Below are 48545 nucleotides of genomic sequence, written 5' to 3'. Positions count from 1 at the left end.
TGATTTATATCCAAGATGGCCATCCAGATACTCGGTGACAAGTTTTAGTTTAAATTCCTCACTATATTTAGCCATAAAAACACCCCCAAAAGTTAGTTGTCTACTCTAACTTTTGGGGGTCGATACCCCTGCTGCTCTCTTTTACACTGTTTTTTTATTCATTAGCCGCTTTTTTTGGCATTTCACGTTGTCGTGTTGGCCAGCTTTCAACACCTTTCAATCCAGGAATATCATCAGAATAGAAGACAGGATCCAATCCTTGTCGACGCTGGCTCATATAATTATCTAATGCTTTGATCGCAATCGGGGCAAGAATCCCGATTGCGATTAAGTTCGTAAGGGCCATCAGTGCCATAGAGAAGTCTGCCAGGCTCCAAACGATATCAAGACTTGCGACAGATCCGAAGATTACCATTCCTAACGCGATGAAACGATAGATGAGAAGACCGGTCCTGCTCTTATTGATGAAAGGAAGATTGGCTTCTCCATAATAATAGCTTCCAATGATGGAGCTGAAGGCAAAGGTAAAGATGGCAATCGCCAGGAATATACCAGCCCATGAATTAAAGTGTTCAGACATGGCTGCCTGGGATAGTTCAATTCCCGTCAAACCGGAACCGTAGGCATCTGAAGTTAATATGATAAACGCCGTTGCGGAACAGACGAGAATAGTATCAAAGAATACTCCAAGTGCTTGGATGAACCCCTGTTTAACCGGGTGGGAAACAGATGCCGTAGCGGCAGCATTCGGTGCACTACCCATACCAGCTTCATTGGAGAACAGCCCGCGTTTTACCCCATTCATGATGGCGGCACCTATACCACCACCGACCACTTGTTCAAATCCAAAGGCACTTTTGAAGATAAGCGCGATGACGCCGGGCATTTCAGTGATATTCGTAATGACTACAAATAATGCCAGGACAATGTAAAAGCCGGCCATGATCGGTACGATGAAAGAAGAAAAATTGGCTATACGTTTAACTCCGCCAAAAATGATGAGTGCAGTCAAACCGGCTAATACAATTCCAATTACAAAGGTATTGATACCAAATGAATTACTGAATGCCGTTGCAATGGTATTACTTTGAACGGCATTAAAGGTTGTCCCAAAGGAGAGGATGATGGTGACGGCAAAAATCGAACTCATCCAAGGCTTGCCCAATTGTTTCTTCATATAGTAGCCGGGGCCGCCTTTGAATCCTACCTTATCCTTTTCCTTGTAAATCTGGGCCAATGTACTTTCAACAAAGGCGCTGGCACCTCCGAGAATGGCAACAAGCCACATCCAGAAGACAGCTCCAGGTCCCCCAATTGCTAAGGCAATGGCTACTCCTGCTAAATTACCTGTACCAATTCGAGTACCTGCTCCGATAAAGAATGCCTGCAGGGATGAAATCTGCTTTTCCCCTTCTGCTTCGACAACATCTTTATCACCTAATAATCGAAACATTTCACCTAAGTGGCGAATTTGAACAAATTTAGATCCAATTGTGAAGTATAAACCTAAAATGAGAAGTACACCGATTAAAATATACCCCCACAAGATTGAATTCGCTTCCGTGACTAAATGGTTTAATATGTCCATGATAACCCCCTCGGAAATTTGTGTCGGTTACATGTAATATTATCTGAAAATTACAAATGAAAGTCAAGTTATTATCTGAATATTAAAATATTACCAGTTTGTATTTAGGGGATCGAACTATTTTGTCATAGTAATCAAGGGTTTCTTTCTAGGAGGATGTAAAAGAAATGGCTAATAAAGTTATTGTGATATAGTTTATGACGATAAATTTGAATAATATTTGAGTTGGATAGAACCGATGAAAAATAAAAAACGAACCACTGAGAGATTATCAGTAGTCCGTTTTGAAAGCTAGAGTGTCCTGCTTACCCACTCAGCAATCCAGGCACAGGCAACGGCAGCGTATGTTCCCACTACATTCCCGAGTATTCCCATCAACAGTCCAACTGGAGCAAGTGATGGCTGAAATACTGATGCTACAACTGGTGCCGAGCTCGTTCCGCCGATATTTCCTTGAGAACCTACAGCTACGAAGAAAAGAGGTGCTCTTAATAGACGGGCAACCAAGAAAATAATGATAACATGGATGGCTAACCACACAATTCCCATTGCCACGTATTGAGGGGAATCCCACACATACGCAAGGTCGGCTTTAGCCCCGATTGTTGCGAGCAATAAATAGATGCCTGCGTATCCCATTTTACTTGCCCCATAGTTTTCCAAGGTGCGAACTTTTGTAAAGGAGAAAATGATCCCTACTGCTGATATGATCATAATCGTCCACGTTCCGGCAGAGAGAACATTGGTGACGGGTAACGTTTCAGAAAACTTTCTCACGACATACGCGACTCCGAATCCTAAACCAATGATGGCAGCAAGATAAGGAACTTCGATGGGACGGGCATTTTTACGTTGAATTTCACCCATGTCCTCATTTACCTTACGTATGATCGAGTTATCCGCTTTGTTCCATTTATCGAATTTATGCTGAAAGCCTGCAAGGGCAATCATGATGCCCATCCAGCTATATCCGACAACAGTATCAACCACAATGATTGGTGAAAGGATTTCTTTCGGTGTTCCAGTTGCTTCAATCATGGCGGCCATATTGGCACTTCCGCCAATCCAGCTGCCTGCAAGTGCTGCTACACCAGTCCATGCATCCTCTGGAAGAAACGGTTGGAAGATGGCCAAAGCAATAGGCCCACCGATTACAACACCGAGTGTCCCGGCAAGGAACATCGTAATCGCTTTAGGACCAAGTTTCAAAGTCGCAGGAACATTCGCTGAGAGAAGCAGCAATAGTAATCCCACGGGCAATATGTAGGCCGATGTAAAGTCATAAAGAGATGACTGATCCGGAATGATCCCAAACGTTGTAGACAACATTGGGAGAAAATATGTCCAGATTAATGGAGGGGCATAGTGGAAGAATTTCTGTAAGAAAGTATTCTTCGACTCCCCAAGAATAAATACAAGACCCACTAAAGCAGCCAAATAAGAGAAAATGGCCATAGAGTCTTGAATAAGGACAGTGTCAAAACGCCACCACATAGTAAAACCTCCTAAGAATTTATAACAAGGTTTACTATAACATTGAAAACGCTTACGAGTTAGAATTTTAATAAGTGCTAATCTTTAGGTAATACAGACGGAATGAAGGGGGAGTCCTTCTTTTTCTCAAAAAAAAAGCCATAAAAACTCATGGCAACAGTTCGATCTTCGATATGAATTAGATATAAAAAAGTGCAGCGGTAAATCGATTAATAAAAATTCCAAAATCCTAACACAAATAATAAAATACCAGTAATCATTGAAATCCCAAATAACATAAACAAGAAATCAAAAATGCTGTCGGCGAAGACTTTTTTGCGGGTCTCACGTTTGAAATGACGAACTTCCTTACGGTACGATCGTGCAGCACGACTCATACAAAAACCTCCTCCATCATTAACACCATTTGCATTCATCACTAATTCGTCACAAAACAAGAAAATCCTCCCTCAATATGAAAAAAATGACGATATACCCATCTCTTCGACATCATTAGCAGATTGGAGGGACGGACCTCGGTTTACACACCAAAATAAGAGGCTGTATCAGCCTCTTATTCGGTAAAAGAAAGCTTTGAAGTTCTTGCCCTAAAGCTTTGTTAGCGAAGGTGATTCTGAGAGATCCCGCTTAGGGCGTTTCCGGCACTTTGATCGGATTTCTGCTGTACTGCCAAATCCCCCAAAGCCAGCATCCCGACAAGATGTCCGTTTTCCACAACCGGCAAACGGCGCACCTGGTGCTGGGACATTAAGGCTGATGCCTCTTCGGCAGAAGCATCCGGAGATATGGTCACAACCTGCTGTGACATAACCTGAGAGACATTTCCTTGTGCACCTTGATTCAGTCCACGAGTCGCAATGTCACGATCTGTTATCATACCGACAACCTGCCCGTTTTCAACAACAGGAACGGAACCAACGTTTCTGGAACTCATTTTAGAAGCTACGCTCTCCAGTGAATCCGAATTAGAAGCTGCTTCAACATTTGTCGACATAATATCACGTACTTGCATGTAAAATTCCCCCTTGATCATAATGGCAGTACACGTTTATTATCTGACGTAGCCGCAAGACTTATTCTTAAGATAAATTTCCAATTTTAATTGTGGATGTGCTCATTTCATGCCGGAGGGACGGACCTTTAGCATTCGAATGTTTATTTTGACAAAAACAACTGAGTCCAGTACGTCCCATAAGCTCCGCCTTTTGCATATCCCACACCAGTATGAGTAAAGGTATGGTTGAGAATGTTCTTCCGGTGAACAGGACTGTCCATCCATTCCCTCACAACTTCTTCTGGACTCACTTGACCGGCAGCAATATTTTCAGCAGTGTGCCTGTATGGAATGTGGAATTTCCTCAACATATCAGAGGGAGATCCATATATCGGGCTTCTGTGAGAGAAGTACCCGACATCTCTCATATTACGGGACTTATAAAGGGCTGCAAGAGTAAGTTTCCTATCGATCTGAAACGGTGGAAGTCCGTGTTTTTGCCGTTCCAGATTTGTTAACTCCGTGACTTGGTTTTCGAATGAGTTTTCAAATCTATAACTTGGAATTCTAATATTTTGACCCGGATAAATGATATCTGGATCCGTCACCTGAGGGTTTGCGCTAATCATTTCAGCCAATCCAAGTTGAAGCTTCCTGGAAATGGTCCAAAGAGTATCTCCTTTTTTTACAGTGTACGTACTTTCAGCGCTTGTAATAGGTAGACCAAATAGACTAAAGATAAGAGACGATACAATCAGTAAGAGGAGTAATTTAGTCTTCATGTGTATAAATTGTGTAATTCGAAACAATTTATTCTTTTGAAATGTGTAAAAATAGGATTATCGTTTCATTTTTAGGGAAAAGGGAAACCATATCAGATTTAGTGAAACCTTTTACAGGTTCAAACGTACAAATAGGTAACGATATTTTAAAAAGAGGTGAATAACGTGGTAAAGGAGAACGATCGCTTTAAAAAAGTGATAACGAAATTGTCGAACGTCGGTGTTAATATTTCAAAAACGAAATCAAGACGGGAAATTCTTCATTCACTAAAGCAGTATCAACCATTACCTAAGACGTTAACACAAGATTCATAAACAGCTCGAATTGTTGGACAGACATATTTCCCCTTTCTCACCGATATACTATAGGTAAGGTGAAGAGGAGGGGTAGGCATGGAGAGAATGATGTTTGATCTACAGGCATTAAAGGAAATCAGAAAGAAGGCAGATGAAATTTCATACTATTGTATGAGCCGGGATCAGCCCGATCCTCATCGTGTGAGCATGGCTTTAGATCAGGTGTGTCGTGCCTTGGCAATGTTTGCGGAAATGGAACTTCATCGTATGCAGAATCAGCATATTCCTTATGATCCCCAAAGCTATATCAAGGGTCGTCTTGGAATTGCCTATCGTACTGTAATCCAAGTCCCTCAGGAAGATTCCAATACAGCATAGTAAAAGAGGTTGACCCAAGATTCATGGGATTCTACGCCAAGAATCAAACAATAATAAATCACTTTGAAAGCACATGGCCTGGTCCTATAAGGATGATAACCACTCATCGTTTTGGGTCAGCCTCTTTTTATTTACTACACAAAATCTATAAGCGAGGTGACGAAATTCATGGCGAGATTTTCGAATATATTACTTATATGCAATGGCAAGGCAGGTCAAGGGACTCTCGAGGTCCTGCTGAAGGATGCTGTCCCTCCCTTATTGGATATCTGCACAAATCTAATCATTCACAAAACAAAAGAAAAAGGCGATGCCGAGAGAGTCTGTAAGGAGTCCGGCAGTCGATATGAGTTAGTTGTGATCATGGGAGGGGATGGTACGATCCATGAATCCATCAATGGGCTCTCTGTTCTCGAAGAGCGTCCGTTGGTTGCCATTCTTCCTGGAGGGACCTGTAATGATTTTGCCCGTTCTTTATATATCCCCATGGATATTGGACAAGCCGTCAGCCTCATAACCGATCGTCCTTTCGAACAGGATATTGACATTGTCAAAGCAGGTAAGAGGTATTTCAGTAATTTTTGGGGAACAGGACTGGTTTCCCAGACGAGCGACAATATTGATATGGGATCCAAGAGCGTGCTCGGGAAACTAAGCTATTATATTAGTGCCTTCCAATCGATTAAGGATTCCCCTATTCTAAGTGTGAAGGTTACGACGGAAAAGGAGACAGTGGAAGAAGACGTTGTCATGCTATTGGTTGCCAACGGTCGTTCCATCGGTTCCAACCCATTGCCGAACTGCATCAATATGGACGACGGGTTGATGGATCTCTATTTTGTGAAGAAAAGTGGATTTCCATTGTTGAAGGAATTTCTCGTCATCAAAAGTACGGGCAATATCAGTGAGGAATATGATGATATTATGCACATTCAGGCAAAAAAAGCCCATATTGAACTGGGGCAAAATGAGAAGCTTGATATGGACGGGGAATTATATGAAGGAAGCAGACAGTCTCTTGAAGTGTTACAGAAGCACCTGCGTTTTGTAGTGGGTTCTATCGAATAAAAAGGAGCATGGGGAATGAATTTCATTCCCCATGCTCCTTTTTTAACTAGTCAAGGAGTTCGTTTCTTCTTTTTGATGACTAGATAGACAAGATATACAGCAATCAACACTCCGCCTGCTGCAAGGGTAAGGAATGTAAAGTTTTCCTCGATAAAAGGTTTTGCTTTTGCCCCGAGTGTCAGGATGATTGCTCCTTCCAGGAAGAAACGGATCCCTCTGCCGATAATCGACCAAATCACTAATACCCGGATCTTCACACCGGATACCCCCGCGAAAATCGTGAAAATCTTATATGGGACCGGTGTGAGGCCGGCAATCAGTAGGGCCATGGGTCCGAATTTCGTAAAGTATTCTTCTACTTTTTGTATTCGGGATTCTGAGAATAATCGCACAAGAATCGGGCGTCCGAGCTTTCTCCCAATCAACCACCCCAAAAGGGCACCGATGACGGAAGCGACCGTCGTATAAAATGCATAAAGCAATGCGCTTTCAGGGTTGGCAATCGCTAATGGAATCAGTATCACATCAGGCGGGATGGGAAAGAAAGATGAATCTGCGAATGAAACAAGAATCAGTCCCCATACACCATAATCCAATAACCAGGCTTCGAACGTGTGAAGTAGTTCAGACATTTGGAATCTCCTTTATGAATAAAGCATTGTTTTCAAATTTAATAGAACATAAGAAAGTATATCACTTTTCATAAAGGGAGTCATGAAATATCCTATACGTATCTCACTTCAAGTACAGAACTATAAATGATTGAAAATAAGTGAACGAACTTATCGAAATATATCTATTTCTCGGGAAATAGTGACAGAATTCTCTAGGGTTCTACATTTCGGAAGGGGCTTTCATTCCGAGTAACCGCAACCCCTCGTCAAGGACAATCCCAACGGCATGAACCAATGCAAGACGTGAGTTTTGTTCGTTGTCATTTAATATGATTTTCGTTTTACCATAATAACGATTGAAGCTTTGTGCTGTGTCGACTAGATACTTTGCGATGACGGATGGAGCATATTGCTGCCATGCTTTTTCAATGATCTCCGGAAATAGTCGCAGTTGCTTTATCACTTCCCAGCTTTCGGCATCTTCAAGACCGTCAAATGTCAGTGGACCTAACTCTCCTGCTTTTCTGAGAAGAGACTGTGCTCTGGCATATGTGTATTGAATATAAGGGCCGGTCTCACCTTCGAAGGTAAGCATATGTTCCAAAGAGAAGTCTATATCATTGAGCCGATCATTTTTCAGGTCATGGAAAATGATTGCCCCGACACCGACATCTCTTGCAACAGCGTAAGCATCTTTTAAGTCGGGGTTTTTCTGCTTAATGTTTTCTTCTGCCATTTTGATTGCTTCGTGAAGCACTTCTTCAAGAAGGATGACTCTGCCTTTTCGTGTAGACATCTTCTTCCCATCCTTTAGATACAGACCAAACGGAATATGTTTCATTTCATTCGCCCAATCGTACCCGAGCTTTTTCAGTACATTCATCACTTGCTTGAAATGGATGGTTTGTTCCTGTCCAACGATATAAAGGGCTTCATCAAAGGCATATTGACGGTGACGATAGAGGGCAGCGGCCAGGTCCCTGGTGGCATAAAGAGTGGCTCCATCCGATTTTTTAATCAGGCAGGGAGGCAGATTCCCATCATCCATACGAACGACCTGAGCCCCTTGGGATTCTTCAAGAAGATGTTGTTCCTGAAGCAATGTCACGACTTCTTCCATTTTGTCATTGAAAAACGCTTCCCCATTATATGAATGGAACTCCACGCCAAGTAATGAGTAAATCGTTTTAAAGGCTTCCAGTGATTCGTCCTTAAACCATTTCCATAGCTCCGTAACTTCTTCATCCCCATCTTCCAGAAGCTTAAAAGCTCTTCTCCCTTCTTCTTCGAGGGAGGGGTCGTTTTCTGCCTCCTCATGAAACTTTTTATAGAGAACGAACAATTCGGCAATGGGATTATCTTTAACCATTTCGGGATCCCCCCACTTTTTGAACGCAACGATCAGCTTCCCAAATTGCGTACCCCAGTCCCCGATATAATTGATTTTCTCGGTAGTATAGCCGCATTTACCGGCGATGGTAGCGATGGCATTACCGATGACAGTCGAACGGAGGTGCCCCATGGAGAACGGTTTGGCGATGTTGGGAGAAGACATGTCTAATACAACGGTTCTATTTTCTCCGAAGGTGTGGGTTCCATAATCTTTTCCTTTTTCCAATATACCTGAAACGATTTCCTGTCCTGCTTTTAAACCATCGAAATGAATATTGACATAAGGTCCAACTGCCGCCACCTTGGAAAAAAGAGGGGAAGACATTGTGGCGGCAAATTCATTGGCGATTTGTGCAGGAGCTTTCTTCAGAGTTTTCCCCAATTGAAAACAAGGGAAGGCCAAATCTCCCAAATGACTATGCTTTGGAGTTTCGATCAGGTCGTAGAGATCTTTCTCGCTCCAATCTGACAAGAGCTGTGACTTTAATTCATGGGCTAATATTGATTTTAAATCCAACTTGTTACACCTCCATTAGTATGAAACACAAAAAAACCCGCCTCTATCTAACATAGAGACGAGTTTAGCTCGCGGTACCACTCTTATTCCCAATAAGGACACTCATTGTATAACGGGAGATCCCGGTTTTCCCCTACTGATTTCAAGAAAAACTTCTCGGAAGTGCGGTTCATCCTTGGCTTCACACCGGGCTTCCACCATCCCCGGCTCGCTTTTGATTCACGTCAGGATTACTCTCTTCTTCATAGAATATTCGATATCTAATTACTATTATTTTACACATCCTCAGGATGAATGCAACCTGTAATTAAGAATCTTCCGAAGAAAACATATACGTTTTATGGTGAAACCTCATACTGAACACAAGTCCGAGGGCAAGCATATTCCCCATGAGGGAGCTTCCTCCATAACTGATGAATGGAAGCGGAATACCAGTGATCGGAAGTAATTGAATCGTCATTCCGATATTCTGGAAAACATGGAACGTAATCATACTGATAATCCCTGCACAAACATAAGCGTTGAAGGGTTCTTTTGTGTCCAGAGCCGTTTTGGTTAAATGGTAGATCAACAGGAAGTATAAGCTGATGACGACACTTGCGCCAATAAACCCGTACTCTTCACCAATGACACTGAATATAAAGTCGGTATGATTTTCCGGGATATACACTTCCCGATCGCTGTAGCCTTTTCCGAAAATCTGACCGGATCCAATGGCGTTAAGGGAATTGATTAAGTGAAACCCTTCTAATTTGGCGTAGTTATACGGGTCAAGCCACGCATAAATACGTCCGAATTGATAGGGCTTTACGTTTAAGTACTTTTCCAATAATTGAGGTGCCCATATCACCAGTGAAAGGATGCCCGCACCTAATACTCCAATAGAAGCATAGATAGGCACAATCAGCTTCCACGTAATACCTGAAACGAGGATGATTCCCGTCATGATGGCTAATATGACCAGTGATGTTCCTAAATCCGGCTGTTGCATGATGAAAGCAAGGGGAACAAGGGTCGTCAAGCCGATCTTAAGCAATAACTGAAAGTCTGTCTGAACTGTTTTCCTTAGATTAAGTTCATGATGATTGGTAATGACGCGTGCAAGAGCAAGGATTAAAAAGGTCTTCATGAATTCTGAAGGCTGTATAGATCCAAGAGGCCCCAGCATGAACCAGCTCTTTGCTCCATTCCGATGAGGTGCGATGCTTTCCGGTGAAATCAATAATAAAACGAGCAGGAAAATTCCTGCACCGTATATGTACCAGGCAAGCCGCTTATACTGGTCCGAGTCCAGGAATAACGCTGCTCCGATAATGATTCCACCCACTACGTACCAAAATGCCTGTCTAATGACAAAGTTAGTCCCATATTGCCCTGAGGTCTGGGCACTGCTGATTCCCATTGCACTAACAATAAAAAACAGCATTAATAAAAAGAGAAGACCCCAATCAATCTTATCAGCAAACCGCTGGCGAGTTTCCATATTCTTTTCACCTGAATTTCTAAAGATTTCACCTTCCTAGTCTAATAGAAATGAAGGGAAATTTCTACTCATGGCCGGAGAATTTACAGAACTTCTGTCGGTATATAACAGGTACTTAAGCGCATTGAGGGAAATAATTCATTGGAAATGTTGTTAACAGAAGGGCTAGTGGGAAAAATAGAGAAAAAAGATTCCATTTATTACATATTTGAGGTAGGCATTTAATATTGAAATTGGTTTCATTTATTTATGGGTTGATTAGAAGCTAATATCGACGCTTGATACGTTGAATAGGGGTTATGGAAACCAAACTATTTAATAGTGGTCTCTATAAATATATGTGTAACAGTCTTTGGGTAGTAGTGTAAATCAAGCCTCTAGTACTGAAATATGACTATTTTCGACAATTCCCTGCGACTTTTGTCATCATTTTGAAATGAAATAGAAAAGAACAAGTGTGTCCTTTATTTGATAAAATAGAAAATAGTAACTGTGCACCGTGTTAATCAGATGGAGGGAATGTTCTTGAAGGCAAATAATCAAGTTAAAGATATCATCTATGTTCACAAGAATCCGGATCGTCAGTATGTCGTTTCTTACGGCATTCATTTCAATGAATTTGCTATGAATGCCCGTAAACCCTTAAGGAACATACTTTTAATTAAGCATCAATACGAACATGGTGCATTCAATATACATACCCATATGGAATATGTAGAACAGGACGAAATGAAGAAGATCATGAATGACGGGGTTCAAAGCTACGGCGACTTCTGCTGGATCGATTTTGATGAAGAAGTCGGGGTCGATGAGTTGAACGGACAGGAAATCGCAGAACTCCTTTATATGGGACATATTAAGCAGCCGTTAAACCCTCCCTTTTATTCCAAGTTAAATAATCGCTATGCCTATCTCTCCCATGATGACGGTTGGTTCAATAAGGTTTATTACCGGGACTTTGAGGATTTTGATCATATGCTGGGAGCGACCCTTTCTTCAAAGCTTAGTACGATCAAGGGCGGAAAAGGCCTATTCGGTATGAAAAAGGAGAACCCCTATCCCGTAATCGGAAAGGGAGTCATCCATTCCTTCGAAGACAAATTAAAAGAAGGGATGGTCATATCCCTTGAAAAAGCAATACTAAGCAGAGGTAAAATCGAGATACCCATTTGGGTGATAGGTGATTACTATGACATGGATGAGATGGTGGAGGATTATAAGCAGATCCGTAAATCACCTGCGAACGGCCTGTTATCGTATGACCGCAAAACGAAGAGCTGGAGTGCTCTGCTTAAATGAGGGGGCGTGAAGTCTTGGCAGCTATACAATTTCATGACACCCTGGTTCAAGGGGTCTTTCTCGAACGGCTCAACCGGTTTGTGTTGGAGTGTGAACTTCCTTCAGGTTCAAAAGAAAAAGTCCATTTACCCGATCCCGGCAGATTGAAGGACTTGCTGGTTCCGGGTGGTCCAATCTGGCTCCAGGAATCCAAGGATCCCAAAAGGAAAACGAAATGGTCAGCAGTCATGACCCATGATTCCGTGAACGATATCTATGTCTCGTTAAATACTCAATTTCCTAACAGGTTGGCACTGGAAGCTTTACAGCTGGAAATGATTGATGAGCTAAAGGAATGGCACCTGGATAAAGCCGAGTTTAAGGTGGGAAGCTCCCGGTTTGACTTCCTGCTCTCTCATAAAGAAAAAGATGAAAAGTTACTACTCGAAGTGAAAAGTGTCACCATGGTCGAGGGCGGAACAGGGAAATTCCCCGATGCCGTCACGGTAAGAGGGGCGAGGCATGTAGAGGAACTGACCTATTTACAAAAGAATGACAGCTATCAAACAGCAGTCTTATTTATTGCCCAGCGATCAGATTTACGGGAAATCACTTCTGCTCCTGAAATCGATCCCCATTTTGCACGGGTCATGGAAGAAGCTGCACGCCACGGTGTCTGGTTTTTCGGGAGAAGCTGCACCGTGACACCTGAGCGTATCTCCCTCAATGGCCCCATCCCTGTTTACACCAAAAAGGATTAGTCCCACAATGCCTGTGGAACTAATCCTTTTTTAATCTCTATTGTATTTGTACGTCAGTCGTCGCTTTATAAGTTTGATCCCCCTTGGCAGTCATCCAGACCGTCAATGTATATGATCCGCTTTCGAGGGGAGGCAGGACTATTTTCTGAGAAAATTCTTCTCCTTGCTTCACAGTGATTTCCTGTATCGCCTGGGTATACATTTTATTCTTACTATCCTTATATACCACTTCGCCTTTAGCGTTTCGAAGTTCGAAGTCGATCGTCTGACCGGAAGAGAACTTAAAGGTTTTCTCCTGCTCCGTTTGATTTTTCACTGTATATATATAAACGTTCTGACTATCTGCATCTTGTTTTGTTAATGAAGGTTCCATTTCGCCTGCGACAATTCCTTTCTGTACAGAAATATCCTCACCATCTCCTCGGTCTGTCCCATTTTTCGTCGGCTCGCTGCCATTTTCATCAGTCGTTCCACAACCGGCCATTCCTGCCATAAGAATGATTATGATCATCATCAATCGCTTCACGTTAAAGTCACCTCCTTACCGTATTAGACAGTGGTTGATTCAAAAGGTTACAAGTCCTATTGAATATGAGTAAGAAGACATGGTTTGAATGTGCTTCTATGTTTATTTTCTGCCGATATAAGCGCATTAATTGATATATGTAAGGCAGATTACTTTTTTATATTATATGGTTCAGTACAATAGAATTATAGAAAAGAACAGAGGAGCATAATGGATGAAAATATGGTTAGCAATAGTTAGCGTTATTTCCTTACTATTAGTATCTGCTTGCGGTTCTTCAAATGCAAATGATACCGGCAAACTTCCTGATGAAGATTGGGAGACGATTGCGTCGGAAGCGGAAGGGACCAAAGTCAACATGTTCATGTGGGGAGGGGACGCCGGGATCAACCGGTATATCGATGAGGTCATGGCTCCCATGCTGAAAGAAAAGAACAATATCGAACTCAACCGGGTCCCTTTAGACACGACTGAAATCCTTCAGAAGCTGTATACCGAGAAACGGGCGGACAAAGAAAAGGGAACAATTGATATCGTCTGGATCAACGGTGAAAATTTTAAAAATGCAAAAGAAAATGACCTGTTGGCAGGTTCATTCACGGACAAACTGCCGAACTTTACCAAATACTACGATACAGATAGTGACGCCTTTCAATACGATTTTGGAACGGAAACGGAAGGATATGAAGCACCATGGGGGAAGGTTCAATTCGTTTTTTTCTATAACAGTGACAAAGTGGAGAATCCTCCATCCAACTTTGAAGAATTTAAAGCATTCCTGAAAGAGAATCCGGGGAAGTTTACCTATCCAAACCCAAGTGACTTTACAGGAAATGCGTTTCTGAGGCATCTTCTTTATGCGAAAACGGATTCGAATCTGGCCAAGAGTGGATTTGAAGAAGACCAGGCGGAGGAGATGGGAGCAGATGTTTGGGACGAATTAAACAATATGAAGCCATACTTATGGCGAAAAGGAGAGACATATCCATCCACTTTAACGGACCTTGATAAGCTATACAGCCAAGGAGAGGTATGGATGACGATGGGATATAACGAAGCAAGAGCGGAGCATTTGATCAAGGACGGAGTGTTCCCGGAAAGTACCAAGTCATTCATACTCAGGGACATCGGCGCAATCGGGAATACCCATTTCCTGTCGATTCCATTCAATAGCCCCAATAAAGAAGGAGCCATGGTGGTCATTAATGAGTTCCTATCCCCGAAAGCACAATATGAAAAGGTGAAGCCGGATTACTGGGGAGAAAGTTCCCCTATTTCATATGAAAAGCTGGATGAAAAATGGCGAAAGAAATTTAAGGGGATCGATCGTGGTGAAAGCGTGCTGGAGGCATCTGTACTGGAGGAACAATTCATTGGAGAACTTGATGCGGCCTATGTGGAATGGTTAAAGGAGCACTGGACCCGTGAAGTGGCTGAAAGTCAATAACGCGCTGCTCCTCCTGCCGGGCCTCCTTTTTTTCTTCCTTATTCCCGGATTGGGAATTGTCCTTGCGATTTTAGAGAGTGTAGAGGGCAGGGGATTCATCTCATTCGAACATTACCGGGAGTTGTTTGAGGAGGATCGCTTCATTCCGTCTGTTCTGTTCAGCTTGACCGTGACCGGGGTCTCGACCATCCTATCCCTTTTCATTGGCTTGGGAATCGTAAAGGCATTCACTCCGTTGTTAAAAGAAACTAAACATAAACTGCTCGTGTGGATTCCGATGCTCGTTCCTCATTTTGTATGGGCATATCTTGTTTATTTACTATTTAATCAGAGTGGCTTTTTCTCGAACGCTGCCGGTTTACTCGGCTGGATTGACGATCGCAGTCAATTCCCTGTATTGGTTCAGGACGGAAAAGGGCTCGGTATTATGTTGACTTACGTGTGGAAGGAAGTTCCCTTTGTGACCCTGATGCTGTTACCTGTGTATGCGACCCTTTCTAAAAGGTATAAAGAGGTCGCATCTTTATTGGGAGCGGGCTCATATCAAACATTCAGGGTAGCGGAACTGCCCTTTATCTTTCCTGTTCTCATCGAAACCGGGGCCATTCTATTTGCTTTTATTTTTACCGCCTTTGAAGTTCCTAAGTTGTTAGGGGCGACGTCTCCTCAAATGCTTGCGATCCTTTCATACGACTGGTTTTATAGCGGTAACTGGAGTGAGCGTCCTTTAGCTTTTGCCTCACTGGTTATGACCGGCCTTGGCATCGGGGTTTTCATGTGGCTGGTCCTTTATATTACGAATAAGAAAAGAATGCACATTACAAAAGGGATTGGGCATTAGAGGTGTTAAGATGAGAAAAACGATATTTTACAGCATAGCTTTTACCCTTTTCATCTTTCCCTTCTTCTTTTTAGTGTATAAAAGCTTTTTCGGTGTATGGGCATGGGGGAGTTCTAATCAAGGTAAACCGAGTGTAAGGGCGTGGAAACTTTTGTTGAACGAAGGAGAGTTCCTGGATTCCATCGGAGTCTCGATCGGGATTGCGATAGTCGTATTGGCTCTCAATCTTCTGATAGGGATCACGGCGGGCAAAGTGTTCTCTTTCTCTTCATTCAGGGGAAAGTCAGTGATCGAAGCGCTCATGCTGCTGCCGCTCTTTATTCCTGTATTGGTTATTGCCATCGGACTTCAAATTATGTTCATACGGTACGGGCTTTCTGATCACTGGCTTGGGGTTGTACTCGTCCATTTGGTCCCGACCATTCCTTACAGCATCAAAATGTTTAAAACAGGCTATGAGCGGATCGGTTCGAAATTTATCGAACAATCCACCATTCTTGGAGGGAATTCGATTCAACGTATGTATCACATTGAATTGCCCCTTCTTCTTCCAAGTATCCGCAGTGTATTATTCTTAACAATTGTCATCTCCTTAAGTCAATATGTCCTTACAGGGATCATAGGCGGTGGGAACGTCGTGACCCTGGCAATGGTCTACTACCCATTCACCGATACGGCAGATGAAGCAGTCATGGCGGCATTTTCCATCGTGTTCGCCATGATTCCCATTATCTTATACATCATACTTGAAGGGTGTTTGAAATTCATGCTCCCTTACCAGCATCTGAGAGGGAGGAAGAAACAGTGAGTCCATTTATAGAAATCCATGGAGTATCCAAAACCTTTAAAGAGAAAGAGATTTTAACAAACGTTACGTTTTCCTTGGAAAGAGGCGAAATTCTTTCATTGGTAGGAGCATCGGGTTCAGGGAAATCAACTTTTCTTCGCATTCTATCAGGCTTAGAATTTGCTACAGAGGGAAAGGTGTTAATAGATGGAACCGATATTTCTTCGAGCAAGCCCCAGAACCGCCCCATTGGTATGGTCTTTCAACAGCCCTTGCTATTCCCCCATATGAATGTTCTTGAAAATGTCATGTACGGGCTGGAAATGAAGCGGACAAAGAAAAGAGAAAGGAAACGTGGTGCGAAGGACTTTATAGAACGAGTCGGACTCGGGGAAGTCATGTATCATTACCCCGCTGAGCTCTCCGGCGGCCAGCAGCAGCGGGTTTCCCTTATCCGCTCCCTCATTCTGAAGCCGAAGCTTTTGCTCTTAGATGAGCCTTTCAGCAATCTTGATCCACAGATGAGGAAAGATTTGAGACAATGGGTCCTGACCATGTTTAAGGAAGAGGGAACCACAGTGCTGTTCGTGACCCATGACCGGGATGAAGCATATGAGATGGGAGACCGGGTAGCGGTATTACATGAGGGACGTTTCCTGCGAATCGGGACACCGGAAGAAATCTATTACCGTCCAGGCTTCCCCTTTGTCGCATCATTCATGAGTGACGGCCTCATCCTCCCTCGGCAGCAATTCATTCATTCATCCCATCTCCGGATCAGCTCTTCCAGGCAGAATCTTTCTCTTCCCAATTGGCAGGGGAAAGTACGGCAAAAACGGTTTATTGCCGGAACAAATATCTATGAAATATGGGTGGAAGAACTGAAACAGAAAATCAATCTCCCACTTGAATGGGAATCGTCACATGAAACGATCTGGCTGTATTCCGAGGCAGAGAACATTCAAACGTTTCACATAGAGGAATAGGAGGGAAGAATAATGAAGAAGAAGGAATTTGGAAAGATCTTTCTATTCGTGACAATATTACTGTTCCTCATGTGGCTCAGTCGGAGTTTCTTTCATGTAAAGCCCTATGACATCAGGGATTGGATTGTGTCATTTGGCATTTGGGCACCGATCGTTTTCATTGCGGTCTATACGATCCGACCGTTGATCCTTTTCCCGGCTTCGATCTTATCACTGGCGGCAGGGCTCGCTTTCGGTGCTGGGGAAGGCATTATATATATCATTATCGGAGCGTTGGGCGGTGCAACAGTCGCCTATTTTGCTGCAAACCTCCTGGGGGCGAAGCTCTTAAAAAGGCCATCTATCCGAATGGAGAAAATACGGGAAAAAATGGAGGAGAACGGCTTTTTTTATGTCCTATTATTACGACTTGTGCCGTTTTTGAACTTTGATTTGATCAGTTATCTCGCGGGAATGGGGAAGGTGAGATACCCTCCATTCATTCTTGCTACAGTCATCGGAATTTTGCCCGGGACGTTTGGCTATGTTTTTCTGGGTTCAAGCTTGGTAGGAGAAGATCGAACGAATTTATATATTGCCATCTCATTTTTCCTGGTCATGATTATCGTCCCAATCATCTTCAAAAAAAAGTTGAAAGCATGGCTTGGATTACCGGGTAAAGAAGATAAGTAAAGGGTGGAGAAAGACATGTTAGATACACATGCCCGTAAGTGGGTGCAGCCAAGCATAGAAGGGACCGCACGTCTGTTTCTGAAAAAAGAGTTATCGGCCAATCAAGTGACGATCATTGCCTTCATAATAGGTTCAGCCACAGGTCTGGTCTACTCCCTGGGGTTCCCGGTCATTGCCGTCATCTTATTATGGTTATCGGGATTTCTGGACGCAGTGGACGGTACCATGGCCAGAATGACCAAACCATCTCCCTTTGGCAACGTCATGGATGTCACTTTTGATCGGATCGTTGAAATCAGTGTCATCCTTGGCGTTGCCTTCTTGCATCCTGACATCATGTGGGCCCTCCTTTTACTGAGTGTCTCCATAATTATTTCCATGACCATCTTTCTGACCGTCGGAGCCGTCTCAGAGAAACAGGGTTTGAAGTCATTCTATTATCAAGCGGGCCTGGCAGAGAGGACGGAAGGGTTTATCCTGTTCAGCCTCATGATGCTGTTCCCCTCCATTGTCCTGTGGACGACTCTCTTGTTTTTTGCAGTGGAGCTGTACACGGGCATTCAACGTTTTCTAGAAGCGAAACGACTACTTTCATAAGGAGAGATTAAGATGGATCAATACGATTTAATTGTCATAGGAGGAGGGGCAGGAGGATTGACCGTCGCCTCTGGAGCCGCTTCCCTTGGGGCGAAAGTAGCACTTATCGAAAAAAGCGGCCTTCTTGGCGGAGACTGCCTTCACTTCGGTTGTGTCCCCTCAAAGGCCTTCATCCAATCCGCAAGAGAAGTGGCGACAATCCGGGCAGGCGAGACGTTTGGATTCGAGACTAGAGGTTCTGTCGATATGAAAAAGGTAAGAGAAAGAGTCAAAGGCGCAATTGCCCACATTCAACAGCATGATGATCCTGACCGCTTTCTGCAATTAGGGGTCGATATTTATTTCGGAGGAGCCGAGTTCCTCGACCCCCACACCATTTTAGTGGAGAAGGAGGACCGGATCTCCGGGAAGAGGATTGTTGTGGCGACGGGCTCAAGTCCCCTCGTGCCGGATATTGATGGACTGGCTGAAGTGGAATACCATACAAACGAAACCATATTTGAAGTGGATGTATTGCCTCATCGGGTTGTGTTCATAGGCGGAGGTCCCATCGGCCTTGAACTGGCACAGGCATTCTCTCAATTAGGATCTGAATCCGTTGTCCTTGAAAAACACGATGAAATCCTTGTGAAAGAGGATAAGGAAATCCGGGAAGCAGCAACTGAGTTACTGGAAAAGGATATTCAGTTTGAATATGGAGCGGATATCAAACGGGTTTCAGAGAGGGAAGGGCAGAAGGTGGTTCATTATGTGATAGACGGTGTAGAGCAATCTGTAGAGGGTGACTTGTTGTTCCTGGCAACAGGCCGCAAGCCCGGTACAGAATTCTTAAATCTGTCTGCTGCGGGAGTGGAGGTGGACGAACGCGGGTTCATCAAAGTGAATGATGAACTGAGAACGAACCATTCTCATATTTTCGCCATAGGAGATGTAAACGGCCGCTATCCATTCACCCACGGAGCCGGAATGGAAGGGAAGCTCGTTGTGCAAAATGCTGTATTCGGTTTGAAACGAAATGTTTCCTACAACAAGCTGCCATGGACAACCTATACGACACCGGAAATCTTTCATATCGGTTTGACTGAAGAACAGGCGGCTGAAGAAGGAATAGAGTATCACGTCTATAAGAAGACATTAGACGAAATCGACCGGTTCGTGGCAGATCACAGGACAGAAGGACTCGTCAAAATCATCACAGACTCCAAGGGGAAAATTCTGGGCGCCCACGCAGTCGGATCCGGTGCAGGTGACTGGATGCAGCCGGTCGTGTTCGCAATGGAAAAGGGAAGCAAGATTGGGGCTCTTTCCAACATGGTCTACCCCTATCCGAATCACGCAGCAGCCGTCCAGCAGACAGCGGACCTATACTGGAGAGAGAAACTGTTCGATGGCGTACTTCCTGTGATTAGTAAGAAGTATGTGGAATTGTTTAGATAAGATGGAAGCGTGGCTGCTTGGAGGCAGTTACGTTTTTTTGTGGGGTGTGGAGATAGTTCACTTAAAAAAGAGAGTGGAACAAGTTTAGGGGAAAGCAGCACAAGTTCGAGTTCGGTCAAAAGTGGAACGAGTTCTCGAGAAAGGGGCACAAGTTTCCCAAAAAGTGGAACAAGTTCACATAGAGATATCAGAACACACAACCTCTTCATCTTTAAAACCATAATATATTTGGAAAAATAAAGGGTTTTTTAATGTTATGTCGAATAGTTAAAGTAAAATATAGAAGGAGTTGATATATTGATTGCCAAAATTAGAGAAATACCACGTAGAATTGTAATGAATGAGTCACTATTAGAGAGGCTAAGACACACCCATACTATTTGTGGGATCGTCAAAGCAGATTTAGCCACACGAAAGGGGAACTATAATTAGATTATCACTTATCGTTTCTCTCCAGAGATAAGAATATAATGATTTTGAATGATCTACGTCTGGAAATAGAGGACAGCCGCTATTTCCAAATCGACAGCCTTATTCTCACTCCATATGTCGTTATACTACTAGAAGTGAAACATATAGCTGGAACCTACACCTTAGATTCCAGGTACGATCAGGCTATCCGAAAGCTTGAGGATAAAAAAGAAGCTTTCAGGCATCCAGTCACCCAGGTTGAACGCCAGAAAAAGCAGTTACTCCGTTGGTTTACAAAAATGAAAATCCCCTCCATCCCTATCACCACTCTTGTCGTCATGACAAATCGATCCACTGTGCTAAATTCGACTTCTCCTCATGAAAAATATAATACTGTGGTCAGAGTGGCAAATGTAGAGGAAAGAATCCTTTCCTTCCTTACATGTCATACAAAAGAACATCTATCTCTTAAAAAAGGTAGAAAAGTATCCGGTTTACTAGTGAAACATCATACACCATTTATAGCCTTTCCCGAAGAAATCTATGGTATCTCACGAGAGGAGATCAGAACAGGGGTCCAATGTCCGGAATGCCGTTATTTGCCCATGTTAAGAAAATATAGTCTTGGCACTGTCCGGAGTGCAAAAGAAATTCAAAAAAAGCGCATGAAGCAGCGTTAAACGACTATTCTTTATTGTTGGAACACCACTAGGGAATTTATGCATTTAGTATCCAGAAGGACGGCCCTCAATATCATTCAGTCCATGAACCTCTCCTCCACCGGCCAAACCAACAACCAAACTTACTCGCTCACTCCCCGTACTTTCCAACAAACCTCACATCAATCCAATTCTTCAGCCGCCACGCCCATCCGCTGACCAGTGAAAACGACCCGTATGTTAAGAAGCCGCGCTTATTTCCAAGGGACATAATCGCCAGATATCGTTTCTGTGGTTCAAAGGGGATAATCTTGCCACCAGTTGCTGCACCGGTAAGATTTCTCCATAACACAGGTCCTTGGCTGATAGCTGTAACCCCGTTTTTAGGGGTGTTGGGGAAGTCTTGTAAAGTCGCGCAGTCCCCGGTTCCAAACACATTGGGGTATGCCACTGATTGAAGGTAGCTGTTCACCATCAGGAAACCTTCTTCATCGTTGGGGAGTACACTGCTTCCGAACAATTGAGGGGCTTTGGGGCCACCTAAGAGGATGACTTCATCGTAGCCCAATATTTCCCCTTTATCTGTATGTACGTGGGTACCGTTTACCTTTTTCACACGCCCTTGATGCAAGTCGATACCTTTTGAAAGGGCAACTTCCCTCATTTTTTTAGACGAAAAGGAACCGGCCTTTTCTAAAAGAGGGGAGGAGTGGACGACAGTTATGGAATGTTCGCCACACCCTTTGTCCATCTTCCATGCTTTCAAGGATAAGGCCATTTCAATACTCGCTGCTCCGCCTCCGATAAACACTGTTTTTCTGCTGTTATACAGCTTCTCGATTTGCTCGGGGAAACGATAATTTGGTTTGATGGGCAGGTTGTGCGTATGTAAGCCTTCAATCTCCATAGAATCATTGCGGGATCCAATGTCGAAAGAAACAAAGTCGTAAGTGAAAATGTCTCCTTTTTCTGTTAGGAGATGCTGCTGATCGGGATCGATGGAGAGAACGGTGCTTTCGATGAAATCACAGCCGCTCCCCTCACACAAGCTTTCTAAATCGATCCGGGTTTCTTCCAATGAATAGATCCCCTCTGTGTACCCGGAAAACATTCCCGAGTAGTACTGATAACGGGAAGGGGAGATGAGGACCCATTTTACGTTTTCCCTCTCGGGGGGGATCTTTTTTAAGCAGTGGAGGTGACTGTGTCCGCCACCGACTAAGATGATTGTTTTCATAGTAGATCTCCTTTTTAGAGAGCGCGTTTTTCTTCCCATTCCTCCCGAATCATGCCCATACGGATGGAATCGTAGTAGACCCCATTGTAATAACGGCATTTTCTCATACGACCTTCAAGCTGCATGCCGATTTTCTCGGCAGCCTTCATCATCCGTTCATTCCCTGACCATGTCGTGATGCCAACCCTGCCGATTTCCTTTGTCGCAAAGAGGTGATCGACCCATAGGGATAAAGCTTCGGTTCCATACCCACCGTTCCAATATGCGGGATCATAAATGACGATGCCGGCTTCAAGCCATCTGGTGGGCTCATAATCCCAATAGTATCCGACGGTTCCGATGATTGTTCCGTCGACCTCGATGACCCGTTGGAATTCATCGCTGCGACTTTTATTTCTGATGGATGATTCCATATACTCTTCAAGGGGGACAAATTTATGTTCAAAATAAGGGGCATCCCATTTCTTCCATTCAGGAGAGGGACTCCCATAAATATAGTCCCATAGAGTAGGAAGGTCTCTCTCTTCAATGTTTCTAAGTGTTACACGTTGATCTGTTAATTTCAATTCATGAGCACTCCTTTATCAGGTTAATATTTTCATTATACAGAAAATAACCTAAATAATCAGAAAAGGTAATAAAATGAAGAAAATCTCAAGGTCACCGGTAACAGTTCCATGGATTTGGTCGTTACATCCACAAACGTCCACTAAGCAGGTGAATGGTGTGAGGGGATAAAAAATGAACGGTCTCAGGGGAAAAGGTGCGAATCAAAAAAAAGAGGTCCGTCCCTCAAACTCGAGGGACGGACCTCTGTAGGTTAACTTGCTTTAATGGAGGATACGCGTGAGTTTTTCTTTTGTGTCAGTTTGTCCACGATTGAAGTAATCGCTCCGTCACCTGTTACGTTACAGGCAGTTCCAAAGCTGTCCTGAGCTAAGTAAAGGGCAATCATGAGGGACGTCATGGTTGGTCCGAACCCAAGCATCGTTTCGAGTAATCCAAGAGCCGCCATAACCGCTCCCCCCGGTACGCCGGGTGCTGCAATCATTGTGATGCCGAGCATCAGAATGAACGGGAATAACTGAGTGAACTGCAATGCTTCACCTTGGATGAACATGACCGCCATGGCGCAGCTGACAAGGGTGATGGTGCTTCCTGATAAATGAATCGTGGCAAGAAGCGGAACAGAGAAGTCGGCAATCCGTTCTCTTGCACCGATTTTCTTTGAACGCTCTAGGGTCACCGGAATCGTCGAGGCTGACGACTGGGTTCCGAGTGCCGTGAAATAAGCAGGAAGCATTCCCTTCATCATGGAAAGCGGGTTTTGCTTTCTTAATGTACCGGCAGCTGTATATTGAATAACTAAAAAGATAAGATGTAATAGAATAATCATAACAAATACTTTCGCGAATACAGACATGATGGCACTCACTTGTCCACCTTGGGTCATGTTGGCAAAGATCCCAAGGATATGAATCGGTAACAGTGGAATGATGATTTTTTCAATGACAAGTTCCACGATATTCCTGAATTCATCCATGCCTTTTTGAAGAGTGTCTCCTTTAATGGCTGCCATTCCAAGTCCGATGGTAAACGCAATGAGCAATGCCGACATCACGCCCATGATCGGAGGCATGTCCACTGTGAAGAACCCTTTGAGAAGGGCTTCTTCTGGATTCTCAAATGATTGGGAAGTTTGGTTGGCGAGTAGAGTTGGGTAAATAGACTTCGCAACCGTAAAGGCTAGTAAACCGGCTAGTACAGTGGAACCATATGCGAGTGCAGTGGTCAATCCCAGAAGTTTACCTGCTCCTTTACCCATGGATCCAATCCCTGGAGCGATAAAGCCGATGATGATCAATGGAATCGCAAATCCTAGGAAATTACCGAATAATCCATTGAATGTAGCGAAGATTTTAACAAACCATTCTGGTGCAAATGCTCCAATAACAATACCTAGCGCAATACCTAAAAGAATCTTAGGCAGTAAACCGAGCTTTCTCATCTGGGTGTCCTCCTTGAAAGTACAAATGTTTTTAATAGGAGGAGTATACACCTTATAGAGGGATAATTTAATAGCTTTTTAAATAGGCGAAATCTTAAGTGTATTCAGAAAATAATTGGCAGGAACTGTCGCCGGACTGGTTTTCGTTTGCATACATATATAATGGCAATACTTGAATGTCATTTGAATCAAGACAAATGTGGTAATTTTTAATTTCCAAAGGAATCATTCTTTCCCTTTCCGATGAAAGTGATAAAATAGAAACATCTATTGTGAATATTGGAGGTAACTCATACATGAAAACGAAGTTATGCTTGCTGTACGGCGGTAAATCTGCTGAACATAATGTATCTCTGCAAACTGCCAAGGCCGTTATTGGCGCCCTGGACTTAAATAAATATGAAATCCACCCTATTTTCATTTCCACGGAAGGCCGGTGGATTAAAGGTCCACAATTAAATGCTCCCGTAGAAGATGTGAAAGCATTACAGTTTAAAGAAGGAGAAGAGATTGCTCCCAATGCCTTGAGTACATCCATCGCTCCATCCGGTTCTGAAGGATACGACATGATTTTCCCTTTGCTTCATGGACCAAACGGTGAAGATGGTACGGTTCAAGGAATGCTTGAACTATTGAATCTTCCATATGTAGGAAATGGTGTTCTTGCCTCATCGGCGGGAATGGATAAAGTCATTATGAAGAATTTATTTGCTCAAGCAGGTATTCCACAAGTCAACTACACGTGGTTTATCCGCAGCACATGGAAAGGGAACCCCGAAGCTGCTTATAAACAAGTGGAGAATGAAATTGGATACCCCTGCTTCGTAAAACCTGCCAACTTGGGTTCATCTGTGGGGATCAGTAAGTGTACGACACGTGAAGAACTGCAGTCTGCCTTCTCTGAAGCGTTCCAGTTCGACCGCAAGATCATTATTGAAGAAGGCGTGAAAGCCCGTGAAATCGAGCTTGGCGTACTTGGGAACGATCAGCCGGAATGCTCGGTGGCGGGTGAAATCGTACCTAAGAAGGATTTCTACGATTATAAAGCCAAGTATGAAGATGGAGATACAGCTCTTATCATTCCTGCAGAAGTAGAAGGCGGCATCTACAAGGAAATGAAGGAAATTGCCATTCAGTCATACAAAGCCCTTGATTGTTCAGGACTTGTGCGTGCGGACTTCTTCTTGACAGAGGATGGTCAGATTTATATGAACGAAGTGAACACGATGCCTGGTTTCACACCGTTCAGCATGTTCCCACTGCTTTGGAAGCACACGGGAGTGGATTATCCTACTCTGATCGGGAAACTTGTGGAACTGGGAATGGAACGATATCAAGACAAACAAACCATTAAACATACGATGTAGACAACTTGGGACTGACCAGAGGATTCACCGTCTAAGGGCAGTCCCTGCTCTATTTTGAAAAAAAGAGTAAAAGGAGAAAACGGATGTTCGAAAAGACGATTAAAGATATTTGTACCATGCTTGATGTAAAAAACGATCTTTCCATGTTTGATGCGGTTGTAGTAAAAGGCGTTTCCATCGATACGAGAAAAATTGAGAGTGGCAATGTATTTGTTCCCTTTAAAGGGGAAAATGTTGATGGCCATCAGTTTGTTCGTCAGGCAATAAACAATGGAGCATCTGCTGCCTTATGGGATATCAATGTTCCTAATCCCCCGGCAGATATTCCGGTCATTGTTGTGGAAGACCCACTGCTTGCCCTGCAGACCTTGGCAAACCAGTATCGTCATGAACTTGATCTAAAGGTAGTCGGGATTACTGGAAGCAATGGGAAAACGACCACCAAGGATATTGTGGCCAATCTTCTATCCGTGAAATACCGTGTTCATAAAACGCAAGGTAACTATAATAACCACATTGGGCTGCCTTTAACGATTCTATCTCTTCCACGGGACTCAGAAGTGGCAGTTCTTGAAATGGGAATGAGCGGATTCGGGGAAATTGAACTGCTTTCTGAAATCTCCCAGCCTGATGCGGCCATCATTACGAATATAGGGGAATCACATCTCCAGGATCTTGGGTCACGGGAAGGCATTGCCAAAGCAAAACTTGAAATCGTAAAAGGCCTTAAGCCGGATGGATTATTTGCCTACTGCGGAGATGAACCGCTTTTACAGGAGGGTGTCAAGGAACTCGACTTGAAATATGTGGAGACATTCGGAAGAAGCGAGTCCAATAGTATATACCCGACAAAAATCGAAATGAATAATCAAGGAAGCTATTTTGAGACTTCCCTCGCTGAAAGCGAAACATTCTTCCTGCCTGTCTTAGGTCAGCATAATATCCATAACGCCCTGGCAGGGATCCTGATTGCCCGTCACTTCGGTCTCAGACTGGATGAGATAAAAGAGGGATTACAGTCGTTGAAGCTGACACAAATGAGAATGGAAATGGTGAAAGGGAAGAAGGGCGAAAGCATCATCAACGATGCCTACAATGCGAGTCCTACTTCCATGAAAGCGGCCATTGGGCTTGTATCTGAGCTTGAAGGCTACCATACAAAGGTGTTGGTTCTTGGGGATATGCTGGAGCTTGGAGATCACGAAAAAGATTTCCATCAGGAGATCGGACGTATGATCGATCAAGAGAAGGTTCAGCTAGTGTTTACATTTGGTCATCTGGGATCCTTCATCGCAAAAGGTGCCTTGGAGAATTTTCCGGAGGATCGAGTTCAATCATTTTCGGATAAAGAGAGCCTGACCAGGGAGCTGACATCCATTATAACAGGGGATGAATTGCTTCTATTCAAAGCGTCCAGAGGGATGAGGCTGGAAGAAATCATCGAAGGTCTAAAGGCATAAGTTTAAACCTCTACAGAAATGAGCAAAATGAGCTTGTAGATGTTGGGAGTGTGGCTCACTCCCTACTTTTCGATAAGTAAGTGGGGATTAACATGATCGGTTGTTTACTAATCCATGGTTTCACAGGAAGCCCATTTGAAGTAGAACCTTTAGCTGATTATCTTAAAGAAAGAACCGATTGGAATATCGTCGTACCGACTCTTCCGGGTCATGGGAAAACCCTAGAGCTGAAAGGAATTAAGCATATCGAGTGGATCGAACATGCTGAGTCTGAGCTGAAGACCCTTTTGGATACATGCGATGAGGTTTATGTGATCGGCTTTTCAATGGGTGGATTGATTGCCTCTTATCTTTCAGTTAAATACAATATAGCTAAGCTTGTGTTGTTAAGTGCGGCCGCCTACTATATAAATGTAAAACAATTATTGAAAGATATTGGAAATTTGATTGAAGAGGGAATACAAGGAAATATACTGGAAAACGAGCTGTACACACGGTACAAACTCAAGGTGACCCAAACCCCTATTCTGTCCACATACGAATTCAGGAAAGTCGTCCGTATCGCTCGTCCACTTCTTCGCAAGGTGAACATCCCAACCTTTATCGCCCAAGGAAAGAATGATGGAATAGTCCCCCCTAAAGCAGCAAAATATATATATGAGACTATTTCCTCAAAGGAGAAAAACCTGTTTTATTCTTCTGAAGCAAAACACTTGATTTGCCATAGTGGAGATAGGCACGATCTTTTTGATAAGATCTACCAATTCCTGCAAAGTGAATAGATTGACTATTTGACATTAGATTGAAATTCATTTCTAGAAGTGGTAACATAGCTACAACATAGTTCTTAATTTGTTGGACGTGCTAGCTCTTCTATTTTGAAGAGTGTATTTTTTTGTACCAAACATAAAACTAAACATCTCATATAGACGGTTTTAGATTAGATACCGAAGTCTTTCGGTGGGTAAGATTTCGTTCCGACCTAAAAATATAATCAGATATTGATTAGTTATAAAAGATGTAAATTAAAGGAGAATGTAACATTGACTAAGTTTGCAGATTTAAACTTAAGCGCATCTACGTTGAAATCAATTAAACGTATGGGCTTTGAAGAAGCAACACCAATTCAGGCGAGTACAATTCCAGTCGGTTTAGAAGGTAAGGATATTATCGGTCAGGCACAAACTGGAACAGGTAAAACAACAGCATTTGGAATCCCGATGATCGAGAAGATCGATGTGAAAAATCCAAACGTTCAAGCTCTTATCATTGCACCAACTCGTGAACTTGCCATCCAAGTTTCTGAAGAGTTATATCGTATCGGAGCTGACAAGCGTGCGCGCGTGTTATCTGTCTACGGAGGACAGGACATCCAGCGTCAAATCCGCGCGATGAAAAAGAACCCTCATATCATCGTTGGTACACCAGGCCGTCTTCTTGACCATATCAAACGTAAAACACTCAACCTTGAAAACGTTGAAACATTAGTACTGGACGAAGCAGATGAAATGCTGAACATGGGCTTCATCGAAGACATCGAAAGCATTCTTGAGACTGTTCCAAGCACAAGACAAACACTTCTATTCTCTGCAACGATGCCGGATCCGATCCGCCGCATTGCAAACCGTTTCATGACAGAGCCGGAAGTAATCAAAGTGAAATCTAAAGAAGTAACAGTTTCAAATATTGAACAATATTTCACAAAAGTGAGCGAAAAAGAAAAATTCGATACACTTTCCCGTTTAATCGACGTACAATCACCGGAACTTGCGATTGTATTCGGTCGTACAAAGCGCAGAGTAGACGAATTAGCGCGTGCTCTTAGCATCCGCGGCTATCTTGCAGAAGGAATCCACGGAGACCTTTCTCAAGCTCGTCGTATGACGGTCCTTAAGAAGTTTAAAGAAGGCCGCATCGATATCCTGATCGCAACAGACGTTGCTGCCCGTGGATTAGATATCTCAGGCGTAACGCATGTATACAACTTTGATATTCCTCAAGATCCGGAAAGCTACGTTCACCGCATCGGACGTACAGGTCGTGCAGGTAAGAAGGGTATGTCCATCACTTTTGTTACACCAAGAGAAATGGGTTACCTGAAGATCGTTGAACAAACAACGAAGAAGAAAATGACGGCTCTTAAGCCACCTAGTTTAAACGAAGCCCTTGAAGGTCAGCAACGTCTTGCTTTAGAAAAATTGCTTGAAGCAGCGAAGGAAAGCGATCTTAAAGATTACTATCCATTAGCAGAAGAATTCCTTGGAGATCACGACCCTGTTCAAGCAGTAGCAGCAGCGATCCGTGTCCTAACGAAAGAACCTGATACAACACCGGTTGAAATTACGGAAGAGCGTCCATTACCTTCAAGAGGTGGAAATCGTGGCGGCGGTAATCGCGGCGGTGGATACAAAGGTGGAGCACGCAGCGGTAAAGGCGGTAGCCGTGGTGGATCATCACGCAGCGCCGGTGGAAATCGCGGCGGCGGAAGCCGTGGCGGAGATCGCAACCGTACTGGCGGCGGCAGACCACAATCTTCAAGCAAACGTAAATCTTATAACAATTCTTGATTAGTTGGAACACGATAACCTTTCGGGGTTATCGTGTTTTTTTATTGGTGTGTGTTTGGGAAGTGGATGAGGTGTCGGACGGACGGGGGGATTCCAATATTTGTTAAAAATACGCAATTACAATCCAAAATGACGCAATAAATAATAAAACGACGCAATTATCCGGAAAATGACGCAATCAGAGCCAAAAATGACGCAATCCAAATTAATATGTTAATATTTCCAAATCAAAAGGAGGTATTTCTCAATCTGCGGCGAACTAAATATCCATAACCGCTAAAGGAGTGTGAACAATTGATCTGTAAAGAGCTCAAAATCCCGCTAATTCTTGAAAAAACAGAAGCATTATCAGATCGGATCGTCCAACATCATCTCAAGGTCCCCCTCATAGAAAAGGATTTACGAAAAAGAAAGGCAGGCTACAACGGAGAATCCACGGTTTACTACCACCTCACCTTCCTAAAAGACAAAAAATATAAGATCTTTTATAATGTAAGACTCCCCATCCTTTCAAACCATTTCCAAATGGACTTTCTCATCCTTACGCCATACTACATATTGATCATCGAAGTGAAAAACATCTCAGGAATGGTGACCATCGATCCTTTCATCAAACAGCTCACCCGGACTCATAAAGGAGTGACAGAAGGGTTCGTCGACCCAATATCCCAAGTGCAAAGACATAAATTATTACTCCAAAAATGGTTCATTATCCACAAATTGAAGTATCCCCCAATTGATCACCTTGTCGTATTCAGTAATCCGTCAACTACCCTGAATTACACCTTATCCCCGGCTGCAGACGATCCCTAAAAAAATATAATTCATGCTCAAAATATCATCGATAAAATCAAAGAACTAAATGAAAAACACTTACAAATAACCGTTACCGATAAAGAAATCCTAAAACTTAAAAGACTCATCTTAAAAAAGCACGAGGAACCAGAAATAGACATTTTAAGAGCCTACTCCCTCACAAAAAATGACATCCTCACCGGTATACGCTGCGAAAACTGCCGCCACATCCCCATGATCCGAGTCAGTGCATCCTGGTCCTGCCCTAAGTGCCATAACTCTTCTAAAACTTCACACATCAAAGCAATCCAGGATTATTTCTTACTAATGAATAATCATCTAACCAATCGTGAACTAAGAAAGTTCCTCCATCTAAACTCCAGAAACACAGCCTACAAAATATTGAAATCCTTTCAGCTAGAAACCCAAGGAGGAACAAAATCCGTAACCTATTCAAAACCTACGAGATAATTCGCCTTCCATCGCACATACTAACCCAAAAAAGGAGTCCATCACCCATGACACTCGTAAAACTCGGCTATGTAGCCATGAGCATGAATCTTCAAAACGCATCACCTTCACAAACGATGACATATAAACAATTTAACGGGATAAAGGATCGGGAAGCGGCTATCCAAAAGTTAGAGCGGATTGCTAAGTCGAATCTTACGAATTGCCTGCGGCTTTTAAAGCATAATGTCCTGAATGAAATCCATTTTTATCGATTCAGTTCAAAATTGATTCCTCTTGCAAATCATCCGGAACTGAAGGGTTGGGATTTCATTTCCCCTTTGAAGGATGAACTCAATGCGATAAAAGTATACTTACAGCTTCACCCCATGAGGGTGGGGTTTCATCCTGATCATTTTGTCCTCCTCAATTCCAGTGAGGTGGATGTGTTGAAAAATACGCTGAAGACGTTAAAAATGCACGAAGCATTATTAAAGGGGATGGGGGTCGACCCTACCCACCGATGTGTTCTTCATGTGGGTGGGGCTTATGAGGATAAAGAAAAGGCACTCGAGCAGTTTATTCATAACTGGGGCCTGACACCGGTCTCTCTTCAGCGGATGATTATCCTTGAAAATGATGATACGGTGTTCAGCGTCTCGGATGCCCTTTATTTGTGTGAGAAACTGGGTATTCCTCTTGTATTTGATTATCACCACCATCTTGCTTATCACAAAATAGACTGGTTATTGGATTGGGAAAGAGTGGTTGCAACATGGAGTCAGTCCCCGCTGCCGGTGAAAATGCATATATCGAGTCCCCGGTCTCCGGAAGAATACAAGCCACATGCCGATTTCATTGATCCCAAAATGTTTCTCGACTTCTTACATGGAGTAAAGGGATCGGTGGATGAAATCGATTGTATGATTGAAGCGAAGAAAAAGGATGATGCGTTGTTTCAATTGGTAGAGGATTTGCGAGGGGTCAAAGGAATAGAGTGGGTGGATAAGAGTTCCTTTCATTTAATATAGCTGACGGCACAATCTGAAACCATCTCTGTTCCAAAACGTATATATACTGTAAGATTTAGTAAGAGAGATGTGAGGGGGATTGGAATGATAGGGGAACCGCAAAAGAGGATTTCGCCCATGGCCTTGAAGGTATGGAGGATTTACGGATGGTTGGAGTCGTTGGTCGTGGCTGCGCTGGCAGCCGGAGCAATTGTGCTCACTTTTATATTTGATTGGTCCCGATGGGTGATCGTAATAGCCGTTGGTGTTTTGATGCTTTTTACATATTTATTTGTATTGCTGCTTCCGTCGATCAAGTGGAAAAGATGGCGGTATGAGGTGAGGGAACAGGAGATTGAATTGCAGAGGGGTATTTTCATTGTGAAGCGGACGCTTGTTCCGATGGTAAGGGTGCAGCATGTCGATACGGTACAGGGGCCGATTTTAAAAAGATATGGACTATCGACAATTACCATTTCCACTGCAGCAACTGTTCATGAAATTCCGGCATTGGAAATGGACGAAGCAGATGAATTGAGGAATTCGATATCACAACTGGCGAGGGTGGCGGAAGATGATGTCTGAATACAAACGCCTTCACCCCATATCGGCAGTGGCGAGTTTCATTAAACAACTAAAAGATTTAATTGTACCTTTTGTGTTTTTATTTGTCATAAACAACCAGGGAGAAAAGAATGGTTTTTGGGATTACTTGCCTTTACTATCTATGGCGGCTGTTCTGGTCTTCGTTCTTGCCTTCGGGATTATAAAGTGGCTCCGATTTACTTACCGGTTGGAAGAAGGTGAACTGCGGATTGAGTATGGGTTATTTGTGAAAAAGAAACGGTATATCCCCATTGACCGGATCCAGAGCCTGAATTTCTCGGAAGGGATTTTGCACCGGCCTTTTGGACTCGTGAAGGTGAAGGTCGAAACAGCAGGTTCTTCCAACTCCAGGGAGTCTGAAGCGGAACTGACCGCTATTTCAAAGGAGGAAGCGCTGGAACTAGAAAAGATGATTTATGTAGAGAAGAAGGGTCTTACCGTTGCGGATGATTCCCAACAACCATCTGGGATTCAGGATGAAGAACCCTTTTTCGCCCTGGATTCTAAAGATATCTGGGTACTTGCGGCAACATCAGGAGGAGTAGGAGTCATCATTTCAGGTGTTGCTTTATTCTTATCGCAATTTAATGAACTCATCCCCTATAAAGCTGTGTACGAGGAAGTGGCCGTATTTGTAAAAAGCGGAGTGTTCATTGTCGCATTGACGGCATTTCTGGGCTTGATTTTTGCCTGGTTCCTCTCGATCGTTTGGACGTTTATTATTTATGGGGATTTTAAGATAAAAATAGTGGACGATCATATTGTTATGACAAGAGGACTGCTTGAAAAGAAGCAGGTGACGGTACCGTTAAACCGTGTTCAAGGCATCCGGGTAGTAGAAAATCCCGTCAGGCAGCTGATTGGGTATTGTACAGTGCATATTGAAAATGCCGGGGGTTCTGTTTTAGAGAAAGACAGTACGAGTATTAAGCTGTTCCCGATTGTAAAGAAGGAAAGAGTACCTGGTTTGTTAAAGGGATTGTTCCCTGAATATATCATTCAAGAGGATTTTAAGGGGTTGCCGGTACGTTCCATGAGGAGGTATGTGTTCAGACAATCCGTCTGGGTGCTGGTGCCAACCGCAGCTGCCTGTTATTTCTTTTGGCCGTATGGTCTTTGGGCTGCGATTTTGATCCTGCCATTTGGGGTGCTTGGTTACTACCAGTATCGAGCAGGAGGCTTTAGAATCGACGGGGGCCAATTATCTTTACGTTATAGAGGTGTGTTAAAGAATACGATGTATGTGAAGAAAAATCGGATCCAGTCACTTGATACGAAAGAGAGCTGGTTCCAATCGAGAAAAGGACTTGGGAGTCTTACTACGACGGTGAAGTCTGGAGAAACCGGTTATGCAAGTCCGGTCAGGGACCTTGATAAAGACGACGTTCAAAGGATTGCTTCCTGGTTTTCTCATCGTGTATAAATGAAAAGACGACCGGCAAGAGCGGGTCGCCTTTTCGCGTGTTCCTTATTTCCTTCCTGATATCCAGCCGATGACAAACCCTGCAATCAATCCGAAGATGTGAGCCGTAATGTTTATTCCCGACTGCATAAATGTCATAACGATCCCGATAATCACGATAGGTAAGATGATTTGACGACTTTCCCTTGTGATGAAATGATTTTTCTGAACGATCATGGCGATGTAAAACCCGAACAGTCCGAATATAGCTCCAGAGGCACCAACATGGCTGTAGGTGAGGGGTTTGACTAAGTACGTAATGATATTGGCAAACACACCACTTGCTAAATAAAGACTGACGAATTTCCATTTTCCAAGGTGTTTTTCAAGGGGTGGTCCGAATAGTACAAGGGAAAAGGAGTTAAATAACAGGTGGGCAAACCCCATATGAACGAAGATGGGGGTGATCAGTCTCCACCATTCCCCTTCTTTAATGAATACATTCACCCCTGCCAGTTGTTCATATACCCACAGTTGAGGGAAAATAGGAAGGGCGCTGACGGCAAAAAGAACGATATGAATCAATACAATCAGGGAAATAATAGGATAGTATCGTAAAAATTGAGAAAAACTTTCCGTTCGTACAAACATATTGTATCCTCCTAGATAGGCTCGTTACATAACATAAATAATTCAGTTAGTACTATAGTATAAGAAAACAGTGAAAATCACGAGTAATGTTATTAAAATATGCAAAATAGGACAAGAGTAGAAGGGGAATCCCATATGATCAAAGGAATAGGATTGGATATTGTTGAGATTGGGCGTATCCGGGAATTATTGGAACGTCAGCCGAAGTTCCTGAAGAGAGTTTTGACGGACAGAGAAGAAAAGATGTTTTTTTCTTTAAGTGACAGGCGCAGGGTTGAATATGCGGCGGGACGTTTTGCGGCGAAAGAAGCATACGCCAAAGCGAATGGAACAGGGATTGGGTCGGTGCTTTCGTTCCAGGATATTGAAATCAGTAAGGATGGAAGCGGCAAGCCTTACTTTTCCAAGCCTGATGGGGTGACTGCCCATCTATCCATCACCCATAGCAGTGAGTTTGCAGCTGCACAGGTAGTCCTGGAAGAGTAATTAAATTTCAAGCTTGTCATCTTCACTAGCATAATCCCTCAGGTTGTCTCATATATTCAGTAGTGCAATAGGAGAGACAAGGCCAGGTGACTAACAATCGCGGTTCGCTGGCGAATGGATACGGGCATTCTTTCAAGGATCGTCCATTCTTTGACACCTGGCCTTCCCCTCTCTCAATTACGTATATCCTGGGACAAAAGGGGTTGAAAAAATGAAGAAAAAGCTAGTGATACTAGTGATTTCCATGTTAGCGGTGATTGCGCTCGCTGCTTGCGGAGAGCAATCAAAAGAAGATGTAACTAAGGACCTTAAGGCAAAAGTAGAGGATATGAAGGGGTACAAAGCAGATGCAAAAATGACCCTGCAGGTGGGAGAAGAACCCCAAACCTATGATGTGGAAGTCTGGCATAATGACCCTAATTATTATCGAGTAGCCTTAAAAAACGCTGCGAAGGATCAAAGCCAAATGATCCTGAGGAATGATGAGGGAGTGTTCGTTCTGACACCGGCTTTGAATAAAAGCTTCCGATTCCAAAGCAACTGGCCGGAAAACAGCAGTCAGGCATACTTGTATGAATCACTTGTCAAAGATGTGTTAGAAGACAAAGATGCTACCTTCAAAGAAACGAAGAGTCACTACGTCTTCACGACGAAAACACGTTACCAGAACAGCCAGATGCTTCCTACTCAGGAAATTGCCTTCAACAAAAAAGACCTGACTCCCGCATCCGTGAATGTCATGGATTCAGACAAAAATCCTCTTGTGAAAGTGGAATTCTCTAAGATGGACATGAAAGCCGCATTTGACAAGAAAGATTTCGACATGAAGAAAAATATGACAGGTGCTCAGCTTGAGGTACCGGTTACAGCATCAGTAGAAGATTCGGAATTCACCGTCCTTTACCCGATGTCAGAAATCACCGGCACTGAATTAATAGAAGAAAAAGAAGTTGCGACGGATACAGGGAAACGCGTCATTTTAACCTACGATGGTGAAAAATCCTTTACAATCGTACAAGAGAAAACGACTGTCGTCCCTACGATGACTGTGTCTACATCCCTAAAAGGGGAATTGGTTGACCTTGGTTTCACGGTAGCGGCCATGACAGAGCAATCCATCAGATGGACGAATAATGGTGTGGATTATATGCTTGCTTCAAATGATCTGACTCCATCTGAAATGGTGATGGTGGCGCAGTCCGTTCAAGGTTCAATGGTGAAATAAAGTTTATAATAATCGGGGCGGGCCTGAAGGGTCCGCCTCTTCCCTCTTTATATAACTCATCTCTATCCCCGGAAATCACTGGTCCATTGCTTCTTCCCTGTTAAAAATAAGGACCATTTCCCCGGAATCTATTTATCACAATCAATGATAATATGAATAATCCATGGTATTCTTGAATAGAATGACAATGTTTTGTGTAAAGATATGAGGAAGTGAAGAGAGTGGAAACCCAGACGCAATTTTTTCGTGATACTTGGGCTGAAATCAATTTGGATCATTTATATGAAAATGTAAAAAATATTAAAGGCCATATTCCTGAAGAAGTGAACGTATTTGCCGTTGTGAAGGCAAATGCTTATGGACATGGGGATGTGCAAACGTCTCTGACAGCCCTTGCTGCAGGGGCGCATGGCGTGGCCGTTGCTTTCCTGGATGAAGCTATTTCCTTAAGAAGAGGGGGCATCACCTCTCCCATTTTAGTATTGGGGGCTACAAGGGCAAAGGATGTGCAAATCGCAGCCCGACTGGACATTTCATTAACGGTATTCCAGCGTGAGTGGCTTGTGGAAGCTGGAGGGCAACTGTCAGAAGGAGATCATTTAAACCTCCATATCAAATGTGATACGGGGATGGGCAGGGTAGGGGTTCGTACCGTAGAAGAATTAAAAGGTATCGAGAAAAATATCCATGCTCATCCTCAATTCGGACTTGAAGGGATCTTTACCCATTTTGCCACGGCGGATGAATTGAATGATGACTATCTTGACGAGCAATTGAAGCGATTCGAACACATGCTTGAACAATTGGATTCCCTTCCTGTCTATATTCATTCTTCCAATAGTGCAGCTGCTTTACGGAAAACGAACACCCTATTCAATGCTGTGCGGGTAGGGATCGCAATGTACGGGCTCACTCCATCCATGGAGATGAAGCCGGAACTGCCGTTTCCTTTGAAGGAAGTCTTTTCCCTACACGCAAGACTCATTCATACAAAGGAACTTGGAGCGGGAGAGAAAATCAGTTACGGAGCGACGTATGAAACGCAAGGAACTGAGTGGATCGGAACCATTCCGATTGGGTATGCTGATGGGTGGCTTCGGAAATTACAAGGTCAGGACGTTTTGGTGGAAGGAAAGAGAGTTCCAATTGTTGGAAGAATCTGCATGGATCAATGCATGATAAGGCTCCCTGAATACCGGCCGACTGGCACACGTGTCACGTTAATCGGCAATCAGGGTGCGGACACTGTATCAATGGATGAAATCGCTGGAAAGCTTGATACCATTAACTATGAGATACCTTGTATCATTTCAACAAGAGTGCCGCGTATTTATATACGGAATGGAGAACCTACGGAAGTATCGAACAAACTCTTATCAACTGGGATACAAAGACAATGGGAAAATAACGATCAATTTGATGAATAATTAGTATTTTAAATGGTGGATAATAGAAGAGATTGATAAATTAACTTTTCATTCCCTTTAATTGATGGTATGATAAATATGTTAATGAACAGAAACGGTATGTAGTGATTGGTGGAGGTGTAGTTTGTGTCTGAATCCAGCGCAACAACAGAAATCTTAATTCGTCTACCGCAACAGCTTGTTACAGAATTAGACGGCTTTGCAGATCAAGAAAATGTGAATCGCAATGAGTTTATTTATCGTGCAACCAAAATGTATTTAAGAGAGCGTAAGAAGAGACAATTACGTGAATCTATGAGACGCGGCTATATGGAAATGGCTAAGATTAATCTTGCAATCGCTTCAGAAGCGATCCAAGCAGAATATGAGGCAGAACATACAGTCGAACGCTTAGTAAGCGGAGGTTAATCCTTTGATTGTAAAGCGTGGTGACGTATATTTTGCAGACCTTTCTCCTGTTGTAGGATCAGAACAAGGCGGAGTTCGGCCGGTACTTGTTATTCAAAACGATATAGGGAACAGGTTTAGTCCCACAATTATTGTAGCTGCCATTACCGCACAAATTCAAAAAGCAAAACTGCCTACTCATGTTGAAATTGATGCAAAACGTTATGGCTTTGAACGTGATTCCGTTATCTTGCTTGAACAGATTCGAACGATTGACAAACAACGTCTTACCGATAAAATAACACACTTGGATGATGAGATGATGGAGAAAGTGGATGACGCCCTGCAAATCAGTGTGGGTCTGATTCAGTTTTAACCCATAACCTTTCGCTGTGTGGAACCATATCATGTCTGCAATAGGGACAATATATTTGCAAACCAGAAGGCTTGCTGATCAAACAAAACCTTGATCATTAGGCCTTTTTGTTTTGCTTTTTTTCCATGGAGAAATCCTGGTCCATTTTTACCCCTGAAGTAGAATATGGATAATCGAATATACAGACAATTTTATGACAAAACAAGGTAAACAATTTATAATGGGAAAAGAAAGCATAAAAAATACCCGAAAAGGCATAGGTTTTTTCTTTTCCATATTTATTTGTTACTATTAAAGTAATTACGTCATTTTTCGTTCATAGTTGTAAACTACTTTAAGATTGGGTTACATCAATCGACATAAATGCTGAGTATAAATTTCATATGATAGAATGGAGAGAACTAAATGTTTAGTGAAGTCACGGATTATATTCAGGACAATAAGTCAGAAATCACTAGTATTTGGATGGAACGGATGAGGAATGAAGCAGATGAGAAGTTTCTTCAAGTCGTTTCAGATCAGGTTTTCACTAAGACAAGCCATGAGTTTGTTGAAATGATTACTTCAAACTTAAGAGATTCCAAAGAATTCAATAACCGCTTGGAAGATTTCGCTGAAAAGGTTGTCAGGTTAGGGTGGCCACTTACATTTGTGACATCTGCTTTAGGTGCATTTGGTAAGGTGGTATACGAAGGTATGACGAATGACCAACTGATCACGGATGTAAATCATGCTGCTCAGGTTGAGAAATTCGATCAATGGCTGACACCAATGTACAACAAAGTGGTTAAAGCTTATACAGAATCATGGGAAAGAACGGTTTCTCTTCAGAAGATAGCATTGCAGGAGTTATCAGCACCACTTATACCGGTATTCGAAAAGATCTCCATCATGCCCCTTGTAGGTACGATAGATACGGAACGCGCCCGGTTAATCATGGAGAACCTCTTAAATGGTGTGGTGAAGCACAGGGCAGAAGTCGTGCTCATTGATATAACCGGTGTGCCGGTCGTGGATACAATGGTCGCCCATCATATCATCCAGGCTGCAGAAGCCGTACGTTTAGTCGGCGCGAAGTGTATGCTCGTGGGGATTAGACCGGAGATTGCACAGACAATTGTGAATTTAGGAATCGACCTTAATCAGTTCAGCACCAATAGTACGTTAAGAAAAGGAATAGAAAAGGCTCTTGAAATGACAAATCGAAAAATAGTTTCGGCGGAGGGATTAGAGTGAGAATACCAATTTTAAAGCTGCATGATTGTTTGTTAATTTCCATTCAGTGGGAGCTGGATGATCAAACAGCCCTTCAATTTCAAGAGGATCTTCTACAGAAGATTCACGAGACCAGTGCAAGGGGAGTTGTAATTGACATTACCTCCATTGATTTCATTGACTCCTTTATCGCCAAAGTTCTTGGAGATGTGATTAACATGTCCAGATTAATGGGAGCAAAAGTTGTCATCACGGGCATTCAGCCAGCTGTAGCGATTACGTTGATTGAGCTTGGAATCAGGTTAGAGGACGTCCTAACCGCTCTTGATCTGGAAAAAGGTCTGGAGAAATTACAATTGGAACTGGGGGACTAGGTATGGATAGCCAATCCTGCGTGAAGATCACGAATGAATGGGACATCGTTGCTGCCCGCCAGTTAGGGAGGAATGTAGCGAAGGAGCTCGGATTCGGCACAGTTGACCAAGCTCGTATCACTACGGCTATCAGCGAATTAGCAAGAAACATCTATTTATATGCTGGCTATGGTCAGATTTGCATTGAAAAATTATTCGATGCCGGAAAAAAAGGTGTGCGCATCATCGCCTTGGATGAAGGTCCCGGTATTGCAGATATAAGAAAAGTAATGGAAGATGGTTATTCCACATCGGGTGGATTAGGAGCAGGTTTGCCTGGAGTTAAGCGTTTAATGGACGAATTTAACGTAGAATCTGTACCCGGTGAAGGGACAGACATAAGGGCGACCAAGTGGCTCCGCTAGGAGGAGTTATATGAATTTCAGAGAATTGATGGATTCAAAATATAGAGAGATCATTGAGCATTATCTAAACGATCAAGATGAGAGAGCTCTTTATTTAGGGCAGAAATTCAGTCGTAAATCAATTGAACATCACGTATCACCGGAAGAAATCATCAGTCTTCATAAAAACGTCATTCTGGAAATGGAACCTAACATACCGCATCAGGTTCTGCACTCTTTCGATATCCTTTTGGAAGTGATGATAGGCTATGGCTTTGCCTATCGTGAACATCAAAGTCTCAGAACCAAGCAACAAGAATTAAATAATGAGATAGATGTAGCATCCAATATGCAGCAGACTCTTCTTGAGACCGTCGTTCCTACAGTAGATGGAATGGATATCGGAGCGGTAAGTGTCCCTGCCAAGAAAATGAACGGTGATTATTATCACTTTGTCCAGGATGAAAATGACAGTGTAAGTGTGGCCATTGCAGACGTGATTGGAAAGGGTATACCGGCTGCTCTTTGCATGTCCATGATTAAATATGCAATGGATAGTTTACCTGAGTACCGCCACGAACCGAATGCCGTATTGGAAAGCCTGAATAGGGTAGTGGAACAGAACGTGGATGCAAGTATGTTCATCACAATGTTCTACGGTGTATATAATTCAGAGAAACATCTGTTTTCATACTCGTCAGCTGGGCATGAACCTGGCTTTTTTTATAAAGCATCAACCAACGAATATGAGGACCTTGATGCCAAGGGCCTCCTTTTAGGCGTTGATAAAAAAGCGAAATACAGGCAATATGAAAGACGCGTGGAAGTGGGGGACATGATCATCCTCCTGTCGGATGGGGTTACGGAATGCCGTACAGAAGAAGGCTTCATTGAGAGAGAGGACTTAGTCCAATTGATCAGTCGATACACCCATCTCCCGACACAGGAGATCGTGAATAAAGTGTATAAGCAGCTGGAGAAGCTGCAGCATTTTGAACTTAGGGATGATTTCACTTTGATCATCATAAAAAGAAATTCATAAAAGTAGTTTATCTTTATCTAAGAGAGGGTAAAGGAATATAGACTTATTATAATGTTGCCAAAAAGGTGGTCTTTTTATGAACTTATCAATAGATATGAAAGAAAAAGAAAACGAGCTGCTTGTGAAAGTAGCCGGAGAAATTGACGCATATACAGCTCCAAAGCTTAAAGAAACGCTTCAACCATCTGCTGAAGCCGATAATAAAGATATTACAGTGGATCTTTCGGAAGTATCTTATATGGATAGTACCGGATTAGGAGTATTCGTCGGTCTATTTAAAACGGTAAAGGCACGTGATGGGCAACTTTATCTTGTCGGTTTGTCTGACCGTTTGCAAAGATTGTTTGATATTACAGGTTTAGGGGATATTATGAATATTAATTCCAAGGTAGAAGGTGGAGTGGAATGATGCAAGCTTTTGATTACATCGAGATGAAGATCCCCGCAAAGCCGGAATATGTCGGGGTTATTCGTTTGACGCTTTCGGGAATTGCAAGTCGTATGGGGTTTGATTATGATGCAATTGAGGATTTGAAGATTGCTACAAGTGAAGCCATCACCAATGCGGTTCAGCACGCTTACAAGGACAATACCGGTGAAGTTGTAGTTGGATTTGCGCTGTATGAGGATCGTCTTGAGGTGATGGTGGCAGATCATGGTGAAAGCTTCGACTTCAAAGAGATTCGCAGTGCTGTTGGTCCTTATCATGCCGATCATTCCGTTGAGTTCTTAAGAGAAGGTGGGTTAGGTCTATACCTTATTGAGAGCCTTATGGATGAAGTAAAAGTGCATCACAAGGAGGGAGTGACAGTCTTTATGACTAAATTCCTATCAGGAGAGCAGGTGGAGAGGGATGAAAAAACTATCTCAACCTAACCAACAGGTGCAAAAAGAAAAAGTACTCAAGTGGATCAGGGAATATCAGGAAACTCAGGATGATGATGCCCAAAGTCAGCTCATCCTGCATTACCAGAATCTTGTTGAGTCCATTGCGAGGAAATATTCAAAGGGCAGGTCCTTCCATGAGGATATCATTCAGGTGGGAATGATAGGACTGCTTGGGGCAATCAGAAGGTACGATGAATCTTTCGGCAGGTCATTCGAAGCTTTCGCGATTCCAACCATCATTGGAGAGATTAAAAGGTTCCTAAGGGATAAAACGTGGAGCGTGCATGTTCCCCGAAGAATTAAAGAACTTGGTCCGAAAATTAAATCCACGGTTGAAGAGTTAACAAATAGATTGGAACGATCTCCCCAGGTACACGAGATTGCTGAGTATCTGGAAGTGAGCGAAGAAGAAGTGCTGGAAGCGATGGAAATGGGCAGGAGTTATCAGGCGCTTTCTGTCGATCACTCGATTGAGGCGGATTCAGAGGGAAGTACGGTAACGATACTGGATATCGTAGGAGATCAGGATGAAGGCTATGAAAAGGTAAATCAGCGGCTTGTTCTTGAGAAAGTGCTTCATGTTCTATCCGACCGGGAAAAAGCTATTATACAACACACTTATTTAGAAAATTTAAGCCAAAAAGAAGCCGGAGAAAAGCTCGGAATTTCACAAATGCATGTTTCCCGCCTGCAAAGAAGAGCGATCAAAAAGCTTCGGGAAGCCATTCAAGAAGAGATGAGCGATTCGGAGAGTCATTATTAATGGCTTATCTTCAACAAAATGAAATAGAGCTCTATGCAGAACAAGTATCGAAAAATGGAAACCCCTTTTGTGGTGATAGTTACTTCTATACATCTACAAGCGATTACTTTATCTGCGTCCTCGCCGATGGCTTAGGCAGTGGTAAGTTTGCGTATGAATCGTCACATGTTGTAGTGGAATTGGTGGAAGAGCATCATCATGAGGATGTTGAAACACTTATGAGCCTGTGTAACGAAGCTCTTCAGAAAAAGCGTGGAGCTGCCGTAGCAATTATTAAGGCATATTATCACTCCAAAGAATTTGTGTATAGCTGTGTAGGAAATATCCGTTTTTATATGTATGCACCTGAAGGAAAGATGACCTATCCCTTACCGGTGACTGGGTACTTATCCGGCAGACCGCAAAAGTATAAAACCCAACGCTTCCATTATGACTCTAACTCAAGGTTTCTCATTCACTCCGATGGATTGAGTATTTCCGGTGTAAAGAATATCCTTCAGAGATATCCCACGCTCCATGGAACATTAGGGAATATCCAATCATTAGTTAACGGTACAGCAGATGATACAACATATATCATAGGAAACTTACTCTAACAGTTTTAGGGTAAGTTTTTTTGTTTATAAGTGCTAGAGCAACTGATTGCACGGACTAGGGAGAGGAAAGACTATGTAAAGGCTCTTTCGCATAGATTGTTCTTTCTATAAAGGATCTCACGAATTTTTGCTTGAGGGAGTGGGGGGCTACTTTTGCTTCCAGTTGCCGTTCGACCGTTTATCACTACGCGCTCTATATCGACTAAAAGGGCACTGATTATGAATTAAGCCCATTTTCAATCCTCAAAGGCAGTTATGGTAAAATATATTAGAATCCTTTAAATGGAGGTAATGCAATTGGCAGCAACATTAACAAAGCAAGAACCATTACTTAACAAAGTATCAAAAGAATTGAACCTATCAATAAAGAATGTGAAAAACGTCATCTCATTACTGGAGGAAGGGAATACAGTTCCTTTCATCGCGCGATACCGGAAGGAACAGACCGGTGCATTAGATGAAGTCCAGATTCGAAGTATTATGGATAAATGGAATTATATTCAAAATTTAGAGCAAAGAAAAGAAGAAGTTATTCGACTTATCGAAGAACAAGGGAAATTGACGGAAGAGTTAACCCTTGCCATCCGGAAGGCGGATAAGCTGCAAACCGTTGAGGACTTGTATCGTCCATACAAGCAAAAAAGAAGAACAAAAGCCACGGTTGCGAAAGAAAAAGGATTAGAACCCTTGGCGGAATGGATCTTGACATTCCCTTCAAGAGGAAACCTTGAAGAAAAGGCTTCTCACTTCGTTTCTGAAGAAAAAGAGGTGAAGACGACAGAGGAAGCTTTAAATGGAGCAAAGGACATTATTGCAGAGTACATATCCGATGAAGCTTCCTACCGGGAATACATAAGAGGATATACTTTCCGAAAAGGGTTAATGGAATCAAAGGTGAAAAAGGAAGAGGAAGATGAAAAAAAGGTCTTTGAAATGTATTACTCCTATCAAGAACCGATTCATAAAGTAGTTCCGCATCGTGTTTTAGCTATGAACCGAGGGGAAAAGGAAGATGTTCTGAAGGTGACGATCCAGCCTGACGCAGAAGGTATTCTGCACTATTTACAAAGGCAAGTCATTAAAAATGTGCAATCCATCTCTGCCCCTCTAGTAAAAGAAGCAGTGGAGGACAGTTATAAAAGGCTCATCCAGCCATCGGTGGAAAGGGAAATCCGCAATGAGTTGACAGACAAAGCGGAGGACCAAGCCATCCATATCTTCTCTGAGAACCTACGGAAATTATTGCTCCAGCCTCCGATGAAAGGGAAGATGGTGCTGGGTGTCGACCCTGCATTCCGGACGGGCTGTAAGCTAGCTGTTATTAATGAGACAGGGAAAACTCTTGATATCAACGTGATCTATCCTCACCCGCCTAAATCAAATCGGGCCAAGGCGGAAGAAGTATTAAAAGATATCTTGAAGAAACACTCTATTGAGGTTGTAGCCATCGGAAATGGAACTGCGTCGAGAGAAACCGAACAATTTGTAGTGGATGTGTTAAAAGAATTTGAGGGGAGTGTCTCTTATTTAATTGTCAACGAAGCGGGAGCCAGTGTATATTCGGCATCTGAAGTGGCAAGAGAAGAGTTCCCTGACTTCCAGGTTGAAGAGCGAAGTGCTGTATCAATTGCTAGAAGATTGCAAGATCCGTTGGCAGAATTAGTGAAAATCGACCCTAAATCCGTTGGAGTGGGACAATATCAGCATGATGTTTCTCAAAAAAAGTTAAATGAATCCTTAACCTTTGTCGTGGAAACAGCAGTAAACAAGGTAGGAGTCAACGTCAATACCGCTTCATCTTCGTTGCTTCAATATGTTGCAGGACTTTCAAAGACTGTGGCAAGCAATATTGTGAAAAAGCGAGAAGAGGAAGGGAAATTTCAATCAAGAGCCCAGCTAAAGAAGATACCGAGACTTGGAGCTAAAACTTACGAGCAGTGCATCGGGTTCTTGAGAATCGTGGATGGGAAAGAGCTCCTTGATCGAACACCTATTCACCCGGATAACTATAGTGATGTAAAGAAACTCCTTAATAAGGTGGGATTAAGTGTTCAGGAAATTGGTTCAGAGGAATTAAAACTGGCATTGAATCAATTGAACATAGATGAAGTTTCAGAAGAATTAGAAATAGGGAAACTCACACTGAAGGATATTATCGACTCACTGATTCGGCCAGGTCGTGATCCAAGGGATGAGTTCCCTAAGCCATTACTGAAGAAGGATGTTCTAAAGCTTTCGGACCTATCTGAAGGGATGGAGTTACAAGGGACCGTCCGAAATGTAGTGGATTTTGGTGCTTTTATAGACATCGGTGTAAAACAAGATGGACTTGTCCATATATCAAAGCTGAAAAATGGTTTTGTGAAGCATCCATTAGATGTGGTTTCAGTAGGAGATGTCGTGACCGTTTGGGTTGAAAGTGTCGATGTCCAAAAAGGAAGGGTCGCACTGACGATGGTTCAATAAGAAATGAATAGGAGCTGACTGCACGATAGGGGACTATCTGGAGGTCAGCCCTTTTTTATATACGATGGAATGCCTCTTGGGTAGACAATCATCATTAAGAGCAGTTCTTCTTTCTGTAAAAGTACCAGCACTGATTAAGAAGTTTGATTTGGTACCGATCCTTCTCAAGATAAGCTTTTCTTAATTGATTAACAAGCCAATTAGGCATGGCTGAACCTCCTTATCTCTATAAAAGTACCAATGGGAGTACCGTCTTCACCGAGTAGTTTGTCAGACTTAAACAATAAGGGTGATACCTAGTTTATGCTATAATAGGTTGTCATGTTCTATTTAGAAAGAAGGATTTATATGACGAATGCCGAGTTGCAAAAAATAGTTGAAACCATTTCCATACAATCATTCCAAAAGCCTTTCCTTCATAAGGCATATTTCAACCCGAGATTAAGGACTACGGGTGGGAGATATATGTTAGGCAGTCATGATATCGATATTAATCGGAGATACTTGGACGAGCATGGAATGGATGAATTAATTGGAATCATTAAACATGAGTTATGCCATTATCATTTGCATTTAGAAGGCAAAGGCTACAAACATGGGGACCAAGACTTCAAGAGCTTACTTAAAGAGGTCGGGGGACCAAGGTTTTGTTCTTTATTGCCAGGTGTGAACAGAAGGAAACGGGTGTTACTCTATATCTGTTCTAAATGCGGACTGAACTTCGAAAGAAAAAGAAAGATCAATACAAGGAAATTTGTCTGTGGCCGGTGCAGAGGAAAACTTCGTTTAATCAAGGAAGTCGTGTTAGAAAAAGGGCAATCCTAGTCATTACACTCATGCTTTTATTATTGGAGAAAAGTGCATGAAAGTAGTTGACAAGAAAATGATGAGTCATTATAATCTAAAGAGTCGATAAGACGAGTTAAGCGTAAGAATATACTTCACGTTCCGCAGTAGCTCAGTGGTAGAGCTATCGGCTGTTAACCGATCGGTCGCAAGTTCGAATCTTGCCTGCGGAGCCATTTTCATGGAGAAGTACTCAAGTGGCTGAAGAGGCGCCCCTGCTAAGGGTGTAGGTCGGGCAACTGGCGCGAGGGTTCAAATCCCTCCTTCTCCGCCATTCATATTTAGAACGTGGCCCGTTGGTCAAGCGGTTAAGACACCGCCCTTTCACGGCGGTAACACGGGTTCGAATCCCGTACGGGTCATTTTACTTCTATTATCATGCGAGGTAATGAAACCTATATTGCTAACGCAAATAATGAAAGTTATTTTGACTATCGTCAAAAAACTCTGGTCCGGTAGTTCAGTTGGTTAGAATGCCTGCCTGTCACGCAGGAGGTCGCGGGTTCGAGTCCCGTCCGGACCGCCAGATTTATTTCGGAAAAAACAATTGACTTTATTGAAATGGACATGTTATTATATAAACCTCGTCACTTTTTGGCGAAACATTGGGCTATAGCCAAGCGGTAAGGCATCGCACTTTGACTGCGACATGCGTTGGTTCGAATCCAGCTAGCCCAGCCATTTTAAGAGCCATTAGCTCAGTTGGTAGAGCATCTGACTTTTAATCAGAGGGTCGAAGGTTCGAATCCTTCATGGCTCACCATAGATTTTTTATGCAAGTGGAATATCTTTCCAATGATTTTCAGATTCATGCGGGTGTGGCGGAATTGGCAGACGCACCAGACTTAGGATCTGGCGCCGCAAGGCGTGGGGGTTCAAGTCCCTTCACCCGCACTTATAAATACTTTCATAAAAAGTAATTGACAAAATAGATTTTCCTCAGTATAATAATGCTTGTCGCTTTAAAACGCGGTCGTGGCGGAATGGCAGACGCGCTAGGTTGAGGGCCTAGTGGGGGCGACCCCGTGGAGGTTCAAGTCCTCTCGGCCGCACCAGACTTATAACGATATATTGCGCCCGTAGCTCAATTGGATAGAGCGTTTGACTACGGATCAAAAGGTTAGGGGTTCGACTCCTCTCGGGCGCGCCACTTTGTTTCTACTAGCGAGTATCATATCTATAGTTATACATATGCTTTTCAGACGGGAAGTAGCTCAGCTTGGTAGAGCACTTGGTTTGGGACCAAGGGGTCGCAGGTTCGAATCCTGTCTTCCCGACCATCATAATTTTATATGCGGGTGTAGTTTAGTGGTAAAACCTCAGCCTTCCAAGCTGATGATGAGGGTTCGATTCCCTTCACCCGCTCCAATTTATTACCTTTTATTGAACCTTGAAAACTGAACAAAACAAGACAATACGTCAACGTTAATTCTAGATTTATTTTTAAAGAGCTATTCAAACTTTTATCGGAGAGTTTGATCCTGGCTCAGGACGAACGCTGGCGGCGTG

49 protein-coding genes, 11 tRNA genes, 1 pseudogene and 1 other annotated feature are annotated in these 48545 nt (G+C 43.0%); of the genes and pseudogenes, 47 read left to right on the top strand and 14 right to left on the bottom strand.

The features are described from left to right. Window positions 1–154: 154 nt before the first annotated feature. From BAA9072_RS21285 to safA, 5 genes are all read right to left on the bottom strand, one after another. Window positions 155–1588 (bottom strand): alanine/glycine:cation symporter family protein, encoded by a 1434-nt coding sequence (locus tag BAA9072_RS21285; protein WP_201716621.1) that lies wholly within the window; start codon window positions 1586–1588, stop codon window positions 155–157. 291 nt (window positions 1589–1879) lie between these two features. Next, window positions 1880–3082: a DUF819 family protein gene (locus BAA9072_RS21280; RefSeq protein WP_201716620.1), complete on the bottom strand. Its 1203-nt coding sequence runs from the start codon at window positions 3080–3082 to the stop codon at window positions 1880–1882. Window positions 3083–3291: 209 nt separating this feature from the next. Further along, window positions 3292–3459 (bottom strand): hypothetical protein, encoded by a 168-nt coding sequence (locus BAA9072_RS21275; RefSeq protein WP_201716619.1) that lies wholly within the window; start codon window positions 3457–3459, stop codon window positions 3292–3294. A gap of 221 nt (window positions 3460–3680) precedes the next feature. Continuing rightward, a complete protein-coding gene (locus BAA9072_RS21270) occupies window positions 3681–4094 on the bottom strand; it encodes a CBS domain-containing protein (RefSeq protein WP_201716618.1) in 414 nt (137 codons plus the stop codon). A 143-nt stretch (window positions 4095–4237) separates the two neighbouring features. Beyond that, window positions 4238–4858 (bottom strand): SafA/ExsA family spore coat assembly protein, encoded by a 621-nt coding sequence (safA, locus tag BAA9072_RS21265; RefSeq protein ID WP_201716617.1) that lies wholly within the window; start codon window positions 4856–4858, stop codon window positions 4238–4240. Between the two features lie 165 nt (window positions 4859–5023). Here safA and BAA9072_RS21260 point away from each other — a divergent pair, with 165 nt between their 5' ends. From BAA9072_RS21260 to BAA9072_RS21250, 3 genes are all read left to right on the top strand, one after another. Next, complete coding sequence (locus tag BAA9072_RS21260; RefSeq protein ID WP_098351100.1) at window positions 5024–5173, top strand: Lmo0850 family protein; 150 nt, start codon at window positions 5024–5026, stop codon at window positions 5171–5173. Window positions 5174–5251: 78 nt separating this feature from the next. After that, window positions 5252–5533, top strand: coding sequence for a hypothetical protein (locus BAA9072_RS21255; RefSeq protein ID WP_230980967.1), 282 nt, complete (start codon window positions 5252–5254; stop codon window positions 5531–5533). A gap of 168 nt (window positions 5534–5701) precedes the next feature. After that, window positions 5702–6601 (top strand): diacylglycerol/lipid kinase family protein, encoded by a 900-nt coding sequence (locus tag BAA9072_RS21250; protein WP_201716616.1) that lies wholly within the window; start codon window positions 5702–5704, stop codon window positions 6599–6601. A gap of 50 nt (window positions 6602–6651) precedes the next feature. On the opposite strand, the gene BAA9072_RS21245 is transcribed toward BAA9072_RS21250, so the two are convergent. The 3 genes from BAA9072_RS21245 to BAA9072_RS21235 all read right to left on the bottom strand — a co-directional run bounded on the left by BAA9072_RS21245 (window position 6652) and on the right by BAA9072_RS21235 (window position 10607). Further along, window positions 6652–7233: a YqaA family protein gene (locus BAA9072_RS21245; RefSeq protein WP_201716615.1), complete on the bottom strand. Its 582-nt coding sequence runs from the start codon at window positions 7231–7233 to the stop codon at window positions 6652–6654. 202 nt (window positions 7234–7435) lie between these two features. Beyond that, complete coding sequence (gene argS / locus BAA9072_RS21240) at window positions 7436–9124, bottom strand: arginine--tRNA ligase (RefSeq protein ID WP_201716614.1); 1689 nt, start codon at window positions 9122–9124, stop codon at window positions 7436–7438. Window positions 9125–9175: 51 nt separating this feature from the next. Continuing rightward, window positions 9176–9379 (bottom strand) — a binding site (T-box leader). Between the two features lie 52 nt (window positions 9380–9431). Further along, a complete protein-coding gene (locus tag BAA9072_RS21235; protein ID WP_201716613.1) occupies window positions 9432–10607 on the bottom strand; it encodes an FtsW/RodA/SpoVE family cell cycle protein in 1176 nt (391 codons plus the stop codon). Window positions 10608–11132: 525 nt separating this feature from the next. Between BAA9072_RS21235 and BAA9072_RS21230 the strand changes: the two genes are divergently transcribed. Together BAA9072_RS21230 and sfsA are read left to right on the top strand one after the other, a co-directional pair. Beyond that, a complete protein-coding gene (locus BAA9072_RS21230; RefSeq protein ID WP_230980966.1) occupies window positions 11133–11906 on the top strand; it encodes a hypothetical protein in 774 nt (257 codons plus the stop codon). A 14-nt stretch (window positions 11907–11920) separates the two neighbouring features. Further along, window positions 11921–12646, top strand: a complete 726-nt coding sequence (gene sfsA / locus BAA9072_RS21225) for a DNA/RNA nuclease SfsA (protein ID WP_201716611.1) — start codon at window positions 11921–11923, stop codon at window positions 12644–12646. Window positions 12647–12683: 37 nt separating this feature from the next. Here the strand turns inward: sfsA and BAA9072_RS21220 are convergent, their stop codons facing one another. Further along, window positions 12684–13172: a BsuPI-related putative proteinase inhibitor gene (locus BAA9072_RS21220; protein ID WP_201716610.1), complete on the bottom strand. Its 489-nt coding sequence runs from the start codon at window positions 13170–13172 to the stop codon at window positions 12684–12686. A 214-nt stretch (window positions 13173–13386) separates the two neighbouring features. Between BAA9072_RS21220 and BAA9072_RS21215 the strand changes: the two genes are divergently transcribed. The 8 genes and pseudogenes from BAA9072_RS21215 to BAA9072_RS21180 all read left to right on the top strand — a co-directional run. After that, window positions 13387–14619 carry an ABC transporter substrate-binding protein gene (locus tag BAA9072_RS21215; RefSeq protein ID WP_201716609.1) on the top strand — a complete coding sequence of 411 codons (1233 nt, stop codon included), beginning with the start codon at window positions 13387–13389 and terminating at the stop codon, window positions 14617–14619. After that, on the top strand, window positions 14597–15460 hold the full coding sequence (locus BAA9072_RS21210) for an ABC transporter permease (protein WP_201716608.1): 864 nt from the start codon (window positions 14597–14599) through the stop codon (window positions 15458–15460). Before BAA9072_RS21215 ends, BAA9072_RS21210 begins: the two co-directional genes overlap by 23 nt. 10 nt (window positions 15461–15470) lie before the next feature. After that, window positions 15471–16268 carry an ABC transporter permease gene (locus BAA9072_RS21205; protein WP_201716607.1) on the top strand — a complete coding sequence of 266 codons (798 nt, stop codon included), beginning with the start codon at window positions 15471–15473 and terminating at the stop codon, window positions 16266–16268. Further along, on the top strand, window positions 16265–17233 hold the full coding sequence (locus tag BAA9072_RS21200) for an ABC transporter ATP-binding protein (RefSeq protein ID WP_201716606.1): 969 nt from the start codon (window positions 16265–16267) through the stop codon (window positions 17231–17233). The genes BAA9072_RS21205 and BAA9072_RS21200 overlap by 4 nt, the downstream gene beginning before the upstream one ends. Window positions 17234–17245: 12 nt before the next feature. Continuing rightward, window positions 17246–17905 carry a TVP38/TMEM64 family protein gene (locus BAA9072_RS21195; protein WP_201716605.1) on the top strand — a complete coding sequence of 220 codons (660 nt, stop codon included), beginning with the start codon at window positions 17246–17248 and terminating at the stop codon, window positions 17903–17905. A gap of 15 nt (window positions 17906–17920) precedes the next feature. Beyond that, window positions 17921–18502: a CDP-alcohol phosphatidyltransferase family protein gene (locus tag BAA9072_RS21190; protein WP_201716604.1), complete on the top strand. Its 582-nt coding sequence runs from the start codon at window positions 17921–17923 to the stop codon at window positions 18500–18502. Window positions 18503–18514: 12 nt separating this feature from the next. Further along, window positions 18515–19939: a dihydrolipoyl dehydrogenase family protein gene (locus BAA9072_RS21185; protein WP_201716603.1), complete on the top strand. Its 1425-nt coding sequence runs from the start codon at window positions 18515–18517 to the stop codon at window positions 19937–19939. Window positions 19940–20397: 458 nt separating this feature from the next. Further along, window positions 20398–21030 (top strand): annotated as a pseudogene (locus tag BAA9072_RS21180) (nuclease-related domain-containing protein); the annotation flags it as partial. Window positions 21031–21160: 130 nt separating this feature from the next. Here the strand turns inward: BAA9072_RS21180 and BAA9072_RS21175 are convergent. From BAA9072_RS21175 to BAA9072_RS21165, 3 genes are all read right to left on the bottom strand, one after another. Beyond that, complete coding sequence (locus BAA9072_RS21175; RefSeq protein ID WP_201716601.1) at window positions 21161–22246, bottom strand: FAD-dependent oxidoreductase; 1086 nt, start codon at window positions 22244–22246, stop codon at window positions 21161–21163. A gap of 14 nt (window positions 22247–22260) precedes the next feature. Beyond that, window positions 22261–22812 carry a GNAT family N-acetyltransferase gene (locus tag BAA9072_RS21170; RefSeq protein WP_201716600.1) on the bottom strand — a complete coding sequence of 184 codons (552 nt, stop codon included), beginning with the start codon at window positions 22810–22812 and terminating at the stop codon, window positions 22261–22263. A gap of 254 nt (window positions 22813–23066) precedes the next feature. Continuing rightward, window positions 23067–24254, bottom strand: coding sequence for a dicarboxylate/amino acid:cation symporter (locus BAA9072_RS21165; protein ID WP_201716599.1), 1188 nt, complete (start codon window positions 24252–24254; stop codon window positions 23067–23069). 296 nt (window positions 24255–24550) lie between these two features. On the opposite strand from BAA9072_RS21165, the gene BAA9072_RS21160 reads away from it, so the two are divergent. The 8 genes from BAA9072_RS21160 to BAA9072_RS21125 all read left to right on the top strand — a co-directional run bounded on the left by BAA9072_RS21160 (window position 24551) and on the right by BAA9072_RS21125 (window position 33932). Beyond that, window positions 24551–25621, top strand: a complete 1071-nt coding sequence (locus BAA9072_RS21160; protein WP_201716598.1) for a D-alanine--D-alanine ligase — start codon at window positions 24551–24553, stop codon at window positions 25619–25621. Between the two features lie 83 nt (window positions 25622–25704). Continuing rightward, the gene (locus BAA9072_RS21155) at window positions 25705–27081 is read left to right on the top strand and encodes a UDP-N-acetylmuramoyl-tripeptide--D-alanyl-D-alanine ligase (RefSeq protein ID WP_201716597.1); all 1377 of its coding nucleotides are present in this window, start codon (window positions 25705–25707) and stop codon (window positions 27079–27081) included. Window positions 27082–27173: 92 nt separating this feature from the next. Next, the gene (locus BAA9072_RS21150; protein ID WP_201716596.1) at window positions 27174–27863 is read left to right on the top strand and encodes an alpha/beta hydrolase; all 690 of its coding nucleotides are present in this window, start codon (window positions 27174–27176) and stop codon (window positions 27861–27863) included. Window positions 27864–28124: 261 nt separating this feature from the next. After that, a complete protein-coding gene (locus tag BAA9072_RS21145) occupies window positions 28125–29648 on the top strand; it encodes a DEAD/DEAH box helicase (RefSeq protein ID WP_201716595.1) in 1524 nt (507 codons plus the stop codon). Between the two features lie 294 nt (window positions 29649–29942). Next, window positions 29943–30461, top strand: a complete 519-nt coding sequence (locus BAA9072_RS21140) for a nuclease-related domain-containing protein (RefSeq protein WP_201716594.1) — start codon at window positions 29943–29945, stop codon at window positions 30459–30461. 500 nt (window positions 30462–30961) lie between these two features. Continuing rightward, window positions 30962–31924, top strand: a complete 963-nt coding sequence (gene uvsE, locus BAA9072_RS21135; protein WP_201716593.1) for a UV DNA damage repair endonuclease UvsE — start codon at window positions 30962–30964, stop codon at window positions 31922–31924. 84 nt (window positions 31925–32008) lie between these two features. Continuing rightward, complete coding sequence (locus BAA9072_RS21130; RefSeq protein WP_201716592.1) at window positions 32009–32488, top strand: PH domain-containing protein; 480 nt, start codon at window positions 32009–32011, stop codon at window positions 32486–32488. Beyond that, the gene (locus tag BAA9072_RS21125) at window positions 32478–33932 is read left to right on the top strand and encodes a PH domain-containing protein (RefSeq protein WP_230980965.1); all 1455 of its coding nucleotides are present in this window, start codon (window positions 32478–32480) and stop codon (window positions 33930–33932) included. Before BAA9072_RS21130 ends, BAA9072_RS21125 begins: the two co-directional genes overlap by 11 nt. Before the next feature lie 45 nt (window positions 33933–33977). On the opposite strand, the gene BAA9072_RS21120 is transcribed toward BAA9072_RS21125, so the two are convergent. Beyond that, on the bottom strand, window positions 33978–34562 hold the full coding sequence (locus tag BAA9072_RS21120) for a rhomboid family intramembrane serine protease (RefSeq protein WP_201716591.1): 585 nt from the start codon (window positions 34560–34562) through the stop codon (window positions 33978–33980). 135 nt (window positions 34563–34697) lie between these two features. On the opposite strand from BAA9072_RS21120, the gene acpS reads away from it, so the two are divergent. From acpS to BAA9072_RS21050, 14 genes are all read left to right on the top strand, one after another. Then, window positions 34698–35048 (top strand): holo-ACP synthase, encoded by a 351-nt coding sequence (gene acpS / locus BAA9072_RS21115; RefSeq protein WP_201716590.1) that lies wholly within the window; start codon window positions 34698–34700, stop codon window positions 35046–35048. A 211-nt stretch (window positions 35049–35259) separates the two neighbouring features. Beyond that, window positions 35260–36273, top strand: coding sequence for a LolA family protein (locus BAA9072_RS21110; protein ID WP_201716589.1), 1014 nt, complete (start codon window positions 35260–35262; stop codon window positions 36271–36273). Window positions 36274–36494: 221 nt separating this feature from the next. Continuing rightward, window positions 36495–37700 (top strand): alanine racemase, encoded by a 1206-nt coding sequence (gene alr, locus BAA9072_RS21105; RefSeq protein ID WP_201716588.1) that lies wholly within the window; start codon window positions 36495–36497, stop codon window positions 37698–37700. Between the two features lie 126 nt (window positions 37701–37826). Then, on the top strand, window positions 37827–38108 hold the full coding sequence (locus tag BAA9072_RS21100) for a CopG family ribbon-helix-helix protein (protein ID WP_032085355.1): 282 nt from the start codon (window positions 37827–37829) through the stop codon (window positions 38106–38108). A gap of 4 nt (window positions 38109–38112) precedes the next feature. Beyond that, on the top strand, window positions 38113–38463 hold the full coding sequence (gene ndoA / locus BAA9072_RS21095; RefSeq protein ID WP_034763063.1) for a type II toxin-antitoxin system endoribonuclease NdoA: 351 nt from the start codon (window positions 38113–38115) through the stop codon (window positions 38461–38463). Window positions 38464–38868: 405 nt separating this feature from the next. Then, on the top strand, window positions 38869–39699 hold the full coding sequence (locus BAA9072_RS21090; RefSeq protein WP_201716587.1) for an RsbT co-antagonist protein RsbRA: 831 nt from the start codon (window positions 38869–38871) through the stop codon (window positions 39697–39699). Beyond that, window positions 39696–40052, top strand: coding sequence for an STAS domain-containing protein (locus BAA9072_RS21085; protein WP_034763058.1), 357 nt, complete (start codon window positions 39696–39698; stop codon window positions 40050–40052). Before BAA9072_RS21090 ends, BAA9072_RS21085 begins: the two co-directional genes overlap by 4 nt. A gap of 2 nt (window positions 40053–40054) precedes the next feature. Next, window positions 40055–40456, top strand: coding sequence for an anti-sigma regulatory factor (locus tag BAA9072_RS21080; protein WP_034763056.1), 402 nt, complete (start codon window positions 40055–40057; stop codon window positions 40454–40456). 10 nt (window positions 40457–40466) lie between these two features. After that, the gene (locus BAA9072_RS21075; RefSeq protein ID WP_201716586.1) at window positions 40467–41477 is read left to right on the top strand and encodes a PP2C family protein-serine/threonine phosphatase; all 1011 of its coding nucleotides are present in this window, start codon (window positions 40467–40469) and stop codon (window positions 41475–41477) included. Between the two features lie 76 nt (window positions 41478–41553). Beyond that, on the top strand, window positions 41554–41886 hold the full coding sequence (locus tag BAA9072_RS21070) for an anti-sigma factor antagonist (protein ID WP_201716585.1): 333 nt from the start codon (window positions 41554–41556) through the stop codon (window positions 41884–41886). After that, window positions 41886–42353 (top strand): anti-sigma B factor RsbW, encoded by a 468-nt coding sequence (rsbW, locus tag BAA9072_RS21065; RefSeq protein ID WP_330999324.1) that lies wholly within the window; start codon window positions 41886–41888, stop codon window positions 42351–42353. Before BAA9072_RS21070 ends, rsbW begins: the two co-directional genes overlap by 1 nt. After that, the gene (gene sigB / locus BAA9072_RS21060; RefSeq protein WP_201716583.1) at window positions 42331–43128 is read left to right on the top strand and encodes an RNA polymerase sigma factor SigB; all 798 of its coding nucleotides are present in this window, start codon (window positions 42331–42333) and stop codon (window positions 43126–43128) included. Before rsbW ends, sigB begins: the two co-directional genes overlap by 23 nt. Next, window positions 43128–43724 (top strand): PP2C family serine/threonine-protein phosphatase, encoded by a 597-nt coding sequence (locus BAA9072_RS21055; protein WP_201716582.1) that lies wholly within the window; start codon window positions 43128–43130, stop codon window positions 43722–43724. Before sigB ends, BAA9072_RS21055 begins: the two co-directional genes overlap by 1 nt. A gap of 297 nt (window positions 43725–44021) precedes the next feature. Continuing rightward, on the top strand, window positions 44022–46190 hold the full coding sequence (locus BAA9072_RS21050; protein ID WP_230980964.1) for a Tex family protein: 2169 nt from the start codon (window positions 44022–44024) through the stop codon (window positions 46188–46190). Between the two features lie 94 nt (window positions 46191–46284). Here BAA9072_RS21050 and cmpA read toward each other — a convergent pair whose 3' ends face one another. After that, window positions 46285–46398: a cortex morphogenetic protein CmpA gene (gene cmpA / locus BAA9072_RS21045; protein WP_098351062.1), complete on the bottom strand. Its 114-nt coding sequence runs from the start codon at window positions 46396–46398 to the stop codon at window positions 46285–46287. A 140-nt stretch (window positions 46399–46538) separates the two neighbouring features. Here cmpA and BAA9072_RS21040 point away from each other — a divergent pair, with 140 nt between their 5' ends. The 12 genes from BAA9072_RS21040 (at window position 46539) to BAA9072_RS20985 (ending at window position 48404) form a co-directional block, all read left to right on the top strand. Then, window positions 46539–47015 carry a SprT family protein gene (locus BAA9072_RS21040; protein ID WP_201716580.1) on the top strand — a complete coding sequence of 159 codons (477 nt, stop codon included), beginning with the start codon at window positions 46539–46541 and terminating at the stop codon, window positions 47013–47015. Between the two features lie 122 nt (window positions 47016–47137). Further along, window positions 47138–47212: transfer RNA gene (locus tag BAA9072_RS21035), tRNA-Asn, on the top strand. Window positions 47213–47219: 7 nt separating this feature from the next. Next, window positions 47220–47310: transfer RNA gene (locus BAA9072_RS21030), tRNA-Ser, on the top strand. Window positions 47311–47326: 16 nt separating this feature from the next. Next, window positions 47327–47398 (top strand) — tRNA-Glu (locus tag BAA9072_RS21025). A gap of 87 nt (window positions 47399–47485) precedes the next feature. Continuing rightward, a tRNA-Asp gene (locus BAA9072_RS21020) sits at window positions 47486–47562 on the top strand. Window positions 47563–47642: 80 nt separating this feature from the next. Then, window positions 47643–47717, top strand: a tRNA-Gln gene (locus BAA9072_RS21015). 6 nt (window positions 47718–47723) lie between these two features. Then, a tRNA-Lys gene (locus BAA9072_RS21010) sits at window positions 47724–47799 on the top strand. A gap of 49 nt (window positions 47800–47848) precedes the next feature. After that, window positions 47849–47930 (top strand) — tRNA-Leu (locus tag BAA9072_RS21005). A 75-nt stretch (window positions 47931–48005) separates the two neighbouring features. After that, window positions 48006–48091, top strand: a tRNA-Leu gene (locus BAA9072_RS21000). Window positions 48092–48109: 18 nt separating this feature from the next. Next, a tRNA-Arg gene (locus BAA9072_RS20995) sits at window positions 48110–48186 on the top strand. 53 nt (window positions 48187–48239) lie between these two features. Continuing rightward, window positions 48240–48316, top strand: a tRNA-Pro gene (locus tag BAA9072_RS20990). Between the two features lie 14 nt (window positions 48317–48330). Further along, a tRNA-Gly gene (locus tag BAA9072_RS20985) sits at window positions 48331–48404 on the top strand. Window positions 48405–48545 lie beyond the last annotated feature (141 nt).

Source organism: Rossellomorea arthrocnemi (genome assembly GCF_904424705.1).
GTDB classification, from domain to species: Bacteria; Bacillota; Bacilli; order Bacillales; family Bacillaceae_B; genus Rossellomorea; species Rossellomorea arthrocnemi.
This window is presented reverse-complemented; position numbering and strand designations above follow the sequence as displayed.

What these genes read in the sequence shown, in the direction of transcription:
- sigB (WP_201716583.1), top strand. Translation starts at nt 42,331, where the DNA reads ATGAAAAAACTATCTCAACCTAACCAACAGGTGCAAAAAGAAAAAGTA.
- BAA9072_RS21130 (WP_201716592.1), top strand. Translation starts at nt 32,009, where the DNA reads ATGATAGGGGAACCGCAAAAGAGGATTTCGCCCATGGCCTTGAAGGTA.
- BAA9072_RS21090 (WP_201716587.1), top strand. Translation starts at nt 38,869, where the DNA reads ATGTTTAGTGAAGTCACGGATTATATTCAGGACAATAAGTCAGAAATC.
- uvsE (WP_201716593.1), top strand. Translation starts at nt 30,962, where the DNA reads ATGACACTCGTAAAACTCGGCTATGTAGCCATGAGCATGAATCTTCAA.
- BAA9072_RS21185 (WP_201716603.1), top strand. Translation starts at nt 18,515, where the DNA reads ATGGATCAATACGATTTAATTGTCATAGGAGGAGGGGCAGGAGGATTG.
- BAA9072_RS21120 (WP_201716591.1), bottom strand. Translation starts at nt 34,562, where the DNA reads ATGTTTGTACGAACGGAAAGTTTTTCTCAATTTTTACGATACTATCCT.
- BAA9072_RS21255 (WP_230980967.1), top strand. Translation starts at nt 5,252, where the DNA reads ATGGAGAGAATGATGTTTGATCTACAGGCATTAAAGGAAATCAGAAAG.
- BAA9072_RS21275 (WP_201716619.1), bottom strand. Translation starts at nt 3,459, where the DNA reads ATGAGTCGTGCTGCACGATCGTACCGTAAGGAAGTTCGTCATTTCAAA.
- BAA9072_RS21125 (WP_230980965.1), top strand. Translation starts at nt 32,478, where the DNA reads ATGATGTCTGAATACAAACGCCTTCACCCCATATCGGCAGTGGCGAGT.
- BAA9072_RS21235 (WP_201716613.1), bottom strand. Translation starts at nt 10,607, where the DNA reads ATGGAAACTCGCCAGCGGTTTGCTGATAAGATTGATTGGGGTCTTCTC.
- BAA9072_RS21150 (WP_201716596.1), top strand. Translation starts at nt 27,174, where the DNA reads ATGATCGGTTGTTTACTAATCCATGGTTTCACAGGAAGCCCATTTGAA.
- rsbW (WP_330999324.1), top strand. Translation starts at nt 41,886, where the DNA reads ATGCAAGCTTTTGATTACATCGAGATGAAGATCCCCGCAAAGCCGGAA.
- BAA9072_RS21270 (WP_201716618.1), bottom strand. Translation starts at nt 4,094, where the DNA reads ATGCAAGTACGTGATATTATGTCGACAAATGTTGAAGCAGCTTCTAAT.
- BAA9072_RS21055 (WP_201716582.1), top strand. Translation starts at nt 43,128, where the DNA reads ATGGCTTATCTTCAACAAAATGAAATAGAGCTCTATGCAGAACAAGTA.
- BAA9072_RS21280 (WP_201716620.1), bottom strand. Translation starts at nt 3,082, where the DNA reads ATGTGGTGGCGTTTTGACACTGTCCTTATTCAAGACTCTATGGCCATT.
- BAA9072_RS21110 (WP_201716589.1), top strand. Translation starts at nt 35,260, where the DNA reads ATGAAGAAAAAGCTAGTGATACTAGTGATTTCCATGTTAGCGGTGATT.
- BAA9072_RS21205 (WP_201716607.1), top strand. Translation starts at nt 15,471, where the DNA reads ATGAGAAAAACGATATTTTACAGCATAGCTTTTACCCTTTTCATCTTT.
- BAA9072_RS21190 (WP_201716604.1), top strand. Translation starts at nt 17,921, where the DNA reads ATGTTAGATACACATGCCCGTAAGTGGGTGCAGCCAAGCATAGAAGGG.
- BAA9072_RS21285 (WP_201716621.1), bottom strand. Translation starts at nt 1,588, where the DNA reads ATGGACATATTAAACCATTTAGTCACGGAAGCGAATTCAATCTTGTGG.
- safA (WP_201716617.1), bottom strand. Translation starts at nt 4,858, where the DNA reads ATGAAGACTAAATTACTCCTCTTACTGATTGTATCGTCTCTTATCTTT.
- BAA9072_RS21040 (WP_201716580.1), top strand. Translation starts at nt 46,539, where the DNA reads ATGACGAATGCCGAGTTGCAAAAAATAGTTGAAACCATTTCCATACAA.
- BAA9072_RS21070 (WP_201716585.1), top strand. Translation starts at nt 41,554, where the DNA reads ATGAACTTATCAATAGATATGAAAGAAAAAGAAAACGAGCTGCTTGTG.
- acpS (WP_201716590.1), top strand. Translation starts at nt 34,698, where the DNA reads ATGATCAAAGGAATAGGATTGGATATTGTTGAGATTGGGCGTATCCGG.
- cmpA (WP_098351062.1), bottom strand. Translation starts at nt 46,398, where the DNA reads ATGCCTAATTGGCTTGTTAATCAATTAAGAAAAGCTTATCTTGAGAAG.
- BAA9072_RS21160 (WP_201716598.1), top strand. Translation starts at nt 24,551, where the DNA reads ATGAAAACGAAGTTATGCTTGCTGTACGGCGGTAAATCTGCTGAACAT.
- BAA9072_RS21080 (WP_034763056.1), top strand. Translation starts at nt 40,055, where the DNA reads ATGGATAGCCAATCCTGCGTGAAGATCACGAATGAATGGGACATCGTT.
- BAA9072_RS21075 (WP_201716586.1), top strand. Translation starts at nt 40,467, where the DNA reads ATGAATTTCAGAGAATTGATGGATTCAAAATATAGAGAGATCATTGAG.
- BAA9072_RS21215 (WP_201716609.1), top strand. Translation starts at nt 13,387, where the DNA reads ATGAAAATATGGTTAGCAATAGTTAGCGTTATTTCCTTACTATTAGTA.
- BAA9072_RS21175 (WP_201716601.1), bottom strand. Translation starts at nt 22,246, where the DNA reads ATGAAAACAATCATCTTAGTCGGTGGCGGACACAGTCACCTCCACTGC.
- BAA9072_RS21245 (WP_201716615.1), bottom strand. Translation starts at nt 7,233, where the DNA reads ATGTCTGAACTACTTCACACGTTCGAAGCCTGGTTATTGGATTATGGT.
- BAA9072_RS21250 (WP_201716616.1), top strand. Translation starts at nt 5,702, where the DNA reads ATGGCGAGATTTTCGAATATATTACTTATATGCAATGGCAAGGCAGGT.
- BAA9072_RS21165 (WP_201716599.1), bottom strand. Translation starts at nt 24,254, where the DNA reads ATGAGAAAGCTCGGTTTACTGCCTAAGATTCTTTTAGGTATTGCGCTA.
- BAA9072_RS21195 (WP_201716605.1), top strand. Translation starts at nt 17,246, where the DNA reads ATGAAGAAGAAGGAATTTGGAAAGATCTTTCTATTCGTGACAATATTA.
- BAA9072_RS21155 (WP_201716597.1), top strand. Translation starts at nt 25,705, where the DNA reads ATGTTCGAAAAGACGATTAAAGATATTTGTACCATGCTTGATGTAAAA.